Source organism: Polynucleobacter corsicus, assembly GCF_018688255.1.
Classification (GTDB): Bacteria; Pseudomonadota; Gammaproteobacteria; order Burkholderiales; family Burkholderiaceae; genus Polynucleobacter; species Polynucleobacter corsicus.
Window position 1 is genome coordinate 858,320 of the sequence record NZ_CP061314.1, and the last position, 55,149, is coordinate 913,468.

General features: G+C 43.7%; 69 protein-coding genes, 3 tRNA genes and 1 riboswitch (2 of these 73 only partly in view). Of the genes, 49 read left to right on the top strand and 23 right to left on the bottom strand.

The window, feature by feature from the left end:
* On the top strand, positions 1-630 hold the 3' portion of the coding sequence (locus C2747_RS04445; protein ID WP_215332749.1) for an alpha/beta fold hydrolase. Its footprint begins 387 nt before the window's first position; the window shows 630 of its 1,017 coding nt (coding positions 388-1,017); the start codon falls outside the window, past its left edge; the stop codon is at positions 628-630.
* Between the two features lie 7 nt (positions 631-637).
* Here the strand turns inward: C2747_RS04445 and C2747_RS04450 are convergent, their stop codons facing one another.
* Both C2747_RS04450 and C2747_RS04455 read right to left on the bottom strand, forming a co-directional pair.
* A complete protein-coding gene (locus C2747_RS04450; protein ID WP_215332751.1) occupies positions 638-1,606 on the bottom strand; it encodes a hypothetical protein in 969 nt (322 codons plus the stop codon).
* Positions 1,607-2,026 (bottom strand): hypothetical protein, encoded by a 420-nt coding sequence (locus tag C2747_RS04455; protein ID WP_215332753.1) that lies wholly within the window; start codon positions 2,024-2,026, stop codon positions 1,607-1,609.
* A 114-nt stretch (positions 2,027-2,140) separates the two neighbouring features.
* Between C2747_RS04455 and C2747_RS10590 the strand changes: the two genes are divergently transcribed.
* The gene (locus C2747_RS10590; RefSeq protein WP_285896681.1) at positions 2,141-2,350 is read left to right on the top strand and encodes a GDCCVxC domain-containing (seleno)protein; all 210 of its coding nucleotides are present in this window, start codon (positions 2,141-2,143) and stop codon (positions 2,348-2,350) included.
* Positions 2,351-2,475: 125 nt separating this feature from the next.
* Positions 2,476-3,987: an exopolyphosphatase gene (gene ppx / locus C2747_RS04460; RefSeq protein ID WP_215332755.1), complete on the top strand. Its 1,512-nt coding sequence runs from the start codon at positions 2,476-2,478 to the stop codon at positions 3,985-3,987.
* A gap of 3 nt (positions 3,988-3,990) precedes the next feature.
* On the opposite strand, the gene C2747_RS04465 is transcribed toward ppx, so the two are convergent.
* The 4 genes from C2747_RS04465 to C2747_RS04480 all read right to left on the bottom strand — a co-directional run bounded on the left by C2747_RS04465 (position 3,991) and on the right by C2747_RS04480 (position 7,190).
* Positions 3,991-4,722: a GNAT family N-acetyltransferase gene (locus C2747_RS04465; RefSeq protein WP_433915512.1), complete on the bottom strand. Its 732-nt coding sequence runs from the start codon at positions 4,720-4,722 to the stop codon at positions 3,991-3,993.
* A 222-nt stretch (positions 4,723-4,944) separates the two neighbouring features.
* Complete coding sequence (locus tag C2747_RS04470) at positions 4,945-5,346, bottom strand: diacylglycerol kinase (protein ID WP_215332757.1); 402 nt, start codon at positions 5,344-5,346, stop codon at positions 4,945-4,947.
* 9 nt (positions 5,347-5,355) lie between these two features.
* Positions 5,356-6,384 (bottom strand): glycosyltransferase family 4 protein, encoded by a 1,029-nt coding sequence (locus tag C2747_RS04475; protein WP_215332759.1) that lies wholly within the window; start codon positions 6,382-6,384, stop codon positions 5,356-5,358.
* Positions 6,381-7,190, bottom strand: coding sequence for a UDP-2,3-diacylglucosamine diphosphatase (locus C2747_RS04480; protein ID WP_215306684.1), 810 nt, complete (start codon positions 7,188-7,190; stop codon positions 6,381-6,383). The genes C2747_RS04475 and C2747_RS04480 overlap by 4 nt, the downstream gene beginning before the upstream one ends.
* Positions 7,191-7,274: 84 nt before the next feature.
* On the opposite strand from C2747_RS04480, the gene C2747_RS04485 reads away from it, so the two are divergent.
* The 5 genes from C2747_RS04485 to C2747_RS04505 all read left to right on the top strand — a co-directional run bounded on the left by C2747_RS04485 (position 7,275) and on the right by C2747_RS04505 (position 11,021).
* Positions 7,275-8,060, top strand: coding sequence for a lysophospholipid acyltransferase family protein (locus C2747_RS04485; RefSeq protein WP_215332761.1), 786 nt, complete (start codon positions 7,275-7,277; stop codon positions 8,058-8,060).
* A gap of 65 nt (positions 8,061-8,125) precedes the next feature.
* Positions 8,126-9,031, top strand: coding sequence for a polyphosphate kinase 2 (ppk2, locus tag C2747_RS04490; RefSeq protein ID WP_215332763.1), 906 nt, complete (start codon positions 8,126-8,128; stop codon positions 9,029-9,031).
* A gap of 60 nt (positions 9,032-9,091) precedes the next feature.
* Entirely contained in the window at positions 9,092-9,919 is an 828-nt protein-coding gene (locus C2747_RS04495; protein WP_215332765.1) for a CYTH domain-containing protein, read from the top strand.
* Positions 9,916-10,497, top strand: a complete 582-nt coding sequence (locus C2747_RS04500; protein WP_215332767.1) for a chromate transporter — start codon at positions 9,916-9,918, stop codon at positions 10,495-10,497. The genes C2747_RS04495 and C2747_RS04500 overlap by 4 nt, the downstream gene beginning before the upstream one ends.
* A complete protein-coding gene (locus tag C2747_RS04505) occupies positions 10,494-11,021 on the top strand; it encodes a chromate transporter (RefSeq protein WP_215332769.1) in 528 nt (175 codons plus the stop codon). Before C2747_RS04500 ends, C2747_RS04505 begins: the two co-directional genes overlap by 4 nt.
* Positions 11,022-11,028: 7 nt before the next feature.
* Here the strand turns inward: C2747_RS04505 and C2747_RS04510 are convergent, their stop codons facing one another.
* Positions 11,029-13,134, bottom strand: a complete 2,106-nt coding sequence (locus tag C2747_RS04510; RefSeq protein WP_215332771.1) for a TonB-dependent receptor — start codon at positions 13,132-13,134, stop codon at positions 11,029-11,031.
* Here C2747_RS04510 and C2747_RS04515 point away from each other — a divergent pair.
* From C2747_RS04515 to C2747_RS04525, 4 genes are all read left to right on the top strand, one after another.
* Positions 13,126-13,341 carry a hypothetical protein gene (locus C2747_RS04515; RefSeq protein ID WP_215332773.1) on the top strand — a complete coding sequence of 72 codons (216 nt, stop codon included), beginning with the start codon at positions 13,126-13,128 and terminating at the stop codon, positions 13,339-13,341. The genes C2747_RS04510 and C2747_RS04515 overlap by 9 nt on opposite strands.
* Positions 13,342-13,389: 48 nt before the next feature.
* Complete coding sequence (locus tag C2747_RS10595) at positions 13,390-13,512, top strand: hypothetical protein (RefSeq protein ID WP_285896676.1); 123 nt, start codon at positions 13,390-13,392, stop codon at positions 13,510-13,512.
* Between the two features lie 138 nt (positions 13,513-13,650).
* Positions 13,651-13,727, top strand: a tRNA-Pro gene (locus tag C2747_RS04520).
* 36 nt (positions 13,728-13,763) lie between these two features.
* Positions 13,764-13,840, top strand: a tRNA-Arg gene (locus C2747_RS04525).
* A 143-nt stretch (positions 13,841-13,983) separates the two neighbouring features.
* On the opposite strand, the gene C2747_RS04530 is transcribed toward C2747_RS04525, so the two are convergent.
* Positions 13,984-14,256 carry a hypothetical protein gene (locus C2747_RS04530; RefSeq protein ID WP_215332775.1) on the bottom strand — a complete coding sequence of 91 codons (273 nt, stop codon included), beginning with the start codon at positions 14,254-14,256 and terminating at the stop codon, positions 13,984-13,986.
* A gap of 55 nt (positions 14,257-14,311) precedes the next feature.
* Here C2747_RS04530 and C2747_RS04535 point away from each other — a divergent pair, with 55 nt between their 5' ends.
* A complete protein-coding gene (locus C2747_RS04535) occupies positions 14,312-14,710 on the top strand; it encodes a DUF1810 domain-containing protein (RefSeq protein WP_215332777.1) in 399 nt (132 codons plus the stop codon).
* Positions 14,711-14,922: 212 nt separating this feature from the next.
* Here C2747_RS04535 and C2747_RS04540 read toward each other — a convergent pair whose 3' ends face one another.
* Positions 14,923-15,150 (bottom strand): helix-turn-helix domain-containing protein, encoded by a 228-nt coding sequence (locus tag C2747_RS04540; RefSeq protein ID WP_215332779.1) that lies wholly within the window; start codon positions 15,148-15,150, stop codon positions 14,923-14,925.
* Between the two features lie 104 nt (positions 15,151-15,254).
* Between C2747_RS04540 and C2747_RS04545 the strand changes: the two genes are divergently transcribed.
* The 6 genes from C2747_RS04545 to C2747_RS04565 all read left to right on the top strand — a co-directional run bounded on the left by C2747_RS04545 (position 15,255) and on the right by C2747_RS04565 (position 20,819).
* The gene (locus C2747_RS04545; protein ID WP_215332781.1) at positions 15,255-15,785 is read left to right on the top strand and encodes a hypothetical protein; all 531 of its coding nucleotides are present in this window, start codon (positions 15,255-15,257) and stop codon (positions 15,783-15,785) included.
* A 1-nt stretch (position 15,786) separates the two neighbouring features.
* Entirely contained in the window at positions 15,787-16,251 is a 465-nt protein-coding gene (locus C2747_RS04550) for a hypothetical protein (RefSeq protein ID WP_215332783.1), read from the top strand.
* A gap of 92 nt (positions 16,252-16,343) precedes the next feature.
* Entirely contained in the window at positions 16,344-16,667 is a 324-nt protein-coding gene (locus C2747_RS04555) for a hypothetical protein (protein WP_215332785.1), read from the top strand.
* Positions 16,668-16,988: 321 nt separating this feature from the next.
* Positions 16,989-18,878 (top strand): DUF3857 domain-containing transglutaminase family protein, encoded by a 1,890-nt coding sequence (locus C2747_RS04560; protein ID WP_215332787.1) that lies wholly within the window; start codon positions 16,989-16,991, stop codon positions 18,876-18,878.
* A gap of 152 nt (positions 18,879-19,030) precedes the next feature.
* Entirely contained in the window at positions 19,031-19,261 is a 231-nt protein-coding gene (locus tag C2747_RS10630; RefSeq protein WP_349814585.1) for an HGGxSTG domain-containing protein, read from the top strand.
* Positions 19,262-19,337: 76 nt separating this feature from the next.
* Entirely contained in the window at positions 19,338-20,819 is a 1,482-nt protein-coding gene (locus C2747_RS04565) for a hypothetical protein (RefSeq protein ID WP_215332789.1), read from the top strand.
* A 182-nt stretch (positions 20,820-21,001) separates the two neighbouring features.
* Here the strand turns inward: C2747_RS04565 and C2747_RS04570 are convergent, their stop codons facing one another.
* Positions 21,002-22,018, bottom strand: a complete 1,017-nt coding sequence (locus C2747_RS04570) for a site-specific integrase (protein WP_215332791.1) — start codon at positions 22,016-22,018, stop codon at positions 21,002-21,004.
* A gap of 81 nt (positions 22,019-22,099) precedes the next feature.
* Between C2747_RS04570 and C2747_RS04575 the strand changes: the two genes are divergently transcribed.
* The 14 genes from C2747_RS04575 (at position 22,100) to C2747_RS04640 (ending at position 32,306) form a co-directional block, all read left to right on the top strand.
* Positions 22,100-22,176 (top strand) — tRNA-Arg (locus C2747_RS04575).
* Positions 22,177-22,262: 86 nt separating this feature from the next.
* On the top strand, positions 22,263-22,595 hold the full coding sequence (locus tag C2747_RS04580) for a nucleotidyltransferase family protein (protein ID WP_251374825.1): 333 nt from the start codon (positions 22,263-22,265) through the stop codon (positions 22,593-22,595).
* The gene (locus C2747_RS04585; RefSeq protein ID WP_215332793.1) at positions 22,592-22,972 is read left to right on the top strand and encodes a HEPN domain-containing protein; all 381 of its coding nucleotides are present in this window, start codon (positions 22,592-22,594) and stop codon (positions 22,970-22,972) included. Before C2747_RS04580 ends, C2747_RS04585 begins: the two co-directional genes overlap by 4 nt.
* Before the next feature lie 183 nt (positions 22,973-23,155).
* The gene (locus tag C2747_RS04590) at positions 23,156-23,812 is read left to right on the top strand and encodes a peroxiredoxin (protein ID WP_215332795.1); all 657 of its coding nucleotides are present in this window, start codon (positions 23,156-23,158) and stop codon (positions 23,810-23,812) included.
* Between the two features lie 290 nt (positions 23,813-24,102).
* A complete protein-coding gene (locus tag C2747_RS04595) occupies positions 24,103-25,128 on the top strand; it encodes a fumarylacetoacetate hydrolase family protein (RefSeq protein WP_215332797.1) in 1,026 nt (341 codons plus the stop codon).
* Between the two features lie 358 nt (positions 25,129-25,486).
* Positions 25,487-27,154 carry a cbb3-type cytochrome c oxidase subunit I gene (locus C2747_RS04600; protein ID WP_215332799.1) on the top strand — a complete coding sequence of 556 codons (1,668 nt, stop codon included), beginning with the start codon at positions 25,487-25,489 and terminating at the stop codon, positions 27,152-27,154.
* Positions 27,147-27,779 (top strand): cbb3-type cytochrome c oxidase subunit II, encoded by a 633-nt coding sequence (locus C2747_RS04605; RefSeq protein ID WP_215332801.1) that lies wholly within the window; start codon positions 27,147-27,149, stop codon positions 27,777-27,779. The genes C2747_RS04600 and C2747_RS04605 overlap by 8 nt, the downstream gene beginning before the upstream one ends.
* A 14-nt stretch (positions 27,780-27,793) precedes the next feature.
* Complete coding sequence (locus C2747_RS04610; protein ID WP_215332803.1) at positions 27,794-28,405, top strand: c-type cytochrome; 612 nt, start codon at positions 27,794-27,796, stop codon at positions 28,403-28,405.
* On the top strand, positions 28,377-29,036 hold the full coding sequence (locus C2747_RS04615; protein WP_215332805.1) for an SCO family protein: 660 nt from the start codon (positions 28,377-28,379) through the stop codon (positions 29,034-29,036). Before C2747_RS04610 ends, C2747_RS04615 begins: the two co-directional genes overlap by 29 nt.
* Positions 29,029-29,613, top strand: a complete 585-nt coding sequence (locus tag C2747_RS04620) for a hypothetical protein (RefSeq protein WP_215332807.1) — start codon at positions 29,029-29,031, stop codon at positions 29,611-29,613. Before C2747_RS04615 ends, C2747_RS04620 begins: the two co-directional genes overlap by 8 nt.
* 84 nt (positions 29,614-29,697) lie before the next feature.
* The gene (locus tag C2747_RS04625; RefSeq protein WP_215332809.1) at positions 29,698-30,516 is read left to right on the top strand and encodes a ChaN family lipoprotein; all 819 of its coding nucleotides are present in this window, start codon (positions 29,698-29,700) and stop codon (positions 30,514-30,516) included.
* Positions 30,517-30,623: 107 nt separating this feature from the next.
* The gene (locus C2747_RS04630; RefSeq protein WP_215332811.1) at positions 30,624-31,244 is read left to right on the top strand and encodes a class II aldolase/adducin family protein; all 621 of its coding nucleotides are present in this window, start codon (positions 30,624-30,626) and stop codon (positions 31,242-31,244) included.
* The gene (locus C2747_RS04635) at positions 31,241-31,666 is read left to right on the top strand and encodes a DUF2237 family protein (protein WP_215332813.1); all 426 of its coding nucleotides are present in this window, start codon (positions 31,241-31,243) and stop codon (positions 31,664-31,666) included. The genes C2747_RS04630 and C2747_RS04635 overlap by 4 nt, the downstream gene beginning before the upstream one ends.
* Before the next feature lie 265 nt (positions 31,667-31,931).
* On the top strand, positions 31,932-32,306 hold the full coding sequence (locus C2747_RS04640; protein ID WP_215332815.1) for a hypothetical protein: 375 nt from the start codon (positions 31,932-31,934) through the stop codon (positions 32,304-32,306).
* Positions 32,307-32,483: 177 nt separating this feature from the next.
* Here C2747_RS04640 and C2747_RS04645 read toward each other — a convergent pair whose 3' ends face one another.
* On the bottom strand, positions 32,484-33,314 hold the full coding sequence (locus C2747_RS04645) for an SDR family NAD(P)-dependent oxidoreductase (protein ID WP_215332817.1): 831 nt from the start codon (positions 33,312-33,314) through the stop codon (positions 32,484-32,486).
* Positions 33,315-33,409: 95 nt separating this feature from the next.
* Between C2747_RS04645 and C2747_RS04650 the strand changes: the two genes are divergently transcribed.
* A complete protein-coding gene (locus tag C2747_RS04650) occupies positions 33,410-33,886 on the top strand; it encodes a DoxX family protein (RefSeq protein WP_251374826.1) in 477 nt (158 codons plus the stop codon).
* A 126-nt stretch (positions 33,887-34,012) separates the two neighbouring features.
* On the opposite strand, the gene C2747_RS04655 is transcribed toward C2747_RS04650, so the two are convergent.
* Positions 34,013-34,990: an alpha/beta hydrolase family protein gene (locus C2747_RS04655; protein ID WP_215332819.1), complete on the bottom strand. Its 978-nt coding sequence runs from the start codon at positions 34,988-34,990 to the stop codon at positions 34,013-34,015.
* 79 nt (positions 34,991-35,069) lie between these two features.
* Here C2747_RS04655 and C2747_RS04660 point away from each other — a divergent pair, with 79 nt between their 5' ends.
* Positions 35,070-35,465 (top strand): hypothetical protein, encoded by a 396-nt coding sequence (locus C2747_RS04660; protein ID WP_215332821.1) that lies wholly within the window; start codon positions 35,070-35,072, stop codon positions 35,463-35,465.
* Positions 35,466-35,501: 36 nt separating this feature from the next.
* Here the strand turns inward: C2747_RS04660 and C2747_RS04665 are convergent, their stop codons facing one another.
* The 5 genes from C2747_RS04665 to C2747_RS04685 all read right to left on the bottom strand — a co-directional run bounded on the left by C2747_RS04665 (position 35,502) and on the right by C2747_RS04685 (position 41,755).
* Positions 35,502-36,221: a class I SAM-dependent methyltransferase gene (locus tag C2747_RS04665; protein WP_215332823.1), complete on the bottom strand. Its 720-nt coding sequence runs from the start codon at positions 36,219-36,221 to the stop codon at positions 35,502-35,504.
* Between the two features lie 59 nt (positions 36,222-36,280).
* Positions 36,281-37,392 (bottom strand): IS3 family transposase gene (locus tag C2747_RS04670; RefSeq protein WP_215332260.1). Its coding sequence is split into 2 segments (ribosomal slippage): positions 36,281-37,146 and positions 37,146-37,392, totalling 1,113 coding nucleotides; the frame shifts between segments, so codons are not numbered across the junction.
* A 75-nt stretch (positions 37,393-37,467) separates the two neighbouring features.
* Positions 37,468-38,577 (bottom strand): lipocalin-like domain-containing protein, encoded by a 1,110-nt coding sequence (locus C2747_RS04675; RefSeq protein WP_215332825.1) that lies wholly within the window; start codon positions 38,575-38,577, stop codon positions 37,468-37,470.
* Positions 38,577-41,108, bottom strand: coding sequence for an ABC transporter permease (locus C2747_RS04680; RefSeq protein WP_215332827.1), 2,532 nt, complete (start codon positions 41,106-41,108; stop codon positions 38,577-38,579). Before C2747_RS04680 ends, C2747_RS04675 begins: the two co-directional genes overlap by 1 nt.
* Positions 41,108-41,755, bottom strand: a complete 648-nt coding sequence (locus C2747_RS04685) for an ABC transporter ATP-binding protein (protein ID WP_215332829.1) — start codon at positions 41,753-41,755, stop codon at positions 41,108-41,110. The genes C2747_RS04680 and C2747_RS04685 overlap by 1 nt, the downstream gene beginning before the upstream one ends.
* Positions 41,756-42,049: 294 nt before the next feature.
* Positions 42,050-42,154: riboswitch (glycine riboswitch) on the top strand.
* A 118-nt stretch (positions 42,155-42,272) separates the two neighbouring features.
* Between C2747_RS04685 and C2747_RS04690 the strand changes: the two genes are divergently transcribed.
* The 9 genes from C2747_RS04690 (at position 42,273) to C2747_RS04730 (ending at position 47,620) form a co-directional block, all read left to right on the top strand.
* A complete protein-coding gene (locus tag C2747_RS04690; protein WP_215332831.1) occupies positions 42,273-42,458 on the top strand; it encodes a hypothetical protein in 186 nt (61 codons plus the stop codon).
* 179 nt (positions 42,459-42,637) lie between these two features.
* Complete coding sequence (locus tag C2747_RS04695; protein ID WP_215332833.1) at positions 42,638-42,820, top strand: alternative oxidase; 183 nt, start codon at positions 42,638-42,640, stop codon at positions 42,818-42,820.
* A 170-nt stretch (positions 42,821-42,990) separates the two neighbouring features.
* Positions 42,991-43,905 (top strand): amino acid ABC transporter substrate-binding protein, encoded by a 915-nt coding sequence (locus C2747_RS04700; protein ID WP_433915507.1) that lies wholly within the window; start codon positions 42,991-42,993, stop codon positions 43,903-43,905.
* A 32-nt stretch (positions 43,906-43,937) separates the two neighbouring features.
* Positions 43,938-44,726, top strand: a complete 789-nt coding sequence (locus C2747_RS04705; RefSeq protein WP_215332835.1) for an amino acid ABC transporter permease — start codon at positions 43,938-43,940, stop codon at positions 44,724-44,726.
* A 20-nt stretch (positions 44,727-44,746) separates the two neighbouring features.
* Positions 44,747-45,415: an amino acid ABC transporter permease gene (locus C2747_RS04710; RefSeq protein WP_215332837.1), complete on the top strand. Its 669-nt coding sequence runs from the start codon at positions 44,747-44,749 to the stop codon at positions 45,413-45,415.
* A 30-nt stretch (positions 45,416-45,445) separates the two neighbouring features.
* On the top strand, positions 45,446-46,180 hold the full coding sequence (locus C2747_RS04715) for an amino acid ABC transporter ATP-binding protein (protein WP_215332839.1): 735 nt from the start codon (positions 45,446-45,448) through the stop codon (positions 46,178-46,180).
* A 61-nt stretch (positions 46,181-46,241) separates the two neighbouring features.
* On the top strand, positions 46,242-46,571 hold the full coding sequence (locus C2747_RS04720; protein WP_251374827.1) for a hypothetical protein: 330 nt from the start codon (positions 46,242-46,244) through the stop codon (positions 46,569-46,571).
* Positions 46,572-46,661: 90 nt separating this feature from the next.
* Positions 46,662-47,348, top strand: a complete 687-nt coding sequence (locus tag C2747_RS04725) for a DUF3313 domain-containing protein (protein ID WP_215332841.1) — start codon at positions 46,662-46,664, stop codon at positions 47,346-47,348.
* An 8-nt stretch (positions 47,349-47,356) separates the two neighbouring features.
* Complete coding sequence (locus C2747_RS04730; RefSeq protein WP_251374828.1) at positions 47,357-47,620, top strand: EF-hand domain-containing protein; 264 nt, start codon at positions 47,357-47,359, stop codon at positions 47,618-47,620.
* Position 47,621: 1 nt separating this feature from the next.
* Here the strand turns inward: C2747_RS04730 and ppk2 (C2747_RS04735) are convergent, their stop codons facing one another.
* Both ppk2 (C2747_RS04735) and C2747_RS04740 read right to left on the bottom strand, forming a co-directional pair.
* Positions 47,622-48,395, bottom strand: a complete 774-nt coding sequence (ppk2, locus tag C2747_RS04735) for a polyphosphate kinase 2 (protein WP_251374829.1) — start codon at positions 48,393-48,395, stop codon at positions 47,622-47,624.
* A 24-nt stretch (positions 48,396-48,419) separates the two neighbouring features.
* The gene (locus C2747_RS04740) at positions 48,420-48,695 is read right to left on the bottom strand and encodes a serine/threonine protein kinase (RefSeq protein WP_215332843.1); all 276 of its coding nucleotides are present in this window, start codon (positions 48,693-48,695) and stop codon (positions 48,420-48,422) included.
* A gap of 208 nt (positions 48,696-48,903) precedes the next feature.
* Between C2747_RS04740 and C2747_RS04745 the strand changes: the two genes are divergently transcribed.
* Positions 48,904-49,908: a sulfurtransferase gene (locus C2747_RS04745; protein ID WP_215332845.1), complete on the top strand. Its 1,005-nt coding sequence runs from the start codon at positions 48,904-48,906 to the stop codon at positions 49,906-49,908.
* 85 nt (positions 49,909-49,993) lie between these two features.
* Here C2747_RS04745 and C2747_RS04750 read toward each other — a convergent pair whose 3' ends face one another.
* The 3 genes from C2747_RS04750 to wrbA form a co-directional block, all read right to left on the bottom strand.
* Complete coding sequence (locus C2747_RS04750) at positions 49,994-50,179, bottom strand: hypothetical protein (protein WP_046330073.1); 186 nt, start codon at positions 50,177-50,179, stop codon at positions 49,994-49,996.
* A 106-nt stretch (positions 50,180-50,285) separates the two neighbouring features.
* Positions 50,286-50,690: a DUF2069 domain-containing protein gene (locus C2747_RS04755; RefSeq protein ID WP_215332847.1), complete on the bottom strand. Its 405-nt coding sequence runs from the start codon at positions 50,688-50,690 to the stop codon at positions 50,286-50,288.
* 3 nt (positions 50,691-50,693) lie between these two features.
* Positions 50,694-51,296 carry an NAD(P)H:quinone oxidoreductase gene (gene wrbA, locus C2747_RS04760; RefSeq protein ID WP_215332849.1) on the bottom strand — a complete coding sequence of 201 codons (603 nt, stop codon included), beginning with the start codon at positions 51,294-51,296 and terminating at the stop codon, positions 50,694-50,696.
* A 30-nt stretch (positions 51,297-51,326) separates the two neighbouring features.
* Between wrbA and C2747_RS04765 the strand changes: the two genes are divergently transcribed.
* The 4 genes from C2747_RS04765 to C2747_RS04780 all read left to right on the top strand — a co-directional run bounded on the left by C2747_RS04765 (position 51,327) and on the right by C2747_RS04780 (position 55,043).
* Complete coding sequence (locus tag C2747_RS04765; RefSeq protein WP_215332851.1) at positions 51,327-52,175, top strand: YihY family inner membrane protein; 849 nt, start codon at positions 51,327-51,329, stop codon at positions 52,173-52,175.
* A 77-nt stretch (positions 52,176-52,252) separates the two neighbouring features.
* Positions 52,253-52,708 (top strand): CBS domain-containing protein, encoded by a 456-nt coding sequence (locus C2747_RS04770; RefSeq protein WP_215332853.1) that lies wholly within the window; start codon positions 52,253-52,255, stop codon positions 52,706-52,708.
* A 43-nt stretch (positions 52,709-52,751) separates the two neighbouring features.
* Entirely contained in the window at positions 52,752-53,867 is a 1,116-nt protein-coding gene (aroC, locus tag C2747_RS04775) for a chorismate synthase (protein WP_215332855.1), read from the top strand.
* Positions 53,868-53,897: 30 nt separating this feature from the next.
* Entirely contained in the window at positions 53,898-55,043 is a 1,146-nt protein-coding gene (locus C2747_RS04780; protein WP_215332857.1) for an MFS transporter, read from the top strand.
* 37 nt (positions 55,044-55,080) lie between these two features.
* Here the strand turns inward: C2747_RS04780 and C2747_RS04785 are convergent, their stop codons facing one another.
* Positions 55,081-55,149, bottom strand: the final stretch of a protein-coding gene (locus tag C2747_RS04785; RefSeq protein ID WP_215332859.1) for an electron transfer flavoprotein-ubiquinone oxidoreductase. It continues 1,602 nt past the right edge of the window; the window shows 69 of its 1,671 coding nt (coding positions 1,603-1,671); the start codon falls outside the window, past its right edge — the gene reads right to left on this strand; it ends in the stop codon at positions 55,081-55,083.

Here is a 55,149-nt window from a genome sequence, read left to right on the forward strand (position 1 = left end):
GAAGAATGCAAAGTAGTTAGCGTTGATTTTCCTGGGAGAGGGGATTCTGAGTCCATTGCCTTGTCTCAAAACTACACCATGTCTCTCTATCTATCAGACATTCAAAGCCTCATCAAGATGCTGTTGAGTAATCATCCATCGAGTACTCAATTTACCATTTTGGGCACTAGTATGGGTGGTGTATTAGCTATGTACTTAACGCAGTCACTGGGAAAAAGAATTTCCGAAATTATTCTGAATGATATTGCCTTAACTGTAAATTGGACCGCCCTCTATTCTTTATATAAATCAATGAAAAATGAAGTTGGTTTTAAAGAAGTCAAACAATTGGCAAAAGATTTGAGGGTGGATGAGAGAGCATTTGCAGATGTCCAGTTACCAGGCCACTTTGATTTAAGTTACAAAGCCGATGTATGGGGAATGAACTTTCATGAGGCAATGGAGGGCTACAAAGGAAAGGTGGCGCTTATTTATGGCGCCGACTCAAAGGTATGTACATGCGAGCGAGTACGCTCTGCAAAGGCTGTAATACCAAGATTAATTACATTCGAGATCGAGAATGCAGGGCACCCGGTGCCATTTACGCTCCAGGTTTGTGAGTTTATTCAGCAACAGATGAAACTTAAGTAAGCTATTGCTAGTTATTTTCTTTGAGAATAATTGGTTTGAAGCTAAAGGGTTGCTCTTGCGCAGGATTCACCTGAACTTCAACGGCTTGTACTTGTTCAGCCCCCATCACCTGAAGTCGTAATACATTTTCTAGGACCCTTTTTTGATTCTTGCGATAGAGGGGCTGATCAATGATAAGCCGATGACTATCACCATGAATCAATAGCACCGGTTTATTAAAAATCTCTGACTTTGATATGAAGCTCTCTAAGGTATCACGATAGCCACTATCGCTACTCGTCAATTGGCTAGGTTGGTAAAACATATCGGCTTGATAGGCAAAGATAATGCCCTTCAAGTTTCTTTGGGTGGCTAAATTAAATGCTTGATCGATCCATGCTAAGTTAGCTTGATTTCTATCTTGATATTCTTTGATTGCAGACTCTGAGCCTTCATTATTATTATTCGAGCCAGGTATATGAATGCTGACAAACAGAAAATTATTTTTGATCCAGTAGGCATTCTCCACATATTTAGAGTACTTTGTGTCAACATCTGCTTGCCTCTGGAGGCGGATTGTATTTTTACCCAAGCTTTGATTGGTATTAAAAAATACTGATCTAAGAGCTTCTAGTCTTTCAAGTGGATCATAGGCACCGGCTAATGGTCGGTGGCAGTCTGTCCATTCGTTATCCCCTGGACTGTAAATCAAAGGTGCTTTAAAGCTTGAAAAATAGGTTTTGATAATTTGGTTGTGAGCATCACTACAGAGTGATGAGCCAGATTTTGTATCCCCAATAAATATACTGAAGCTGGGGTTTAGTTGGTTTATTTCAGTAATTAAATTTTCAAAGCGTTGAAAATCCTGAGGTAGTGAGTAGGGCATATCCCCTAGAGCAATGAACTTAAAGCTCTGGCTGATAGCAGCTGTTGAAAAGCTTGCTATGAAGATAGTGAGAAAAAATATGCTGAAGCGTAGTGCTTTAAAAGATTTCATTTATTTATATTGCTCAGGTTCATCATTGATTTCTTTGATCTCTAGCTCACCAAAGATATACGTATTTTCTCCTATTTCCTTCCAGCCTAGATCCTGAAAGACATGCACGTATTCCCCAGAGAACTTTTTTGATTTGCCATAGAAAATATCCGTTAGCTCATCTTGCTCATCTTCATCAACGGTCTCAGAAAAGTAGATTACCTTCTCCCCATCATAAGTCTTGCTGATTTCAGCCCCAGGAATATCGGCAATACAAATCCCTATTTGAGCTTGATAGTGACTGATGAACTTTGGCTTGGTAGGGGTAGTGATGGAACCCAGCTTCCAGACAGTTCCACATTTAATTTCTTTATTCTGTTTTTTAAAGATGTATCTTTGGACTAGAGAGCCCATTTCGAGGGGGATAATTTGATACAGCATCTCATATCTCCTATAGTGAATCTGAGCCTTAATCATGCTCCTAAAGTATGACGATTCGATGAAGATCGGTCGATCTGAATGAATGTCTTCATTCTGTAATAGTTCCAGTTCATGATGAGGTCTGTGAATACAGTACTTACAACTATTACCTGCCCCGATTGCTGTGGACAAGAAACCCTGGAAATCTCACAAGGCTATTCTCAGCATTTGTATCGCTGCCCAAGCTGCAGCACCATTCTGAAGCCCAGATCAGGAGACTGCTGCATTTTTTGCAGCTTCGGAAGCCAAGATTGCTCTAATGCGGAGCAAAATTTAGCTGCTTAGGCCACTACCCAGTAGACTAGGGTCTCGTTTCATGAATGTGTCATTAGAGTTTCATAAAATAGACATATTTAAGTAAACCTGCTTCTATTGGAAATGCTGTGGCCTTACATCAAAATAAATCCTTAATGAATGCAACTGACCTTGTCGCTGCAGTAGACCTTGGCTCGAATAGCTTTCGTATGCTGGTTGCCCAAGTCGTTAAGACACCCTCGGGTACTCAGCTTCGTCCGATTGATACCTTGCGTGAGTCTGTCCGCCTGGCTGCGGGCTTAACTGACAATAAATTATTAGGTAATGATGCTTATCAGCGAGGCATAACCGCAATTCGGCGCTTTGGTGAGCGTATTCGGGGATTTGATCCTGCTAATGTGCGGGCTGTTGCTACCAATACCTTACGAGTAGCCAAGAATGCACCTCACTTTATCCAAGAAGCTGAGGAGGCCTTAGGTTTCCCCATTGAAGTGATCGCAGGCGTAGAGGAAGCGCGCTTGATCTATATTGGTGCCGCCCATGAAGTGCCAGCAGTGCAAGGCAATCGTTTGGTGGTAGATATTGGTGGAGGCTCTACTGAGCTGATCATTGGAAAAGGTTACGAGCCCAGATTGATGGAAAGCTTGTATATCGGATGTGTTTCTCACAGCCTGAGGTTCTTCCCTAAGGGCAATATTGATTCTCATGCCTTCAAAGAAGCGGAGCTAGCCGCTAGACGAGAAATTCAGGTCATTTCTGGGGCGTATCTGAATGCTGGCTGGAAGCAAGTGATCGGCTCTTCAGGAACCGCACGCGCTTTAGCGGAACTCATTGCGGCAAATAACTTCAATGACCAGAAAGATGGCTCCGATGGCTTGATTACCCGTGATGGCTTAAGAGCCATGAAAAAGCATCTGCTTAAATATGAGCACATCAATCAGGTCGAGTTACAAGGCCTCAAGGACGACAGGCGCTCAGTTTGGCCCGGCGGCCTTGCGATCATGATTGCTGTATTTGATGAGCTCGGTATTGAGTCTATGGAGGTCACAGATGCTGCTTTAAGAATCGGTGTCCTTTACGACCTATTAGGCCGCTCTCAGCATGAGGATATGCGCTTTGTAACAGTTGAGCAATTTATGCAGCGTTACGCTGTAGATCGAGAACAAGCTAAGCGCGTTGGCAATCTAGCTGCTGAGTTTTTGGCGCAGTTACCTAGGCCTGATGAAGAGAGTAGGGCCGATAACATCGCTTTATTGCAATGGGCCGCTAATCTTCATGAAATCGGCTTATCGATATCACATAACGGATATCACAAACATTCTGCATACATTGCGGGTAATGCTGATATGCCGGGTTTCTCAAAAAACGATCAGGCTAGATTAGCCGCCTTACTCATTGGTCATACCGGTAAGTTAGGAAAGTTAGCGAATAACGCCTCTTTCTCTGATTGGCGAATGTTATTTTGCATAAGGCTTGCACAAGTACTTTGCCGTGGACGAAGTGATATCAACTTACCCAAAGTAAAAGTCTCGGAGCATAGCGGAGACTACCTGGTTAGCCTCTCCAAAGACTGGGCTAAAGAGCATCCATTAACAGAGTTTAGCCTTCAAAAAGAAGCGGCCGAATGGAAACGTATCGGCCGACCTTATAGCATTAGCTTGAAGTAATGCTTACAACCCTAGGAAATGCTTTGCGTAACGAGGATTGATTTCTGATAGACGTAACATGGTCAATACATCTGCTGTATTGAAATCTGGATCCCAGGCCGGTGCGCTGCAAATTTTAGCGCCCAACTTTAAATAACCCTTGATCAAGGGTGGGGGATCAACATCTAAGCCGCCATTGAGTCGCTCCAGCGGCAAGGGTAAGCGAGGAAAAGCATGATTCTCAACTGGCGCCATTTGATCATTGCTTAGTGAGTTGTATAAGCTGGCTGCAAAATGACCGCCGTCACCCATTGGGATGCTGGCACAACCGAGCATGATTTCATAATCGTGTTTTTGCATATATTGCGCTAAGCCGCTCCACAAAGCCATGATGACTGCGCCAGAACGAAAGTCTTCGTGCACGCAAGATCTACCGAGCTCAACTAACTTGGGGCGCAGGTGATCCAAGCGACTTAAATCAAACTCTGAGTCTGAGTAGAGACGTCCAATCTCCAACGCTTTGTGCGGAGGGAGTACGCGATAGGTGCCGACCACCATTAATGACTCCTGATCACGTATCAATAAATGATCGCAATAGGCATCAAATTCGTCAATGTCGAGGTTTTCTGGATTGCTTGGAAGCTTTGCCCCCATCTCTTCTGCAAATACCTTGTAGCGTAGGCGCTGTGCTTCTTTAATCTCACTCGCATTACTAGCCCAAGTAATTTGAAGAGCAGGGCGCTTTGGCTTAGCAATTACCTTCTCAACAACTGGCTCTATGGCCCTAAGCTCAGCTCTGGCTTTAGTGGCAAATTTCTTACCAAATAACTTCTTTGCAATTTTCTTGGAAAAAAGTTTTTTGATCGCTTCAGTTTTACTCTTTTTAATCTTCTTTGGCTTTACTTCAAAGCGAGAATTAAAGAGATCAAATGCAGCAAGGGGGTTTGGAATATCGGACATAGTGTTCCTTAAGTGTTGCTAATGAATGACAAAGGGTATGCAAATCGTTGCCCACAATAGGGCAGAAATGAGTAGGGCGAGCATGACTGCAGCTGAGCCAAAATCTTTAGCTCTTTTCGAAAGATCATGGTGATCAAATGAAATGCGATCGATCGCTGCCTCAACGCTAGAGTTCAGTAGCTCAACCACTAAAACCAGGATGAGCGATGCAATGAGGGCGCATTTCTCAAGCGGGCTAATTGGCAAGAAAAGAGCAATAGGGCTCAGCACCACTAGCAGGAAAAGCTCTTGTCTAAAAGCACTTTCCTCTTGAAATGCATAGACTATGCCGCACCAAGAATTCTTGGCTGCATGCCACGCACGCGTGAGGCCACGGTTACCCTTATGCGGGTTTTGCTTAATGTTGTAAGGTGCCGTCAAAATAAATTCTTAAGCGAGGGCGGTAATATGAACCGCTGTGGAAGGTACCGGCTGTAGATGATTAGCAAACTGCTCAGACGCCGCTCTCCAAGAAAACTTCTCAGCATGGGCTCTAGCAAGTTCACGAGGAATCTTCAGGGCTTGCATACAAGCCACTCGAAGATCTTCATGCATTGCACCAGCAGCAGAGTTGCCTAAAACATCAATTGGACCAGTCACTGGATAGGCTGCCACGGGTGTGCCACAAGCCATAGCTTCTAAAATTACTAGACCAAAAGTATCGGTTTTGCTTGGGAAGACAAAAACATCAGCGGCGGCGTATACCTTAGCCAACTCTTCTTGCTGTAATACGCCTAGGTAATTGATGTTGGGGTATTTTTCTTTAATACCGGCCATTGCAGGACCATCACCAACAACCCATTTGGAGCCTGGTAGATCTATCTCTAGGAAGGCGTTGATATTTTTCTCAACGGCAACGCGACCAACATATAAGAAAATCGGGTGAGCGCTGTTGAGAGATTTAGATTCTTGCATTTTGAAGATATCCAAATCCACGCCTCGTGACCACAGCACAACATTTTTAAGCCCGAACTTCTCAAGATCATCTTTTACAACAATGGTCGGTGCCATCACCGCCATCGATGGCCCATGAAACCAACGAATAAATGCATAAGTAATGCTCAGAGGAATTCCAGTGCGGGCTTTGACATACTCAGGAAAACGAGTGTGATAGGCCGTAGAGAATGGCAAATTATTTTTTACAGCATAAGAGCGAGCTGATAATCCTAAGGGACCCTCTGTAGCAATATGCATTGCATCTGGTGCAAATTCTTTAATACGGCGAGCCACTTCCTTGCCGGGAAATAAGGACAGAGCAATATCAGGATAGGTAGGGCAGGGAATGGACCTAAAGCCAGTCGGGGTAATCATTTCGACTTCATGACCCATGCCGATAAGTTCAGCTCTAGTTTGTTTGAGCGTTCTCACAACACCATTGACTTGCGGATCCCATGCATCAGTAATGATCATAATTTTCATACGGTAACCTCTTTAATCAGTGTTGCAAGCTCAGGTTGGAGGGTAATTTCAGGTACTTCTACTGGATCACCGTGAATATGGGTCCAGTAGATAATTTTGAGTTCACCAGTTGTGGTCTCGACTAGAGCTGATAAGCTTTCGACCCAGTCACCATCGTTGCAATACAACAGGCCATCGATTTCACGAATTTCTGCTTTATGGATATGGCCGCATACGACGCCATCACAATTTCTGAGGCGGGCTTCTCTAGCCATGATGTGCTCAAAGTCCGCTATGTAGCTAACAGCATTTTTTACTTGATGCTTAAGATATTGGGAGAGAGACCAGTATTGCAGTCCCATCTTGACGCGCAACATATTAAAATAGCGATTGATATATAAAATAAAGGAATACAGCGAGTCGCCGACATAGGCAAGCCATTTGGCGTATTGCATGACACCATCAAATAAATCGCCATGGGTTACCCAAAGCTTACGTCCATCTAGGGTCGTATGTATGACTTCTTCTTGAACCTTAATATCGCCAAAAGACATGCCAAAGTACTGCCGAGCTGCTTCGTCATGGTTGCCAGGAATGTAAATGACTTCAGTACCCTTACGGGCTTTGCGCAATAACTTTTGAACCACATCATTGTGACTCTGTGGCCAATAAAATGACTGCTTCAAACGCCAGCCATCAATAATGTCTCCCACCAGGTAAAACTGATCGGCTTCATTGTGTTTTAAGAAATCAAGGAGGTAGTTTGCCTGACACCCTGATGTTCCGAGGTGTACATCTGAAATCCAAATCGCTCTGTAATGCGTCATGAGTACGTATTAAGCCGATTTATTATGAAGAGCTCATGACACTTTTACGACAGTTTGATGACTTGATTTATATTACGGCTAGATATGAAGCATTCCCAACTAAGCCCCACCCCAAAACTCACCTCAACCCCGAGTAGTTGGCTTCGCTATTGGATCTGGATGCAAATCCTGTCACATGTGATTTGCGGAGTTTGCACGCTATCTTTTCTTTTCCCCTTCCTCAATCGAGATCAGAAAGACCGCCGCATACAACGATGGTCTAAGAAATTATTAAAAATCTTCCATATTCAGTTACGAGTAATAGGTGCCGAGAAATTGTCCTCTAACCCTTATTTGTTGGCATCAAATCACATCTCCTGGTTAGATATTCATGTAATCAATGCATTTAAGCCGGTCCGTTTTGTCGCTAAATCGGAAGTGCGGGGCTGGCCTGTATTTGGATGGATGGCACAGCAGCTAGGTACCGTCTTTATCCGCAGGGATAGTGCACGCCATGCGAGACAGGTAGTAGACCAGATGGCTCAGGTTCTCAAAGTAGAGTCGGTCTGTATTTTTCCCGAAGGCACTTCCACCTCCGGAGAGTTGGTATTGCCGTTTAAGCCCAATTTATTTGAATCAGCCATCCAAGCTCATGCGCCAGTCTTTCCGATAGTCATTGCTTATCGGTCTAGGTCCACGGGTCTGAGGAGTGATGCTCCAGCCTTTATTGGAGATATGGGCTTACTGGAATCGATGTCCAATGTCATTGCTAGCCGGGATATAGAGGTGCATTTAAACCTAATAGAGCCCTATTTAATGAGCAATACAAGCAATTCGGATCGCAAGGAGCTCGCTCTTTATTGCCAAGAGGCTATTAGTAAAACCTTATAAACAGCATATGTAATAAAAGTGTCATATCCTAGAGGTACAAAGAGTTATCAGTACCGGAAAGAGATATGACGTCAAAGCATAAAGAAATAGATGAGTGGTACAAGCGCGCTCGGGAAGACATTCTCGATAGCATGGATGAGGAGCTCGAAATGGAGCTCGATGATGATCGCTTATCACCTGATGGCGGAAGTGCCTCTGTAATACCTCGAAATGTCTACTTTAAGGAGTTGTTTCGCCTTCAAGGTGAATTGGTCAAGCTACAAGATTGGGTAGTTGAAAACAAACTCAAGGTGGCTGTTCTATTTGAAGGTCGCGATTCTGCGGGTAAGGGTGGCGCGATCAAGCGAATTACCCAACGTCTTAATCCCCGCGTTTGTAAAGTCGTTGCATTGACTGCACCAAGCGAGCGTGAAAAAACCCAGTGGTACTTTCAGCGCTATGTTGCAAACTTGCCTGCTGGTGGCGAGATCGTGTTGTTTGATCGCAGTTGGTATAACCGTGCTGGCGTTGAAAAGGTCATGGGATTTTGCAATGATGCCGAGTACGAAGAGTTTTTGCGCACGGTCCCTGAGTTTGAGCGCATGATTATTCGCTCCGGAATTATTCTGATTAAATACTGGTTCTCTATTTCAGATGACGAGCAATATAGCCGTTTCATGGTACGTATTCATGATCCACTCAAGCAATGGAAACTGAGTCCAATGGACTTGGATGCTCGCCGTCATTGGGAGGCCTATACCAAGGCAAAAGAGACCATGCTTGAGCGCACTAATATCCCTGAGGCACCTTGGTGGGTTGTGGCTGCAAACGATAAGAAAAAAGCCCGTCTCAATTGTATTTCGCATTTGCTGACTCAAATTCCTTATAGTGAAATTGCCCACCCTGAGATTACTCTGCCTGAGCGTGTTCATAACCCTGACTATCTTCGTGGGCCTGTACCAAAAGATATGTACGTTCCTGAGATCTATTGATTTTTTAAATATCTGTCTCGGGGGGTGTTAACCTCTTGTAATTCACTAGGGGGTCGGTACTTGAAAGCTAAGCACAGCATTACCAATAGAGAATTCAAGCTTCTGATTAAACCTCAGGGCTTAGATCGGCGCAGCCGAATTACCGCCTTAAGCGAACAAATTCTAGGTTTTTGTAAAAAGAATAAGGTGGAATTTTTTCACCTTGATAACGCGACTACTGGTTTACGTAATATTTATTTTTACGATACGCCAGGCGAAGATTTCAGACGCAACAACATCATTCTACGTGTCCGAGAATCCCGTCAAAACATCTGGGTGGATGACTGGTGCGAGGTTACCCTAAAGTGCCGTACTGATGATTTAGCTAAATCCCATCAATTTGATCCCTCGCCTAAAAAATCAATTAAGTCCCGATTACGACTAAAAGAAGAAATTCTACGAGGTGATGCGATTGGAACAGCTAGAAGTATTTATTCTAATAATGCCATTTTAGATGCGGTGCCCATCGACAGCTTATTTGAAAAGTCACTAGCTAGCGTTGCCAAGTTCTTTCCCAGCTTGATTACTTTGCCAATTGATAAAAAATCACCCATCCGAATTGTGGGTGGCCGTACCAATAAGATTCTTGAGGCATGTCTTCCGATTGGCAATCTAGTCTTTGGTGATGGCGTACAGGCCCATTGTGAGATTGCCATCTGGATGAAGAGCGTAGGCGATCCCATTGTTGGAGAGTTGGCCTTTTCTTATCGAGTCAACGATGCTAATCGGGGTCAAGATAAAGCCCATAAGCGCGCTGATAAGTTCTTCAAGAAGCTCCAAGTCGAACTAGAAAGTTGGTTAGAAATTGGCAGTACCAAAACAGCTTTGGTATACGGAAAGCCTGAGTGAGTTCTCAGATTCAAAATAATGCGCAGCTGACCCAGCTATCGAATACTCCTAGCTTACGCGATCTATTTACTCAGTTTTTCATTATTGGCGCCGTTAGCTTTGGCGGGGGCATCATTGCTTACGAACGCATTCTCTTGGTAGAAAAGCGCAAATGGCTCAGTGCTGATGAATTTATGGCGTACTTAGCCATTAGTCAGACGATGCCGGGCTTAAACTCCGTGAACTTAGCAGTGCTTGCTGGAGATCATCTACGTGGTTGGCAGGGCGCCGTCATTGCTACCTTGGGCTTAATATTTCCGGGCTCATTGCTTGTACTTGGGTTTGGCATGATTTACGCTAGCGCTGCAGATCATCCTTCGATTAATCCCATCCTAACTGGAATTGCAGCGGCTGCCACTGGCTTACTAGCTGCAGTTACTTACAAAATTGGTGATACCCACTGGCGTCATGTGAAGTCCTTGGCCGTTATTATTTGCACATTTATACTGATGAGCATCTTCAAACTTGCGCTGCCATATGTGATCTTGATTATGGCGCCGATATCGATCTATCTGTATCGACCAGGTCAAACCCAATGAGCCTATTAATTCACTTGTCCTGGACCTTTGCCTTGCTTTCTGTTCTGGCGGTTGGTGGCGGTACTGCCGTGCTGCCAGAGATGCAAACCATACTTGCACATCAGTTTGGTATTGACCATACCCAATTTGTTCATATCTATAGTATTGGCCAGTTAGCGCCTGGCCCCAATATGTTGATGGTATTAGTCATTGGCTATCAAATTGCTGGGCTCATCGGTGTAGGCGTCGTCTTACTATCCTTCTTTTTGCCTTCAAGCCTGATGTGCTTTTACATGGGGAGGATCTGGAATCGTTTTGGAGAAAGTCCTTGGCGACGATCCATTCAAAATGCGCTTGAGCCCATTTCCATTGGGCTGATGTCATCGGGTGTTTATGCCGTTGCCAAGGCATCCGTAGTCAGTGGTATTACCTTGGCGCTTGCCCTGGTCACTCTGTACCTCATCCTCAGAACCAAGATTAATCCGGTATTGGTTATTTTGGGCTCTGGAGGACTTGGCGCCTTGCTGATGTTCTTTCTAAACTAGTCAAACTTTAGAAAGTCCCTCTCAGACCTACCATCAGACTTCTACCTGGTTGTGGAGCATATAGTCTTACTGCCATTGGTGTAGTTGCATACCGAATTTGCTCATTGAGCAAGTTCTTCAGATTCATATACACAGTCCAATTCACATCCTTTACTTTTTCTGTGTAAGAGATACCAGCATTTAATAAGTTATAACTTGGGGCAGGACCTTGCTCCCAGCTCGCCAAGCGATTTTGCTGGTAGCTGTAAATATAAGTTGCATTCGTAAGCCAGCCATCTTTTTGGTGCGCTAACTCTGCACCCAAGCGAGGAGCTGGCTGCAGAGGTAGGTTACCTCCCGCATCAAAAGTGCCATGTGAAGCATCACCAAACACTCGACTGCCTAAGCCGGTTTGATTCCAGTTATAGGTAAGTTCACCCTCAATACCTTTAATAGTCGCTGCTGCTTGCTGCGCAGTCACTACGTTAAAGCCATTCCCTTGTTGCCCGCCATTATTAATAACGCTGCCAGTGTAGTAGCCATAAATATAGTTATTGAATCGATTGGCATAGACACTTGCCTTGCTCCTGAGCAATCCATTGGTCTTCTGAATATTGAACTCTAAGTTATGTGAGGTCTCTTTGGTGAGGTTAGGGTTACCAATATCAAAGGTAGCAGTGGATTCATGTGCGCCATAAGAATACAGTTCTTGAGCGCTTGGTGCTCTTTGTGACACCGTATATGCCACTCCAGTTCCATACCCTTGCATGAAATTCCATAAGCTACCCGCAGAGTAGGACATGAGATTAAATTTGCGATTCTGCAGAGTAATGTTGGGAGTAGTTCCGGTTGGATCAACCGTAGGCTGGGTCTCTAAAGTCGTACCTAAATTGGGATTCTGGGCAACATTGTTATAGCGTAGCCCCAGACTTCCTTGTAAAGAATTCCACTTGCCTTCCTCAATCCAAAATAAGGCATTGGAATTGGTTTTAGTGGGAGGAACAATGGCATAGCTACCTGTGCCTACTTCCGTAGCATTAAGAGAGGCAGCAGAGACTTGAGCGCCAAAAGTACCTTTCCATCCGGCTACAGGGTTGTGAGCCAATTCAAGACGCGCCTCATTAGCAATATTCTTCCAGACTGAGGCAGCTGTACCCACGTTATTAAATTCAGTATGGTTGTAATTCGAATTAGCCGCACTCAATTTCAAAGATGAAAACCCCGTAAATGGATCTCGAGTTTGATGCTGGACGTCATATCGATTTTGCGATTGCTGAATTGATCCACCTTCAGGTGTCGGAATGCCGTAGTTATTATTTAAGCGCTCTACAGAAACTCCGGTGTAACCAGATTCCCTGATATGAGAGATTCCCAACCCTAAATTATTTTGATAACTAAAAGAATTGGGCAACTTGCCAGAATAGTTATTACCACTGTTTCCATTTGGTGGAACAGTCCAGCCTCCTGCGGGCTCACCTTGTGACTGGGTGGAGTTCCCTGGTATGCGATAGTTATTAGCATTATTAATGGCAGTATCCACATGCACTGCAACTGAACCAAAGGCGCCATCCACTTCAACTGCCCCAGCTCTCCCATTGTTGACAGTCTCGTAACTTGTATTAATTGCGCCGGTTGGCCTATCAGGCAGGTTAGTAAGGATTCGATCGTTGAGCACATTCACGAGTCCACCGCTAGAGCCCGAGCCATAGAGTAGAGCGGCTGCACCACGAAGAATCTCTACTTGATGCGCATTTTGCATATTGTTTCCTACTGCATGATCTTGTGAGATGTTAGAAACATCGCCAACGGATAGACCATTTTGTAAAATTTGCACACGCGCACCCTCAAGACCACGAATAACTGGTCGCGATGAGCCTGCTCCATATCCTGTGGCAGATACGCCAAGTTCATTGGCTAGTGTGGCACCTAGAGTTGTACCTAATTTATTAAGTAGCTCATCGCCCTGCAAAACCTTAGTTGGTGTCAGAATGCTTTGAGTAGCCTCTTGCGATCCTGTTGCAGTGATTTCTAAGCTTGGGTCATTTGATTGAGCGACAGTCAGTGAGCTCAATAATCCAGAGATAAGAACAAAAATGAGCTTTTGCTTGTCTAAGCAATGATGGGGGTGCCGCATAGTAAAGCCTTCATTCTGAAAAATGCACCTCACAAGGTTGATGCATCCAATAAATCGGTAGGCCAAGCATTCGCTTGGCATGATGATGAATTACAGAATGAAGCTAGGCGGAGCTCTAGATTGATACAGCCCGATTTGAGCTCGGGCTGGAGAAGAATCATTGGATACCAATTGCACTTCATGAAAGAGGTTGGCACCAAGGAATAAGTTTGGAGTTGAGGCAACAAAACTTGCAAGTGTTAGTGCATCAAGTAAATGGCAGCTGGCAAAGCTATGGCCAAGGGCAGGGGCTTGATCAGTGCAACTCAGTTCAATATTTTGGTGCTGGATGCCGGAGTGAGCAATGCCATGGGCAAAGCCAATCCAGTGGGTGCCTAGTAAGCTAAAAAGCAGAAAACTGAGGGCAAGGAAGCTCCTGAGTTGTTTTCTGAATTTGCTTAAAAATAAGGCTTCCATGACCCGAATCTTACAGTATTTGCCCCTGTAGGCCATCTCAGTGTAGAATGTCGGTTCCGTCGGAGTGTAGCGCAGCCTGGTAGCGCACCTGCTTTGGGAGCAGGGGGTCCAAGGTTCGAATCCTTGTACTCCGACCACTTTCCCTTATTGTTCTAGATAGACCCAGCATATAACTGCCCATAGCTCAGCTGGATAGAGCAACGCCCTTCTAAGGCGTAGGTCGCACGTTCGAATCGTGCTGGGCAGGCCAAAAAAGTTCTGTTGACCCCAGTATTTCAATACTTAGCGGGCGATTTCTTAATATGTCGTCCTCGGCGCTAAATTCATTTATACAGCACTTTGTAATTAACAGGGGACCAAACGGGGACCAATTTAGTAAATTAGCAACAGTTTCTACTCTTCGAACCGCTCTCGAGTCAAAGGTAGGTTCTTTAACTTGTCTTCTGGCGCTGTTGTAGCTGTTCTTCTATGGCGCTCTTCATCCTCTATGGATGCCTCAAAGTCTCGGCTGCGTTGTAACTCCAACTCTTTAGTTTCAGCTAGCTTTGATGCAGGAATAACCGTTCCGTCCTTTATAAGCTGCTCCAGTTGAAATTGCTTGAACGTCTGGGTCTTTATCTTCCCATCGAATTTTGCATCACTGTTATCTGAGCTATCGAAATCCATACTGTATTACACCTCAATTTTCTTATCAGGCAGCTAATTTTTGTATGATTGAGTAATGATTAAAGATAAAGCTAGATTAGAAAATTCTCTAGAGCGCTTTATTGTTGCTCAGGACCAATGCTATGGTCAGGTCCTTGAAGAGTTGATGGAAGAGCAGAAGAAAACTCACTGGATGTGGTTTATCTTTCCACAGGCAGTAGGGCTAGGGCATAGCGAGCATTCCAAATACTATGCAATTAAAGATGTTGAGGAGGCTAAAGCCTATTTAGCTCATCCTACACTCGGAGTGCGATATGAAGAGTGTATGCAAGTTTTGGCTGGCTGTAAAAGTAGCGCCGCCCATATTTTTGGAGAAGTTGATGCTATGAAATTAAAGTCATCTTTAACTTTGTTTCTCAAAGCTCAGCCAGAATCACCGCTATTAATAAAAGTCTTTAATAAATATTTTGAATAGGTCGGAGCTTTACCTTCTGAACTAGTTCCATGTGGGGCTGCCTATATTTATTCTCTCAACCAGACCCCACCGTACCCCTTCCCTCTAAATAGGCCCCTGTATTATGGGTACACCTATGCATAGTATTTTGCTCATTGAATGAGCTAATTTATAGGGAAACTCCCCTTTAGGTGTTTGAATCGCAAAGTAGGGGTACATATTTTTTTGAGATGCTATTTTTGAAGCTCTTTCTCTACTGCCTGTAAAAATTTAGACATACTTATATCTAATACAAGGCATAGCTTCTGTATAGTCTGCAATGAGGGCTGTTTTTGACCCAGCTCTAAGGAGCTAATAAAAGTCCTCCGTAAGCCGGCATCTAACCCGAGCTCTTCTTGAGTCAAATCCTTCTTAATTCGATATTTCCTGAGGGTTTTCCCAAAGGCAGCCGAAACATCCATTTTTTCCCCGTCTAAACGAGGATTGTTGAATTTTGACTGTGTAATGTCTTCCCACTATAGTAGGAATTATTTTTTATCGTGCAATTATTAGGCTTAAAGACCCAATGACAAAATTTATGCACCAAGCCTTATTTGATGTATGTGCCATCAAGGTCATTCAGGAGAAGCTATCAACAGGCCGTGATTACAAAAATTTACTCGTCATTCATTATTTAGTAGAAAGCTATGGAAACGACTATTCAGATTCAAGCTTATTTAGAGGTCAATTTGAGGAGGTATCCGAGAGAGTACTTACTAAATATAAAACTCGTGGGGCGCTTCTTCTAGTCGCACTTGGTCGTGCTGAAGATAAAAGAATGAAATTGGACGATGAAATGCGTCCTAAGGACGGTATTAAAGGCATTTTTAATGGAGCCTGGTTGCAACGCTCTCATCCAAAGCCATTTGAACGAGCTGATATATCTGTCAACAATATTTCACATCTAATCGAAATATCCTTGCCACAAAATCAAGACGAGTCAAATTTAGTAGTTATCCCATGCTCAAAATGTCAGCAAAAACTGAGGGTTCCTTCTGGACGAAGTTTAGAAATAACCTGCCCTAAGTGTAAAAATTCATGGATTGCAGCAACATAGAATGTTCGGATTCTTTAAACCCAAAATATCTGCCACTAAAATAGCTGAAGAGTGTGTTCAGGCATTTGCTCTCGTGATACGTTCATTTGAGGATAAGTCATACATAGATAGGTGGTTAAATTTATCCTCTGCAACAGAAGTTAAAGAGCTGGTCGGAGATTCCAGAACTACCGAAATTATTCATAAGCAATTTAATTCCGATGAATTTCTCTCAAGGTACAAAAAACTTACTGAGTTCGAATTGGAATTGGTGCGAATGGGTATCTATAGGGCAGCCATCTCTATGCCTGAATTTATTTGCCGGCGTATTGAGATATGGGACAACCAGAGGTGGGTTAGAGACAATAAGCCGCCTGGAACACGGGTAAGCTGGAAGTTTCCAGAGTTCTTAGAATATAAGCAAGAATTCTTTAGCGTAAAGATGCTCTTCATGGGCCATTTTCCAGCAGAGCCTGAAAGCTTATGAGGAGCTTAATCTCAATCGTGCTATTGGTCATTTGCTTACCTGTCTATGCTCAGCTAGATGGGTATGACTCAATAAAGAGACGATTAGATAACATGGAAATTGATATGTTGATTGAGCGTATGGAGCGAGATAGGCAAAGAAGAAATGAATTACCCCCGATTAATTTGCCTCTTCCGACTACTTGTGACCTGTACTATATTAATAATAAGTTTTGGTATTTAGGTGACTATTATAATTACATTAAAAGTAAAAATTGGCAGGGCGTTGGCTTTGGTAAAGACCCCTTAATGATTTATTTTGAGCAAAAATTTTTCGATGACAATGTTAAAAGTAAAAATATCAGTCAAATAATTAGAAGCAGCTCTGCAGAAATTAGAAAATCATGTCCCGGCCTATCTAAAAAGATATTCGATTAAAGGCTCAAATATTGTGACTAACAAGTTTAAATTTGATAAGTGCTCCAATCACTTCTTTTTAGGCTGCGAAAGAAAGCCTGAGATTAAGCATGAAAACAAGGAAATGTGCCTTGTCTGTTATTCCCAAGAAATCTATCAAGACCTAGCTTTTGGAATCAAGTACGGCAAACGTAAGGCGATTTATAAAACTATGAAATCTAAGGCCTTTGGGAAGGATGCTATTTACACTAGTAGTAAGCACCTCTCATCATTTCAACAACTTCAACTTTTGCAGCTAAAAAAGAATGACAATAAGTAAATCTAAATTCTTATGAATCACAATTGACAAATAAAAAAATAATTTTCGACACTCTAGCTATTTTGGTATTAATGGGGGCAGTCGTTTTTGGATTTCAATACGCTGCTCAATCAAGAGCAAATACTCCAGAATATGAAGCATTTGTAGTTGCAGAAAAAGATATTGTTGATATTTATGTTAACGCAGATGGTTCCAGTATTGAGACTGCCGAATTACAAACTTTAATCCGTTCGTCATTAGTTATAGATAGGGAATCACAGGCTAAATTTCCATATTTAAATAAGTTCCAAACAGTTGAGGTTTTAGAGGCTTATACGATTAATCCTAAGGGGATTCGAGTTCCGGTAGCAAAAAATGCAATCCGTACTGTTGATGATGATAATTCTGATAGTAAGACTCTCTTTTCGGATAAGAAATACAAAGTCATCATCTTTCCAGATGTCAGTAAAGGCTCTCGTACTTATTACAAGGTAGTTACTAAAACACGTACTCCATTATTTCCGGGCCACTTCTTTCAAAATTTTTGGTTTGGTGCTGGTACGCAGTGGGCAAATTCAGAGATTAATTTATCTCATGACCCAAAAATAGCAATTCAAGTGGATGTGAAAGATGTCAAAGGTGGACGTATAGAAGATAGTTCTAATGGGGATATTCGCTATAAGTTTACTTTTCGGCAAGATAGAGTAGTTCTATCTGAACCAAATCAGATAGCAGACTCCGAAGTTTCACCATATGTACATATATCCAGCTTTAAAGACCAGCTAGATATGGCGAGAGCTTATGAAGCACGTGCAGCTGATAAGTACAAGGTAACACCTGCAGTACAAAAACTAGCTAACGAAATAACTAAGGGGATTGCCGAGCCCAAAGACCAAGCTAGAGCTCTATATAACTGGGTGTCCAAGGAAATTCGTTACGTAGCTATCTTCTTGGGCGCTGGTGGTGTAGTGCCTCATTTTGCAGATGAGATTATTAAAAATCGGTATGGGGACTGTAAAGACAAGACCATACTTCTGATTGCCTTATTAAATGCCAAGGGGATTGCCGCAAGTTCTGCAGATATTAATTCTGGAAATGCTTACTCGCTGCCTAAATTAGCAGTACTTAGCCCGTTTAACCACGTCATTGTGTATTTACCCAAATGGGATATGTATCTTGACCCAACTGAAGAGAGTGCTCCTTTTGGAACGCTGCCTTATGGCCTTTTAGATAAGCCAACTGTATTAACTGGCCTAAATAAAATCGGAAGGACGCCTAAGCCTAGTGCTTCAACTAATTCCATAAAAACTAATGTTGACCTCAAAGTGTCCAAAGATGGAGCAATCAAAGGCACTTCTCAAACTGAGTTTTACGGTGCTGAAGATATCAGAGCACGTGATAGATATGAGGGTACAGATAGTAGCTATGGAGACCGTTATTCTAGGGACCAACTGGTCGCAGCACGGCTTAACGGCAGTGGCTCCTATGAGCCATCTTCCGCATCAGATTTAGATAAGCCGTTTAAGCTCAGAACCACATTTACTCTGGACCCAATAGGTAATATTCCCGGACCTGCTGCCATTACAGTGCCGATGGGACTTGCTCCAAGAGAATTCGACCTAATCGCCTATAGTAAGTCGATAGAGAATCCAACGAAACCAGCCGTTTGTAGGTCTAGAACGCTTGAAGATATACAGGCGATTGAATTTCCAACGAATGTAAAAGTTGGTCTTATACCCTCTAATGTTCTTTACGAAGAGGGTGATATTAAATACAACTCAAGCTACTCCAAGAATGGCAATGTAATTGAGGTAAGGCGGCAGGTTGTAATCCAACGTCCATCAATGGTTTGTAGTCCAGCACAAATCAAAAGTTGGAATAAATTCATTAAGGTATTACAAAAGGACTTACGGGCACAGATTTTTTATGAGTAGCTTTTCAATACGGTATGAACGTTTTAAAATTACTATTTGACCCTTCGGAAGCTAAATATGACCTCAAAATCCCGCAGAATTCCAATTCTGACCCGTAAAGAAATCATCCGGCGTGTCGCCTTGTGTAGACCTCCAATTAAGAAGAGAAAGTAGTGCTTTGCGGGGCTAAAACCCGTTCCGGTAATGCCTGCCAGAAACACGCTATGGCTAACGGTTCAGGACGTTGTAGAAACCACGGTGGGGCCAGTTTGAGGGGGTCTAGCCACCCTCAATACAAACACGGAAGGCGTTCCAAAGGGTATATCGAGAAATCAAGGCTAGCCCGAGAACATATCCGGCAATTAATCATTTTGGGTTCGGTATACGGCATCTTTAATGAGTAGCAGAATACGGCGAGGCCGCTCAAAAGATGACCATGTAGAATAAATTTTCACTACCCCATGAAACTTTTCTATCTGTATGAAGAAAACTATCTTTATTAAAAAAGTACTCCTTCCCAAGAAGAGTCTGTTTCAAGATTTGATAGTGCAATTACTGCCACAGATAAATGCTCTAACAGGCCGTAAAAATACCCCTTCAGCTTCAACTAAACAGAAAAGGATATTCGCTGCCAAGCTTGTTATTGAGGGCCTCTATCGTTGTTTTTGCAGTCATTCGTATGGCATCTCTTTAGCTGTGCCGCATCATTCAAATGCCTATAAATCAGGTGATGAAAATAAGATTAATCAGGTTGGATATAGGGTAATTCTCTCAGTTATTGATGCTATGGATGCGTTGGGTTGGGTCGACAGGGTAATGGGCTATAGAACAAGCGAGGACGCTGGAGAAACTACTGAGCTAAGACCCTCAGGAGCTTTGCTTGAAGAATTCAAAAAGGTTGGCATAGCGTGGCAAGAAATGGATTTGATATCCGATGTGATAGTTCGAAGAAATTATGATGAGGAAACCAAAAAAAAGTACAAACAAAATATACCTAAAAGTGATGTTGTAAGAAGTATGGGGGCCAACCTTAGGAAGATTAATAAATTTTTGTCAAAACAATGTATTTGTTTGATGATTGCTAATGAGAATTTTCAGAGGCTTGATGGCGAAATGACTTTCGGTCAAAGAAAAACACTTTATGACTTCAAATACGAAGGTAAATTTCCTCGTTATTTAGACTTAACGATGGTTCAACTAAGGCGTATCTTTTCTAGAAATAGTATGAAGCTAGGGGGAAGGTTCTACGGAGGTTGGTGGCAGTTTATTCCCAAGAAGTATCGAGTCCATATTACTATTAATTTCATGCCAACAAGGGAGGTAGACTATTCAGGTCTTCATCCTTACATGATGTATCACCTAGACAACTTGCCTCCACCAGAGGGCGATATGTATGACATAGGCATATGGAAGACTGATGCTGAGCGAGCTCGTAAACGCCCAATAGTTAAAGAATTTTTTAATGCTATTGTCAATGATGAGTATGGTGAATATCAACTAGCAAAAGAGGATAAGAAAATTCTTGGCTTGTCTAATAAGCAGCTAAGGGAAAAGCTGGCTCATAAGCATCATTTGATTTCTCATAGATTTAATAGTGGATATGGATTAACCCTTCAGTACGAGGATTCTAAGATTGCTGAACGGGTAATGTTGATTTTATTGAAACAGGGCATAGCTTGCCTACCAATGCATGATAGTTTTATTGTTCAAGCTATCGAAGGTGCCAAAGTCATTGCAGCCATGAATCAATCCTATAAGGAGCGATTTGGCATTGAGATTGACCTAAAATCTACCTTCTTATTTGATAGCGATGAGCAGGGCAAGCGTAAACACTCAATTCAGCTGCCGCTACAGATTGATAAGAACGGTGTTGTTGATAGAGCTGCCCTCTATAAGATGCATTCAGAAAATCTTCATAATCAATTTTGCATTTCTTGGCAAAGAAAGGTGTTGGGAACGTGAAATTCGTCAAACACACATAGACAAGGAGAGAGACATCTATACCACTTACTGTAACCAATTTTATCAAATTATCAAAAAATGTATTTAAAAACAATAACTTACATGGTTACATATTTCTTTAATCTTTACGTTTTTTTAGGGCCATGGCAACTTTCTAGCCAATAAGTAGTTCAAAAAATCTTTTATCCATTGCTAATCTTTCTAAGAATTGCTTCGTGAGAAGGGTGCGTATACCGTTTTAGCATCCCCAATGTTCGATGCCCGCTGATATGGGATAGCTCAATCACATTAAGGCCTAAATCAGATAATCGGCTTAGGGCTTCATGGCGTAAATCGTGGAATCGTAGGTCGTCAAAAGGGTTAGTTCCAATGCCATTCCATTGACCTTTTATATGCTCTTTAAGTCGTCCAAATTGACTTCTTAGAGCGTCCATTCCCATCGGAAATACCTTTTCCTCATCTTTGGTAAAAGTCTCTAAAATCCCGATTGCTTGGCTTGTAAGTGGCACTTGGCGAGGCTCACCATTCTTCGTTTGATGTAGGTATGCTTTGTGATTTGGTAGGTCAATATCTGCCCAAGTAAGCCCCATTAGCTCGCCTCGTCTCATGCCTGTTTGGATGGCAAATTCAATAATGGAACGAAGTAGGGGGAGTGATAGCTGCTCGCAACCGGACAGAAGTAGAGCCTCTAATTCTAAATTGACTCTTTTCGTTCTTCCTTGCGAGGGCGGCATCCGCTTAATGCCTTTAATAGGATTGGCAATCTCCAAATCCCATTCATCATTAAGCATCTGGAAGAGTTTCGAGATGGTATTGAAGTAGTGATTAACTGTTTCGCCAGAGCGACCCTTCTTTAGTAGCTCATCCCGAAGGACTAATACGGCTTTCTTATCTACTTGGGTGACAGTTAAGCCAGTCCAGCGCTTAATGAGGATATTGAGGCGAGAGGTTTCACAACGCACAATCTTTTTGTGGATAGAGTGATTCTTAATGTATGACTGCGCAGCTTCCTCAAAGGAAATCCCATCGCCGCTAGGACTCTTAGTTTCCTCATGAAGACTGAGCGTTAATTGGGCTTGGGTAAATTTAGCCCACCGCTGCGCTTCTAGTCGACTGTCAAAGGTCTTGGATAGGGTGGTTTGACCAACCCGTTTAATGCGTGCTCGATAGGAGCCATTTCGCTTCTGAATAGATGCCATTTGTTACCTCGGGGACCAAAAGGGGACCAATCCGAAGAACAACGATTTTTAAAATCCCGTAAGCTATTGATTTACCTAGTTCTGCCCATAGCTCAGCTGGATAGAGCAACGCCCTTCTAAGGCGTAGGTCGCACGTTCGAATCGTGCTGGGCAGGCCAAAAATCTCAATTCGTAACCCTGTCTACTGTGTATCTGTTGCTCAGATACCTATTTTTTAGCATAATTGGACATTATGAATGCATCCATGATTGATATAGCCACCCAAAATGCAGCTCACGCATTTATGGAAAAAATTGCTCATCAATACGATGTCAGCAAGGTTTTTTTGTTTGGTAGTCGAGCTCGCAATACACATCAAAGCGAAAGTGATGCTGATATTGCCATTCTATTGCGAGGCAAGGTGGGTCGTTTTATGGCAACTAAGTTTGCGATGGATGATCTGGCCTATGATGTTCTACTAGACTCCGGTATTCGGATTCAACCTCTACCTATTTGGCAAGAGGAGTGGGATCACCCAGAAAATTACTCCAATCCCAGTCTTTTAAGGAATATTCAAAATGAAGGTATTGTTCTTTGAAGGCGAAAGAACTTTTTACTAAAGCTCAAACTGCAGCAACTTCAGCTCGAATTTTGTTAAGTGCTGGGGATGTTGATGGTGCTTGCAACCGCGCTTATTATGCGATGTTTGATGCCGCTAGGGCAGCCCTTTTGGCATCTGGTGTCATCGAGTCAACAGTTAATACTAAAACCCATAGTGGTCTTATTTCAAAATTTAGTCTTGAGCTTGTTAAATCTGGTCAAGTTTCCGTAGAGCTTGGCAAGTCCCTAAACAAGGTTGAGGATCTTCGATTGATGGCTGACTATAAAGGTGACTCCATTTTAGAAGAGGATGCCAGTTGGGCGGTTAATCAGGCCGATATATTTGTTGAAGCCTTGTGCGCCAAATTTAGCTAAGGCGTAGGTCGCACGTTCGAATCATGCTGGGCAGGCCAAAGACCCGGCCGGCTGATTTGATCTAGATAAGAAAAACCCAATTAGGTAGCTGTTAGTTAACCAAATCCTGACCAAGTTTCACTCTCTGATGGAACGCTGTAATAGGGCGTAATATTGGGTATCTATTTAAATTAAGAGGCAAACATGTCACTACGTATTAATGATCTCTCACCAAACTTCACTGCTGATTCGACTGCTGGCAAATTAACTTTGCACGATTGGATTGGTAATAGCTACGCTATTTTATTCTCTCATCCAAAGGACTTTACGCCTGTATGCACAACGGAGTTTGGTGCAGTGGCAAAACTGGCCCCTGAGTTTGCAAAGCGTAATACCAAAGTCATGGGTATTTCGGTTGATAGTGTAGAAGACCATCAAAAATGGAAAAAAGACATTGCTTCTTTTGCTGGAGCGCCTGCAGATTTTCCAATTATTGACGATACTTCTTTGGTAGTGGCTAAGCTTTACGACATGCTTCCTGCCGATGCTTATTTGCCAGATGGCCGTACTCCTGCTCATAGCGCAACAGTGAGAACGGTATTTATTATTGGACCAGATAAAAAGTTACGTTTAACAATGTCTTATCCAATGTCTGTGGGTCGTAACTTTGCTGAAATTCTCAGAGCTTTAGATGCTATTCAAATAACAGATGGTCTTCCGTTGGCGACCCCTGCAAACTGGTTGCCTGGGCAAGATGTGATCGTAGGACTGGCCTTAAATGATGAGCAGGCAGCAGCTAACTATGGTGAGCTTGATATAAAGCTGCCTTACCTGCGTTATGCAAAAGCCCCCAAGAAATAAGCCAATTAAATCTTTCCCTATCCAAAACCACCTTCGGGTGGTTTTACTTTGATGGTTACCCGTCAAATTCAACATCTGAACCCTTGTTTATGGTGCATCAAACCTTAATACCTTCATGTCATTGCCTCTGCTATTGTCCTAGCTCACTTTTAAATTTTCTAAGGCGTAGGTCGTACGTTCGAATCGTGCAGAGCATTCACGGGTAATCCCTACGATAACGACGCTAACCCTCATGTTAGATTATTAGAAGTTATAAAACTTTTAATACAAGATATGAATGTGGAGAAACTATGAGCAATCAACGACGTGAATTCCTAAAGGTATCTGCTTTAGCCGGCGGTGCTGCGCTAACCACCCCATTTATTGCAAATCAGGCCGAGGCAGCTGGACCTGGTGCAGGTGCTGTTAGGGTTGCTAATCCTGACATGGCAAAGAATATGACTGTTCTTAATTACAAAGTGGACAATAAATATGTTCTAGGCGTCAAGACAGACAAAGGTATCTTAGATGTTGCTAAGGCAGCAAAGCAGTTCAAGGTTAAGGCGCCAATTAATACTGATGATTTGATTCAGAATGGCGATCAAGGTCTGGGTAAGCTGGTAGGTCTTGCATTGAGTAAGGGTGGTCCAAATTTGTTTTTAGATGAATCTAAAATTGAATATGCACCTGCCGTTACCAATCCCGAGAAAATCATCTGCGTGGGATTGAACTATGCAAAGCATGCTAAAGAAACTAATAATCCGATCCCAACGCTACCAATTCTGTTTAATAAATTCAATAACACACTGAATAGCCATAACGGTGTAGTAAAGGCATCATTAGTCAACGCAGAAAAGTTTGATTACGAAGCAGAATTAGTTATTGTGATGGGTAAGCGCGCATATAACGTTAGCGAGGCCGATGCTTTGTCATATGTATTTGGCTACGCTACAGGACAAGACTTTACAGCGCGTGAATTACAGCAACGCAGTAGCCAGTGGATGATTGGCAAAACCAATGATGGTTTCGCGCCTATAGGCCCCTATATCTTGACAGCAGATTTAGTTGGAAATCCAAATCAACTAAAAATTGAGCAATACGTTAATGGTGAGGTTCGTCAGTCATCTAACACTAACGATATGGTCTTTAATTGTGCACAGATTATTAGCTACACCTCTAAGATCTTTACTTTAGAGCCAGGCGATATCATTTTTACCGGCACCCCAGAAGGAGTGATAACAGGGTATCCAAAGGATAAGCAGGTTTGGCTAAAGCCTGGTGATAAGCTAGAGACTCGCATTGAGAAGCTAGGTAACCTCAAATTTACCGTGGCCTGATTAAGAATCTGAAGCCTTCATCAGAAATAGTGGGGGATTTCATTTAAGCCTCACTTCAAGACTGGTGCAAAATCTGAGTCTACAAAGCCACCTAGCAGCGATCTAACCCGATATAAGATCTACAAGTTAACAGTACAAATACCGTTTAAGCTCACTACTGGTGCCTAGCACTAAGCTAGTACTCAGGTATTCAGTCTTAATATCAAAGCTTAGAGTAAGAATGTAGTGATTTACCCCGCTCAAAATGGGTATGGATAGTTCACACTTGGTATTTATCGACTAAGATTGAACAAATGATGATTTCACTTTATTTGCAAATAACATCTGGATTACTTAACCTTGGATAGCTAACCTCACAATGGACTTTACCGCGGCATTACTGCTAGCCACCTTCCTTGTTTCTCTTTTTGCCCTCTTTCTCTATATCTGGACAATGTCAAAGGGGATGTTTGGGGATAGCATGAATGCAGCACTGTCAATCTTCAACAAGAATGAGCTTGGAACAGTAGAGGACCCAGCGGCAACTGTTTCCCAGTTGCGAGAACTCCAAGAAACGGTTACTGGTAAGACGCAACTAACTGACGACATCCTCAAGGAAGATTTGAGGGCTGTTTCTGAGGCAGACCAATCCAGCTCTCTTGCGGTAGGAATCTGTTTAACTTTAGCAGTTATTTGGCTTGTTTTGGCATCGTTTGCCGGATTAATTTCATCAATTAAATTACATTCGCCTGATTGGTTGACGCAATACAGTTGGATTACTTTTGGACGTATCCGACCCATCCATCTTAATTTAGTGGCGTACGGTTGGTGCTCTCTAGCCGGTATTGGAGTTGCACTTTTTCTCATTCCTCGATTGCTTAAAACTAAACTAATAGGCGCAAATTACGCCATTTTTGGCGGCGCCCTTTGGACAACAGGCGTTTTTCTAGGTGTAGTTTTAATTGCAACGGGATATTCCTCTGGTTTGGAGTGGCTCGAATTTCCTTGGCAAGTTGGTGCTCTGCTCGTTATTGGGGGCGCATTTGTTGGCGTACCTCTCTGGCTGACCTTATTAAATCGCAAGGTAGACCACTTATATGTGTCTGTCTGGTATATAGCTGCAGGTCTTTTATGGTTCCCAACCTTATATTTGATCGCAAATATTCCAGGACTGCACTTTGGAGTTCAGCAAGCCACTATGAATTGGTGGTTTGCCCATAACGTTCTCGGACTCTGGTTTACTCCGATTGGGCTTGCCACTGCCTATTATTTGATTCCTAAAATCTTGGGTAAACCAATTTATTCCTATAACCTATCTCTCTTAGGTTTTTGGAGCCTTGCATTTTTTTATAGCCAGGTTGGCGGCCATCATCTCATTGGCGGTCCAGTACCTACTTGGCTGATTACGATGTCAATCGTGCAAAGCATGATGATGACGATACCCGTCTTTTCAGTAGCAGTGAATTTACATATGACGGTACTCGGGAACTTCAAGGCGCTGATTTATTCACCGACTCTGCGCTTTATTGTATTGGGCACGATGCTCTATACCGTTGCCTCGGTACAGGGAGCAATGGAGGCCTTGCGCTCGGTCAATCAGGTTACTCACTTTACCCACTTTACTGTTGCGCACGCTCACCTAGGACTTTATGGTTTCTTCTCTATGGTGATGTTTGGTGCGATCTATTTCATCATGCCTAGGGTGATGAATTGGGAGTGGCCTTATCCAAGGCTCATTGCATTGCACTTTTGGCTAGTGTTAATTGGATTTTCAATTTATATAATTTGGCTTTCTATTGGCGGTTGGTTGCAAGGCTTGGCTATGTTAGATCCTGATACGCCGTTTATGAAAAGTGTCGCCTTGACTATTCCCTATTTAGAGGCCCGCTCGATTGGCGGGGGGTTGATGACTCTCGGGCATTTGGTATTTGCGTTTCACTTTTTTGCGATGGGGTGGAAGTTTGGACCTAAACGACTCGGGGCTGCTCTAATCGGCACTGCAGTAGCCAATAAGCTTTGGTCTCGCTTAAGGGGCAAACATGCTTAAAAAGAAAAACGGCTGGGAGATGGATGAGCTACGCATTGTGGGGGGAGCCATGGTCATCCTTGCCTTCGCCACCGCATTACTTGTATTAATCCCTTATATGTTGCTTAAGGAAATTAAAGCGCCTGATGGATTAAAGCCCTATACCTCTGAACAATTAGCTGGTCGTCAGGTATATATTGAGAATGGCTGTGTGTACTGCCATTCGCAACAACCGCGTGATCCCTCCTTGGGGCCAGATGGCAAAAGAGGCTGGGGCAGACCTTCTGTAGCTAGTGACTACAAATATGACACGCCACATTTACTAGGCACCATGAGAACAGGCCCTGATTTATTTAATATCGGCGCTCGTCAACCCAGCAAAGATTGGCACTTAGGGCATCTGTATCAACCCAGAGCCTATACCCCCGGATCTATCATGCCGGCGTATCCCTTCTTATTTGAAGTAAGAAATGGCCCAGCGAAAGAGGGTGAAGAGGTAGTAAATCTCCCTCCAGGCCATACCAAAGAGGGGGAGGTAGTTATTGCAAAGCCTCAAGCGCTTGCGTTGGTTCAATATTTGCAATCGTTGAATCACACCTATCCTGTGCTCAACTCCCAAATCAGAGAGACCCGGGATTCTAATTAATTCCGAGATTAAATATGAATGAAGAAAATCCTCAATCTGAATATAGTCAGCAAATAGCTCGGGAAAAATGGGAGCCTGCCGAGGGCATGCGTCCTCTTCCATGGCTTAACACGATACTTTTAGGTGCCATGCTGATGTGGGGCGCTTTTTACATCACCATTTCCCCAACTGGCGTGGAATCGAGTTATGGTGATCGTAGAACATTGTCTACTTTGGGAGCTCCAAACTCATCAGCTACAGCCGCAGCCAAGCAGGTAGATGGTAAACAAATTTATATCGGGAACTGTGCCGCTTGTCATCAAGCTACTGGACTTGGCTTAGCCGGAGTGTTCCCACCTTTAGTCAACTCCGAGTGGGTGGTAGAGAGCCCCGTTGTTCTCACAAATATTCTGCTCCATGGAATTCAAGGGCAGATTAAGGTGAAAGGAATGAGTTATCAAGGTGTTATGCCTGCCTGGAATAGCCTTTCAGATGCTGAGATTGCAGCTGTAATGAGTTACATACGTTCTGACTGGGGTAACAAGGCTGCACCGATAACCGAAGATGATGTCAAGAAACAAAGAGAGTTAACCAAGGCCAGGACAGAGCCTTATAAAAATGAAGAAGAAATTAAATCCGGAACCTAGTGACCTTGCGCCAACTTTTATAAGTGCAATTTGCATTATATTTCTAGGGATTTTTGTCTTATTGTTGGCTACTGACTTTGGCCAGTCCTTTACAACCGAGGGATATCGTCGCCATCAAATAGATGTACATTCTGAGCCAGTGCCAAACATGATGCTAGTGGACTCACAGGGTGTTAATCAGAATTTACAGGACTTCATTGTTCAAGATGGGCGTTACGTAATCTTAGATTTCTTTTACACCTCCTGTAAAACGATTTGCATTTCCCAGGCAGCCATTTTCAATTCTCTTCAGGAAAAAATAAAAGTACATCATCTAGAGGATAGAGTACAACTCATTTCTGTCAGCTTTGATCCAATGCAAGATGACTTTAAAGCAATCCAACAATATGCCAGTAGAGTAAAGGCAAACCCCAGTGTTTGGAGTTTACTTACTGTAAGTAGCCCTAAAGATCTCAAGTCCTTACTAGATAGTTTTGGCATCTATGTAATAAAAGTACCGCCCTTTGGAGACCTAGACCATAACGCATCTTTTCATCTGATAGATCCCAAAGGTAATCTCATTAAGATCAGTAGTTTGGATGACGTCGATGACTTATTATCAATCGTGAAAATAAAAATAAAATATGAGTGAGTTCAAGTTTATTAATCTGGATATCAGAAATTATTTGGCAGGAATTTTATTTCTATCGGCAGTTTTTTTATCGCTTTGGCCTCTCAGAGCACTGATCATTGAGAATATGTTTTGGCATATGGATATTCAAATTCCACTGCTGATTGCTGCAGGGTTAATTAGTAAAATTCCAGTATCAAATTTTTCTCAAAATCTGAGTCGTTTTAATGCGTATGGTTTAAATAGCTTTATTGTTTCACAAGTCATATTGGTTTTTTGGATGCTCCCTATCTCGATTGATCGGGCAATTATTCATTGGGGATATGATTTAGTCAAAATTATTTCTCTTATCGTATGTGGCTGGCTAATCCAAGTTTCGTTTAAAAGAACCACTGTAGTTATTGAGATTTTTTTTGTTGGATATTTTCTAGCGATGATGTTGTGGGTAGGCTTTTACTATATTCAGAGTGATATAAGACTCTGCAATGTTTATACACAGGATTCCCAGCAATATGCGGGTGGAGGATTAATGGTCTTTGCCGTCGTGCTGTCACTTGTTTGGATCATTTCAAAATTGTATAAAAGAAGCCAGATATGATAAGTATCTGTTCTAAATATAGAATTTAAATATGTTTTCGGTCAATTTAAATCTTTAAAAGGTTAAAGATAGGAATCCACGGTAATGTTATTTTCTTCCCGTTCTTGCTGGAAGCCATTTTTCTCAGGCATTATGGTGTCAGTATCTTTAACACCTACTTTGGGTCAAGCAGACTGGCGCTTACAATCACAGACATTGCCTACGAGTGAGCTTCTGCTCCTCGGTGAGCAGCACGATGCATCAGAGCATCAGGAGCTCGCTAGATTGAGCGTACAGTCTTTAGCATCCAAACAAAAACTTTCAGCTCTATTGTTAGAGATGGTGGATGATGGTCAGAATACAAAAGGAATGCCAATTGACTCAACTGAGAGCGATGTGCGTGAGCGCTTGAAGTGGGGCGATGCTGGATGGTCTTGGAATAGCTATGGTCCGATAGTGATGCAAGCTGTTCGACTGGGAGTGCCAGTGATTGGGTCTAATTTACCGAACTCAAAGATGAGTGAGGTAATGACTGACACTTCTTGGGATGCCAAAGTCCCAAGTACTGTACTAAGTGCTCACAGGGAAAGTATGATCAAAGGCCACTGTGGGCTTTTGCCCGATTCGCAAGTTCCTGCAATGGCCCGAATTCAGATTGCTCGCGATGAACGAATGGCTCGGACTGCCGAACTATGGATGAGTGCGGGAAAGACTGTATTGTTGCTTGCAGGCGCAGAGCATGTAAAAAAAGATCGTGGTGTACCGCTATTACTTAACACATCAGCAGCAAACAACATGACGGTAGTATGGATGCAAGCTAGTACATCAGCAAATCAAGACCCCACATTTGCTGATGTTAGCTGGCTAACCCCCCCAATAGCACCTAAAGACTACTGTGCCGAATTGGCAAAATCACTAAAGTGATGAAAATAAGCAAAAAAACTAAGCTAGTGCTACTAATTACAGTTAGCTTGTTCTTGAAAAATGTAATAAACAGGCATACTAAGGATTCTTAATTAAATGACAAGTAAATGCTAGAAACAATTTGTGACATCTTAGTAGACGCCTACAAGCGTAATTGGATTACCAGTAGAGATGGTAATGTCAGCATCAGACATCACGATCGTGATCATTTTTATATCACGCCTAGTGGCGTTCGTAAGCAAACCTTACAACCAGATCAGTTTAAGAAAATTCAGTTACTGGGAAACACTTGGGAGGAAATTACATATACGGATATTAGCCAAAACCTTAAACCCAGTGGCGAGATACCATTGCACTTTGGACTACAGAAAAAATTGGGGCAACATCGCAATGAAGTGAGGGTGGTAGTGCATTTACACCCAACATACTGTATTGCGGCTATGCATGCTGGAATCGATCTAAGTACTGTTAGCAAGTCGTTTCCAGAGCTTAATCGCTACACAAAGGTAGCCCCCAATGTATTAGATGTTGAGCCAATTAGCCAGCAACTCGCAGATCAGTGTCATGCCAATTTACAATTAGACGACGACGGCTTTATTGCTTATGATATTGTTGGCATTAAAGGCCATGGAGTCGTTGCCATCGATGTTTCTCCTTGGCAAGCGTATGAGCACATTGAACGACTTGAGCACATCTGTAAGATAGTATTAGCATCTGGAAAAATATGATTCGTAAATTACTTTGCCTTTCTTTGATTGCCTTATCTTTCCCAGTAGTTGCTGACAAGGCGGGAAGTTCAAATGTCTTAGGGCAAAAACTTGCCCCTCTTAAGGGTAGTCAAATTTCGGGGTTTTATAGAGACGGATACTGTCATACCGATGAGAATGATCCTGGTCAACATGCGGTTGCAGCAACAATGACCCAAAAGTTTCTTGATTACACAAAATCCCGTGGAAATGACCTGCAAACCCCAATACCACGCTCGAATTTTGCAGGTCTAAAGCCTGGAGACAAATGGTGTCTTTGTACTGCCAGATGGATAGAGGCAGAAGAGGCGGGAGTAGCGCCCCCGGTTAATCTGCCGGCAACACATGAGGCAGCTTTGACCCTTGTACCTCTAAAGACTCTAAAAAAATATCAAACTCAATAATTTAGGGTTTTGAATCCCCCTAATAAATTCTATAAACAGAACTTACTAAGGAAAAAAATTACCGATTGTGGATATCGGGCACTAAATTAAGTCGCATGCCACGAATGGTTTTACCAGTACTTTAGACTGTGACAACCGTGTAACAAAAATCTATTACTATGGATATATAGTCCTTGCTTAGCAAAATCCTATTAGATTTAATCTTTTTTTAATAACTGGAACTGCTTACCAATAGAGCATATTCCGAACCCACAAGGATATGCTTATGTTTGGCCTACTAAAAATGTTTTATTACCTACTTAACTCAGGCTTTAAGCTTGTAAATCCCAACATGAACCCACTGAGATACGCTCCGCTACAAGTTAAGTTAGTTGCCTCTATTTTACTTGCTTGTTTTTGGTGTCTTGCCTTTGGCGAGTACTTTAAGAAGTTTGATGGCATCGCGTACAACATGTTTGGTCATATTGCCGTCATCGGCATGGCATTTATAACTTGGGGAGTATTTAAACTTTCTAAGAATATCTATGGCCCTAGGCAAGGTACGCAGGCCTATTTGCGCACTCCAGATTTTGCGAGTCGTTGTGATGAGTTAACGGATGAACAAAGAGCCACAATCATAAAAACTCTCAACAAAAAATGAAGCGTCACTTAAAGTAACATTAGGCATATTAAAAAGTATGGGGCAAGTCCTTTATATTTTCCAAAGGTAACTCAGAAAAGCAAAGCATTCGATCATTCTTGGTTTAAGTTGACTTCGCCCATTCCATTTAAAGTTCAAAACCACCTTCTTATTATTTTAAATTTACATTACCTTTGATTAGTTAAGATAGGGGCTAACCGCCTCCATACTTAAATTCCATAATTCTTTCTGTAGTTTGCGGTCTTGAGCAAGCGGTGAGATTCCAGCTGGTTTGCAATCCGAAAAATATTGGCCATTTTGATAAGGCTCTTTGGTAAGAGCGCAAAAGAGAGAAGTCTTTGCACCAGCTGTGGAGTTCATGAGCGTTGGCATAGAACCTAATAAATTAAACGGCTTAGGGATATGACGCCAAATTGCCGTTTTAATTACTCCAGGATGCAAACTGTATGCAGTAATACTTTGATATTGGGAAAGCGTAGCAATTTCATTGATATGCCAGATATTGGCTAGTTTAGAAAAACCATACTCCGTAAATGCTGCAATAGATGTCGCTTTACGCCGTATTTGATCCCAGCTGGAAAATTTAGCGGACCAATGTGCGTTGCTGGCTACATTAATAATTCTAGAGTGAGGTGTTTTGTGTAAAGTAGGTTGTAATAAATGCGTGAGTAGAAAATGCCCCAAGTGATTTGTTCCGAACGCAAGCTCATAACCCTCTTTTGTTAATCCTTTTTTACCGAGTACTCCAGCATTATTGATCAGGATATCCAAGGGCTCATGAAGACTGATAAAAGTTTGAGCTGCTTCTTTTACTGACTGTAAGCTATCCAACTCTAGAGGTATAAAGCGAGCTTTACATTGCGGCGCAATATTAGCGAGATGCTTGATGAGTTCATCTGTCTTTTCTTTGGAGCGATTGGCTAAAAATAAATTACAGTTTTGCAGTGCCAAACCAATGGCAGTTTCTCTGCCAATTCCTGAGGTGGTGCCAGTAATAAGAATATTCATTACTGGTTTATACATTATTTAATTGATATGAATATTTCATATGCTTGCATGGAAATTTGGCTTATGCTAAATTTCTCTAATGGAAAATAATAACCTTGAAAGCTAATGTGAGATTAATCAACTTAAAAAACTATTGGGAGAAGTTGCCGGATTTTAGTACTAGTCATATTTTATTAAGAATTCCGCTGGCAATAGTATTTATACAGCAAGGCTTAAGTAAATTTCCATTTGACCCTTCCACTGGTGCCGCTTTCGGCTTACCTCCGCTGGTTTGGTGGTTTGTATGCTTTGGCGAAGTTGCCGCTGGTGTTGGATTATTACTTGGTGCGTTAACTACGATGTCACCTCTAAAAGACATGCCAGTGGTAGCTGAGCTAGGAGATTTAATTACGCGTTTTAGTGGTATCACAATGTGTTGTGTAATAACGGGCGTAATCTGGGTAGTTGTAAAGCCTGAAAGCTTAATGCAATTTATTTTGAACGATAACTTACACTTATTTCTGTGGGTAGGTGGTCTTTATTTTGGTTTACGTGGAAATTGGGCTGTTGCTGTTCAGAAAAAAACTACATAAGCTATTCACCTTTAATGGGGTGACGAGTTTTCCGTTTAAGGTCGCCAAGAAACAAGAAAATCATCTTCGGGTGGTTTTTTATTTCGTAGCGGCGTTTCCAGCTACAAATTAGGCAACACAGCCTTTTTACGCAATTACCTTAGATAAAATTGCTTCGTGGCGAATGGCCCATGTTGGGATGCCGGATTCTTGGTTATTTAAAACCTGCCCAATAAAATCAAAGCTTAACTCCTGTGTCGCCTGTTTGACCTGCTGATTTAAAACAGCACCGCCTGTTAGGGTCCTATCAGTAAACATGCTGTGCGAGCCGCCCTCAAAGACCGCCAAGGCTTTGCGTTCACTGCCGATGGCTTCAAAAATAGCCAAGCGATCCGGATAGCCGCTAAAGTAACCTGGAATTTGAATGTTGTCCTCTGTAGATGTAATGTGCAAGGTAGGTAAGCGAACCGCTTGTAAGATTGAATTTACGGCATTTTGCCCATAAAAACGCGGAGCCGAAATGACAATCGCAGCAGTAATTCGAGTATCACCTAGGTCAACAGGGATATCGTCTTGACTGACACGCGCGCCCGAGGCCAGTAGGGTTGTATTTGCTCCATAGGAATGCCCTGCAGCGATGATCTGATTGGAACGTATTGTTTGTCCAAGAGGGTCTTTGAGTAAACGCGTCAAGGCAAAGCGCAAATCATATACCCGGTTAAGTGCCTCTTTGGCTTGCGCTGCCTCTTGTAGCCTCGATAACAAATTAAAGGGATTTCCAAACCAGATTGTGTGGTCACTGCCAACGTGTTGCACGTGTAGGCTTGCGAGTCCACGACTGGCCCAGTAGCGTCCCAGGTAGCTATAACCAAAGCGAGATCCGCCAATGCCATGGGAAAAAATAACGAGGGGTACGGGCGTAGTTGCAGACGCTTCGCTCGGCTGGTAAAGCCGTATCGGTACGACACGTTCACGGACATCATCAAACCAATCGATGTCATAGATTTGAAACTCTGTGGCAACTGCGGCTCCACACAGTGAATATAAAGCCAGCGAGGGCGCTGCCACACACAGTGCTGCAGCTGGAAGCCGTTTTAGAAATTGCCTTCTAAAGTTAAAAATCATAAATCATTTTAGTATGCTTTTTAAAATTAAGTAGCAGACTGCTCGTGTAAAAAAGAAGTTATTGATTGTTAAGTCAAGATTGCGCCAGCAGCTAAAAAGGCTGCCTCATAAAAAATCAAATTACTTGTGGCATAGTAATGATCAGGCGAGCAACAAACCGCGAGGTGCAATTATTATGAAAGTGTATCTAAACAGACTCTTTCTAGTATTATTTTCTTTTATCCTTTTTGCATGTGCAATTCAGTCGGGTACTTGGATCAAGGCTGATGTTACGCCCCTACAATTTAATAAAGACAACTATGCTTGTCTCCAAGAATCGCAACAACCCTTCGTATATAACCAAGGTAGTTATGGTTGGAGAAATGGATGGGGTCCTGGATGGGGTGGATATAACGGCTACTCTGGTATTCAAACAAATCAAGGACTTTATACTGCCTGCATGAAGGCGCGTGATTACAGCTGGCAGCCAAATTAATATTCAAAAGTCTGATGCAACGTATTTTTAGCAGTTCTATTCTTTTTTGCGGAATATCACAACATGTTGCCAGGGCAGTGTACTTACAGTCCGCTCCCATCCCAGAGCAAAAATGCTGGCTTCTCGCTTAATTTGTGCCTCACTCATCTTATGCAAGGGTTTAATTGGTACGCGCGCATCCTCTGCTTTGTATTCCACGAAAACAATACGACCTCGGGGTTTGAGGGCCTGCATGATGCTACTCAATACTTCGTAAGGGTAGGCCAGTTCGTGGTACACATCGAGCATGATAGCCATATCGATGGAGTTCTTAGCTAATTTGATATCGTCGACTGTACCCAGCCTTACTTCGATCTGCGCAAGCCCTGAACGCTTCACTTCTGCCTGGAGAATGTTGACCATTTCAGGCTGTAAATCTAGTGCGATGATTTTTCCGCCTGGCATCACCAACGGAGCCATACGACGTGATAGGTAGCCGGTGCCTGCACCGATGTCAGCTATAACCATGCCTGGTTGTAAAGCCAATGCATCTAGCAACAAATCCGTTCGTTCTTCGCGCTCCCGTTTATCCCGCTCTAGCCAAGCAGCACCCTGCCAGCCCATGACTCCTGAGATTTCACGATCCATATAGCGCTTACCAATGCCATCAGCACTCGCTGGTATAGAGATATAACCTGGCGGGGGCGTCTTCTGTGCCAGAGTGAGATTGGCAGCAAGTAATAATGTAAATAAACTAATAACTCTGACAATATTCATTTGTCTTTTTTCAGTCTTAATTGTCGATTGTCATATAAGGGGCGGTAATCCCCCCATTTTTAACTTAAGCTAAAAGTAGAGGCTGGTACTGCAAGTGCTAGTTTTTGCTTCGGCGTTATTCCACCTAAGCCCATGTTCGGTCTTTCATGATTGTATGTCCACATCCAATCGGTAGCAAAGTCTTGAACTTCATCAATCGATTCAAAGAGGTATTGATTAAGCCAATCGTAACGTACGGTGCGGTTGTATCTTTCAATGTACGCATTTTGTTGTGGCTTACCTGGTTGGATATAAGTCATCTCTATTTGATGACTCGTAGCCCACTGCATGAGCACGCTACCCACTAGTTCCGGCCCATTATCGCAACGTATTTTTAAAGGCTTGCCACGCCACTCAATCACTTGATCGAGTGAGCGAACCACTCTGGCTGCTGACATGGAAAAATCAATATCGATTGCTAAGGCTTCCCGATTAAAGTCATCAATCACATTAAACAAGCGGATAGATCTACCATCGTGCAACTGGTCATGCATAAAATCAATGGACCAGGTGTCATTGATACCTTCAGGTACTGCCAATGGCACAGGCTTCTCGCGTACCAAGCGTTTATGGGGCTTAATCCGGAGGTTCAGTTCTAACTCCCGGTAGATGCGATAGACCCGCTTATGGTTCCAAGTAAAGCCCTTCACATTACGTAAGTACAAGAAGCAAAGCCCAAAACCCCAGTTACGTTGGTTCTGAGTAAGACGCACCAGCCAATCAGCAATGAGGGCATTGTCGGTCGATAGCTTCGGGTGATAGCGATAGCAAGTCTGGCTAATGACAAAGGTATCGCACGCTAAACGGATGCTCATTCGGCCACTGTGAACCTGTTGGCTGGCCATCTCGCGCCTACGAGATGGCCGAGTTACTTTTTTTGTAAGACTTCTTTGAGCACATCGGCTTGGAGCTGAACCTCCGCGTACATCTTCTTTAAGCGGGCGTTCTCAGCTTCAAGCTCTTTAACGCGAGACATCATGGAAGCATCCATGCCGCCATACTTGGCTCGCCACTTATAGAAGCTAGCAATGCTAATGCCGTGTTCACGGCATAGCTCTGGGGCTGGCATGCCAGCCTCGGCTTGTTTGAGGATGGCCATGATTTGGCTATCGGTAAAGCGGGAGGTTTTCATAGAATTTCCTTTAAATCAAACAACTTAGAAATTCTACTTTTAAGTCAGGTTAAGGGGTGGGGGTATTACCGGGCCTTATAACTTCACTGCCTGACTATATCCAGTTAGCTCAAGATAGCCCAGACCAATCACAACTTGATTCTGTATCATTTCTACCGCACCCTCATAGTAGAATCCACCCGTACTAGCGCGAGCATCTACTTCTTGATCTTCCATCAGAGTTTTCAATCGAAGCTCTTGATTCCCTACCCGAATCAAAAAACCTTTTGGATAGTTTGCAAGTGAATGTGGAGAATTCCATTGCCCTATTGCTTGCCAAATAGCGTTTGAGTGACGCTCAATGACTTGACCTTTTTGATCACGTCGATCCCATTCGCTAAATAAGGTCTTGCCAGCCTGATCTCTGATACGAAAGGCCATGATGCTTCCTCCATTGAGTAGGTTAATGCCAATCCAATCCCACCCAACCGCACCAGGCATTAGTAAGCTACTTGACCATTCATGATCTAACCAACCAACTCCGGAGTACTCTATGAGTGGCTTTTGCTTAGTTTTTGATGATTTATCTTCAATCTCAATTTGAGCTGTGACATTCAATTGTGGGCGACTGTAGTAATAGCTAGCCAGTTCTGGGCTAGGACCTTTTGCAGAAAACCCACGATTGCCTCTTAAAACAGGAGCTTGTGATGGAGTCGCCACTAATCGAATTTTAAAAGTATCCGCAGGAATATAAAACTGATAAAGATCATTTTCAGTTCTCTCCATTGTCCAATTTGATAGCCGTAATTTTGTGTCAGCGGTACCGAATGTATTCCCAGCTGTTCCAACACGTCCTGCAACATCGGCATGACGTAATTTACCCTCTGCGGGTATAGCCAATGCAGCATGTGCAAATAGAAGTTGAGTTGGCGCAAAACGACTTGGATTATCGGGTGAATGTTGTGTGCGGCTCCGAAAGAAGGTGATCTGAAAACCCATCGCGTTTTTACCTGAGCCAAGCCAGCCAGTGAGATACCACCATTCAGTTCTAAACTCAGGATGTGCCCCATAATCACGCGGAAATACTAGCACTCTGGGACGAACAGGTGGATAGATGACTGGAGCAGAATTTGCCCAAGGAGAAGCGGGCAGGGCGTACGCCATTGCTAATGCCTGCATAAAATAACGGCGCTTAGGATGGCGCATTACCACTCCTCTCGTAAAGCAGTAATTAAATTTGCTCGGTTGAGATTGCGCCTTGAAGCCCATAAGGCGGCAGCAATTCCTGAGCCAATTAAAGCAAACATGAGAGTAATGAGTGCGAGATACGGCAAGCTAGTATCCATCGTCCAATGAAAAGATTGTGGATTAACTCGGTGAATTAATATTTGGCTCATTAACAAACCTAAGATTGTTCCCCATATAACTGCCAATCCTAACAACAGGCCTGACTCTACACTGATCCAGGCGGTCCTCTGAGTGCTTGATTGGCCCAAGTAGTAAACCAAAGCATATTCTTTCTGTCGAAGCAGTGCTTGACCAGCAAAGCCTGTTGCTACAGCAAACAGCGCAACCAGTAGAGCGGCGATTTCTAGAGCATAAGTCAGGGCAAAACTACGATCAAAGATGGTCAGAGATAGAGCTCGAAGACTAGTGCGATTATTAAACTCCTGATCACGAAACTGGGGTATTGCAGTTCGAAGTGCGTTAACTACCTCTGCAGGATCGCCTTGATTAGCCAGCCAAATCGCGATCCTTGAATACTGTTCATCACCACTCATTTTTTGGTATGTGGCAAGATCAATGATCAGGGCGCCATGCTGTCTGCCGTAGTCCCGAAAAATACCTGCAATCCATACTTTTTGGGCACTCTGCTGCCCATTAAATACTGGTAGGGTTCGCACCTCACCGGGCCGCCAATCATATAAATCCACCATAGCTTCAGAGACATAGACTACCGGCAAGGGGGGTTGATTTTGTGAGGAGTTATCACGATAGACCGAGCCAATCAAAGGGAGAGCTTGTGCTGCTCCAGCCTGTTCAATTGGCCGAGCTATTAAAGTGACCTCGGGTCGATCGGACTGAAACAGAACCTTACGTTGTACGCTTAACTCATATCGTTTAATACCTGGTACTTGCTCAATACTTTTGAGTAAATTAGGGTACTGCAAAAACTCATCACCTTGCTTTAGCTGTTTAAAGTTCGCGTATAAATCTGCTGGTAATACTTGGTCAAGCCATTGAGTCATTGAGTCTCGAAAACTAGCAACCATCACCACCATAGCTACAGTAAGTGCCAAAGCGGCAACAACGCCGGCAATTAATCCCGCAGCGCTTGCTGGTGCTTGAGCTAAGCGCCAGATTGAAAAAATTAGAGGCGATGGCTGTTTTTGCCAGCGCGATAAGATCATTGCGAGTTTTGAAAAGCAGTACTGAACTAACCATGGAATAAATGCCAAGCCCGCAAATAATAAGCAGGCAATTGAAGCATATGCAGCGAGGGGAAGATCATCAATAGCAGGTATAAATGCCAAGACTAAGCTAGCAATGCTAAAAATAAGAGCAATTCCATGATGCATTACAGGGCGCAACACGCGTTCTGTGGAGCCAGCTCTCAATAGCTCAGTGGGGAGCCCTGATGTGGCAGCTTTTGCTGGAAAGTAAGCTGCTAGTAAGCCGACTGCAATGGCGAGGATCCAAAAGCCTAGAAGTGCTACGGCATCAATTTCTAAGGGTGGTACTGCGCCAGAGAAATAGCCTCCTCCTAAGTCACCACCAAGCATATTGAGTAAAACAAAAGCTAAAGTAAGTCCTAAGCCAATACCTAATAGACCTCCCAAAGCAGCAACGACACCGGCCTGTGCAAGCACTAATGAAAATATCCAACGCGGACTTGAACCCAAAATACTCAGTAATGCTAGTTGGGATTGTTGGCGAAGAACCGAAAAGCTGATAGTCGTAAAGACTAAAAAAGCACCTGCAAAAAGAGCAACGAGGGCTAAAACATTTAAATTAACGCGATAGGCACGCGATAAATTAGAGGCGCGGCGATCACGTTCTTGTGAACTAATTAAACGCAGGTCAAGATTCAGGTTTTGAACAGCCTTTGTTACTTCTTCGATTCCTTTGTCATTTGGAATTTGTGCATCTATCCGGCTAATCCGTCCAAGACCTGCAAGGCGCCACTGCAGAACACCCAAATCCATAACAGCAATCACTTGACCAATTGCTCCTGGAACAGTTCCAGCAACCTTAAATCGCACAGTCTTTCCTTCGTAGTCTAGTGCCAGGTAGTCACCTACTGATAGTTTTAACTTTTTTAAGGCAGCGGCCGATAAAAAGATAGTATCGTCTGAAAATAAGCCTTGATCTTCAGAAACTACAGGTACTAGAGAGGGCGATACTCGAGCTGCCTGAAAAATATCAATTCCAAGAACGCGGATTTGTGCAGTATTGCGTTCTAAGACTGGACTCAATGCACGAATTCCAAGCTCAGTTTGCCGAGCAATAATTTGCTCATATAGTTGATCTGAAAATTCACCGGTAGGCATCACTATTTGGGCGGATGCTTGGCCATTAACTAGATCTAAGGCGCGACTAAACTCGCTGAGCGCTGAACGATTCACCGTATGAATTGCGACGGCAAGTGTAATACCCAAAGCTACTGCAAGACCCGCTATAAGCCAACGACTCGGTTGCGCCTTAAAAGCGGATGAAAGTAGCCAATAAAACAGCATTAGCTTGTTAAAACTAAACGACGATCTAATCGCTCAGCCGCTTTCTCTGAATGGGTCACCATGACTAAGGCAGTATTATGCTCACGACAAGTACGGCACAGAAGTTCGAGAGCAAGATCAGCAGTTATCGGGTCGAGGTTACCGGTTGGCTCGTCTGCAAGCACAATTTTGGGGCGATGTACCAAAGCGCGCGCTAGAGCAATTCGTTGTTGCTCCCCCCCAGATAAGACTGCCGGAAATTGCTCATAAGTAGCAGCTAAACCTAATTCACTTAAAAGGGTCTGCGCGCGATCTTTTGCCTGATCAAGGGGAAGCCCCCCAATTAAACAGGGGACCATCACATTTTGTAGGGCATTGAGATGTGGCATTAAATGAAATGCCTGAAAAACAAATCCAAAAGCTACTCTGCGTAGATAAAGTTGTTCATTTGATCCCATTGTTTTGAGGTCTTTACCCTCAAATAGCAAACGGCCCTCATCGGGTTGATCAAGACCTGCCAAGAGATTAAGTAAGGTTGATTTACCCACTCCAGAGGCTCCTTGAAGGGCAAGTTGCTCGCCAGCAATAAGAGAAATATCGAGATGCCGAAACAGCCATCGATCAGTAGTCACTCGACGGCCAAGTCCTTCGGCTTTAAGTAAGCTCATCACAAGCCGGAATTTTGAAATTTATCAACATATCCATATTGTTACATCCTCTGGATCTACCAGTGATTTTGGTGAGGCTTAGAGCTTATTTACCAAACCTAAATAGTGTTCCTCTAAGCTACGCAATATGTCCATTACTTGTCCAAGGCAACAGTCGCATTAAATAATGCTTGAACCGGTTTTAATCTTGGGGGATATACTTTCACTAAAGCAGGAGAGTGAGATTTTATCTCCACCGAAGGCGCAAACTCCCATGAACGCTCAGGTATCCATTAGGAAGGTACTGCTTATCCTAAATAGCCGTCTGGAGAGACACCATCTTTATGGTGCACCGAAGGAGCAAGCACTCAGCCACGCTGTAGTGTGAATCTCTCAGGTACCAGGGACAGGGGGAGCGGCAGCCATATTGATATGGCACTTTAGGAGACTTCGCGTGCATACACTTCCAAGCTAATTCAGATTTTGCTAATGCAGATCATTTGACTCAATTTTCACTTACTGAATAAGGATATACATCATGAGCAATAAACTAGTCCAAGAGGCACCTTTTCATCCTGGATATGAGGATGCTGGCTATAAAAACGAAGTTTCACCAGCGATTGCCGAATTAGAGAGCTTCAGAAAAATGAACGCTCGCCACCTTGGCTTTTCAGAGCTAATAGTGGATTTCTGTAAGTCTTCAAAGTCATTTACTCCAGCCTGACAGTCAATTACGAGCCCCAGTTAGAAATAGCTGGGGTTTTTAGGCTCTGGGCCATACGCTCGAATCGTGCCGGGCAGGCCAAATACTCAAGCCCCAGTAAGTAAAAACGACTTGCGGGCAAAAAAGCTAAAAAACGCTTAAGGTACTTGTTATGAAAGAGATCGCCCACTACACCCTTATTGATTTTTCTGATAAAAGAAATTGATGAGGGACGCACGCCTAATGTTCCTGCTCCTAAGATCGCTATCGATTATTGGAAGCTGGATGCCAATGCAAGCTTGCGTGATGTTGTGATTGCAGTCCGAAATGATGAGGCCCATCATCGAGATACAAACCACCAATTTGCTAATGACTACGATTGATGTCCTAATTTATTAGGCATAGGTCGTACATTCAAAGCTTGCAGGGCAAGCCAACTCCCATTAGCTCTTTTTTCACACCTTTTGCACTATTTTTGGAATATTTGCCCTATTTAGTTTGATATATATACTAGTGCTGTTATTTTGATATTTATAGACGACGGGAGATATTCGTGAAAAGCAAAAAACTCAGTACTAACTATTTAATCGCTGCAGCATTTTTATTGGGTGCTGTAAACGCCCATGCTGCAAGTCCGACTATGGATAAAATTAAATCTACTGGCGCGGTCACTATGGGTGTTCGTGAATCCTCTATCCCAATGTCATACACCACTGGTGATAGTCGCTTTGATGGCTATCACGTTGAAGTTTGCCGCATGATTTTGGCTGACGTAAAAGATAAGCTTGGCCTGAGCACTTTGCGAATTAACTATCAACCCGTGACATCTCAGAATCGCGTGCCTTTAGTTCAAAACGGCACGGTTGATATTGAGTGCGGCACAACGACTAACAATACTGCGCGCGCTAAGGATGTGGGCTTTGCAAATACCCTTTATGTTGAAGAGGTTCGCATTGCAGTTAAAGCAAATTCTGGCATCACCTCGATCGCCCAGCTAGCTGGTAAAAAAGTTGCTACCACTACCGGTACCACTTCAGTACAGTTATTACGCAAGCATGAAAAAGCGAATGGGGTTAATTTTGACGAAGTATTTGGTAAGGATCATGCCGACAGCTTTTTATTGCTAGAGTCAGGCCGCGCAGATGCGTTCGTAATGGATGGTTCAATCCTGGCTGGCAATATTGCTAATTCTAAGAATCCAAAGGACTTCAAGATTGTTGGTGAGGTACTGGCAACTGAGCCTATTGCCATCATGGTCCCAAAAAATGATCCAGAGTTTAAAGCTGCCGTGAATGCGGCGATCGCCAAGATTGTGGCTAACGGCAATATGCCTAAGCTTTGGAATAAATGGTTCTTAGCCCCAATTCCGCCGAAGAATATTGTTGTAGGTCTTGAATTGTCCCCGGCAACTAAAAACGCTTGGGCTAATCTCAACGACAAACCCGCCGAAGACTACAACAAGAAATAATTGCTAGTCATCACTAATAACGAGCCAACAATATGTCTTTAGATTTGGGTGTTTTTTGTAAGAACACCTTAGACGGAGAAGTGGTGGATCACTGCTTCTCCGCACTGTTTGGTTTAGCTCAAAACAGTGATCCAAGTTATTTGGACTGGCTGTTGAAGGCCTGGGGCTGGACTTTGGCGGTGGCAGCCCTTAGTTTAACGATTGCGTTAATTCTGGGGGCGGTGATGGGTACTCTACGTACTCTGCCAACCACCAGTCTTCTTAATAGGTGGCTGATTCGTATTTCTACTGCTTGGGTGGAGCTATTCAGAAACATCCCTATCTTGGTTCAAGTATTTCTTTGGTATCACGTCATTCCATCTTTTGTATTGCCCTTAAAGTCACTGCCATCTTATTGGTTGGTGAGTATTGCTCTAGGTTTCTTTACATCTGCTCGTATAGCTGAGCAGGTGAGGGCGGGTATTCAGGCTTTACCTAGTGGACAAACGGCTGCTGCAACTGCATTAGGCTTAACAACCCTGCAAACTTACCGTTACGTTATCTTGCCAATGGCATTGCGGATTGTGATGCCACCACTGACCTCGGAGAGCATGAATCTCATCAAAAACTCTTCGGTGGCTTTTGCGGTTTCTGTACCAGAGCTAACCTTATTTGCAATGCAGGCTCAGGAAGAAACATCTAAGGGTGTTGAAATCTATTTAGCAGTAACCTTGCTATACGCGCTCTCGGCATTCGCAGTGAATCGAGTAATGACACTAATTGAAAAGCGTAATCGCATTCCAGGGTTTATTGTTTCCAATGACGCAAGCTTGGCTCACTAGATATTGATGGGATCAATGACATGCTGAGCTTAGACCTGAGTTTTTATAATTGGGAATTATTCACCAACTATATTTTGAAGGGCTTGGTATTTAGTGTTCAGTTAACTGTCTTTGCAACAGTCGGAGGCATCCTTTTTGGGACATTTTTAGCCTTAATGCGTTTATCTGGACGGCCTACATTGGTATATCCCGCCACCTTTTACGTGAACACCATGCGATCCATTCCTCTGGTGATGGTAATCCTCTGGTTTTTCTTGCTGATCCCGATGTTGATTGGCAGACCCATTGGCGCTGATCTCTCGGCCACGATTACTTTCATCGCATTTGAGGCGGCATTTTTCTCAGAAATTGTGCGCGCTGGCATTCAATCCGTACCGAAAGGACAGAGCTATGCAGGGGAAGCTTTGGGTATGACTTACGGCCAAAACATGCGTCTGGTAGTTTTGCCCCAAGCTTTTAGAAACATGATCCCTGTTTTTATGACTCAGACTATTGTCTTGTTTCAAGATACCTCATTGGTATATGCCATTGGCGCATACGACCTACTTAAGGGATTTGAGATTGCTGGTAAAAATTACGGCCGCCCAATTGAAACCTATATTCTGGCTGCAGCAACTTATTTTGTAATTTGTTTTTCGCTCTCTAAAGTGGTTCGCAAGATACAAGCTAGAGTCGCTATTATTCGCTAATCTCATCCGGTATAAATTAAATAGATCATCATGATTGAACTTCAAAGCGTGTCCAAATGGTATGGCTCATTTCAGGTGCTCACTGATTGCTCAACTTCGATTAAAAAAGGTGAGGTGGTGGTGATTTGTGGTCCCTCTGGCTCTGGTAAATCTACTTTGATTAAAACTATTAATGCTCTTGAGCCCTTTCAGGCGGGTGAGATTACCGTTGATGGAATTGCGCTACATGACGCAAAAACTAATCTACCAAAGTTACGTTCACGTGTTGGCATGGTGTTTCAACACTTTGAGCTTTTCCCGCATCTCAGTGTTACCGAGAATTTGACTCTTGCTCAAATGAAGGTCTTGGGTAGATCGGTAGATGAAGCCAAGACTCATGGCCTCAAGTATCTAGAGCGTGTTGGGCTAATGGCTCAAAAGGATAAGTTTCCTGGGCAGTTATCTGGTGGCCAGCAGCAACGAGTTGCGATTGCACGTGCTTTGAGCATGGATCCGATTGTGATGTTGTTTGATGAGCCAACGTCAGCTCTAGACCCTGAGATGGTGGGAGAGGTATTAGATGTCATGGTGAAGCTCGCCCATGAGGGGATGACGATGTGCTGCGTTACCCATGAAATGGGCTTTGCTCGCAAGGTAAGTCACCGCGTGATTTTTATGGACCAGGGAAAAATCATTGAGGACTGCAGTAAAGGCGAGTTCTTTGGCAATCCCGAAGCGAGATCGCCGAGAGCCAAGGATTTCCTTTCAAAAATCTTGGATCACTGACCTTAATCTCCATCCCAGCAAAAAACTTCTTTGCCCCCCTGTTTGGTCTAGAATGATTGTCATGACTATGACTTTGGTTTTGCGTGCTACCTCCTTCATCATGACTCTGGCTCTACTAGGTGCCTGTACTGTAGATAAGCTCGAGGCTAGGTTACAGGCTGACCCACAATGTAAATCAGTCATGAATGCTAAAACGGGGGCTTTAATGCCATGCCCGGGTACCGATAAAGAGTTTTATAAATCTACTCCTGCCCTAAATACAATCCCCCCAAAGGCAGCTCAAGCTGAAGTAAAACAAGCACTAACTCCAAAAGCAGTTGTTGCGCCAGTAGAGTGCAAGCCACAACTGCATCAAAAGTCAGGCAGTTTGATGCCTTGCCCGGCACCTTAGATTGGTTTAATTCATCGTTTGCATTAAGCGTATGATTTAGCAATCCTAGCTGTAAGGCTAATTTCAAGCAAACCACTCACCGGAAAAAATATGAACAAATTAGGCGCTTTAGTTGCAGCAATCTCTACAGCTGCTTTGTTGGCCGCTTGTAGCAATACGCCTAAATTGGCAAGTCAACCAATGCCGAAGTCTGGTTTTTTGGCAAATTACTCAGTACTAGTGCCAATGGCAACATCTGAAGCTGACACTCGTATTTGGAGATACCGTAAAGCTGGTGTAAATCCAGCTACCTATACCGCAGTGATCTTGGATCCAATCTACTTGAACCAAAATGCTACGAAGGAGCTTTCTCCAGAGGTCATTAATCAAGCCAAGATAGCGTTGCAAGATTCTATGGTGAATGCAGTGAACAGTCGTGGCAACATTAAGATCGTCAATCAACCCGGCCCTGGTGTTGCTCGAATCTCCGTTGGTATTACCGGTGCAGAGAGTTCTGCAGATAGCCTGCAGCCATGGAATTTCACGCCGATTGGCTTGGCAATGAATGCGGCTGCTTATGCAGGTGGTGTCAACTCTAAAACACCAGCAATGTTGGTAGAGAGCAAGATTACCGATAGTCAAACTAAAGAAGTCATTGGTGAGGGCTTAGTCACTATTCAGGGCGAGTCTTTCCGCACGGGTGGCGGTTCAGTTGAATCATTTGTGGCCATGGCTAAGAAAGTAGTCAAGGTAGCAATGGAGACTTCGGCTGATCCAAGAGCAACTGCTACAAAATAAGGGGCCCTGTGCGATTTTCTATCGGTGACTTATGCTTCATTGGTGTGGCAGCATTCATGTTCGTAACGGCGCCTTCCTATGCTGATGAAGCCTCACGTAATAAAGAGATTCAAGAGCGCTTTGCCAAATGCGATACCAATCGAGACGGCAAGTTGACTAAGGATGAGGCTAAAGGCTGTATGCCTCGAATCTATGACCATTTTGGCAGAATTGACGAGCAGGGCAGGGGCTATGTCACTGTTGCCCAAATTCAGGCAATGGCAGATCGTTAATCTATTGAGCGAGCTTCGGTAATTTTTTAGAATTCGCAGGCCAAGTCAGCACAATCTTTGGATCAAACTTTAAGATCTTCTTATCTTTATTTGGGTAGTCAACTCGTAACAATAAATTAGCAATCAGATTGAGGTGCGCAAGCTTTTTATCGTTAGCACTAACAACAGTCCATGGAGCATCTGATGAGCTCGTTTTCTTGAGCATGCTGTCTCTAGCATCTGAGTAGGCGTCCCACATCTTCTGCGCCTTTTGGTCTATCGGACTAATCTTCCATTGCTTTAGTGGATCTTTGGCGCGATCCTTGAGCCGGGCTGCTTGCTCTTCTTTGCTGATATCTAGGTAATACTTCATTAGCTGAATATCTGATCTGACTAGTAAAGATTCAAAATCATTGACCGTATTCATAAACTGCTTGTACTGGTCATCAGTGCAAAATCCCATGACTTTTTCAACGCCCGCCCGGTTATACCAACTGCGGTTGAACAAAACGAATTCACCAGCAGTCGGAAGTTGAGCAACATATCTTTGGAAGTACCATTCACCTTCCTCGAGCGGGGAGGGCTTATTCAAGGCAACGACTCTACAGTCTCTGGGACTTAAATGTTCCGCAATGCTTTTGATGGACCCATCTTTACCAGCAGTATCGCGCCCCTCTAAAATGACTAAGAGGCGCTTGCCTTTTTGGATCATATGACGCTGAAGTTTGACTAATTCAATTTGAAGAAGTCTGAGGTCTGCCTCGTAAGTATGTTCATGAATTTCTGATTTACTCACGGGCAGCCTTCACTATGCAATTGACTATGCAGCGCTTGTTGCTGGAGCCACTTTTTTTACAACAGCCTTCTTAGCTACAGCTTTTTTAGCGGGAGCTCTTTTTGTTACTACTTTTTTTGCTGGCGCTTTCTTGGCTACGACTTTCTTAGCAGGTGCTTTTTTGGAGGCTACCTTTTTAGCTGGAGCTTTTTTCTCAAGCTTATCTAATGCTTTTGCTAGTTTGTCAATAAGCTTCTCTCTATCTGACTCGAGCTTATCCAGTTTTTTCAATAATTGCTTCACTAATTTTTTTTGACTCATGGCGCATTCCTTTCAAGAGGGGGCTGTTTATTCAATCTGCGTAAATAGCTGATATCTAGCTCTCAATCCTACGTTTTATTAGGATGAGTTTCAAGCGATTGTGACAGTAAGGCCCATATTTAATTTGGCTCTGCACTTATTTTATCCTCGGCAAGAACATCGAGTTAATATTTAACCTTACGTCCCATTATTAAAAGAAGGCATCCATATGCGTCTGTCCATCAAATACCTCTTCTCCATTAGCTTGTTGATCTTAAGTTCTTTGGCTGCCGCGCAAAAAAATGATGCCATTATTCAGACGGGGCAAGTGCAGGAGGCCATAGCCCGAGGCGCAATTCTTTGGGATGTACGCGATGAAAAGAGTTACTTAGAGGGGCATATCCCTGGCGCAATCAATATTGGTGATGCAGGCAATATTCTGAGAGATGCAAATAAAGAGGACTACATCGCTACTGCAAAAATTCAATCGATTTTTAATGCTGCTGGACTCGATGTAAATAAAGACATTGTGGTGTACGGCTCTCGTGGAAATCCGTATGCTTACTTCGGCCTTTATACGATTCATTATTTTGGCGGTAAGCAGGCACAAATCTATCACGACGGAGTTGATGCTTGGAAGTCAGCTGGATTAGCTCTCCAAAAGGAGCGCCCCAATCTACCGGCTGTCTCCGTAACCCTCGTGCCTCAGCCTCAGTTGCTGGTGACGAATGAGGAGATGCTGAAGTTGACTCAATCTAAATCAGTCCAGATTATTGATGTGCGAACTCCCGATGAGTTTTCTGGCAAAGATGTTCGTGCGATTCGAGGAGGTCATATTCCTAATGCGATCAATATTCCCTTCGAGGAAAATTGGCAGGATCCTGCTACGTCTATCAAGCTTGGTAAGAAGCAAGTTTCCGATAATTCGGGAATGACTCTGAAAAGTCAGGCAGATTTGAAAAAGTTGTATTCAAACCTGGATCCTAATCAAGATACAGTGGTCTATTGCCAAAGTGGCGTACGTGCCGCTGAAACAGCCACAGTCCTCAAAAATCTGGGCTTTAAGAAGGTGAAGGTATATGACTCATCCTGGCTGGGTTGGGGAAATAATCTGAAGGCCCAGGTGTCCGAGGAAAGCTTCTTAAATGTAGGCGCTCTCAACGCCAAAATATCTGCAATGCAAAACAAGATTAATCAGCTGGAAGAGGCTTTAAAGGCGAAAAGTAGCAATTAGTACCATCTATTGCTTGCCCTTGGGGCTTTAAATTGAAAAACCCCAGAGAGGAGATCTTCTGGGGTTATTTTTTGAGTAAAGCGGCTTACTCTGGGTGGAAGTTATTGCTGGCCATAAAGCTAATAGTGCGCTCAAAGCCCAAAATACGGATGTAACGCCAGGCGATATCGCGGTATTTGCTATCTAAATAGCCAATAGCGACTTCAGGCGTCCTTTTGGACAAGTCGATCTGTTCAATTGTGCGGGCCCAACGTTTTAGTCTTGTTGACATATTTACTACCTCCATGAGCATACAACGCATGGAAAAGTGCTTGGGATGACAGGGATAAGTAATATTTTTAAAGAAAGTAACCAAAACCAGTCAAATTGGCGGTTTTTTATCCTTTAAGCTTGTTTTCTGCCGCGGCCCGCTCTTTTTTTGCTGCCTTAGCCCGCGCCTTGATGGGTTTCAGGAACATCAGTAGACAGACAAACCCGACTGTTCCAATGGCCGTTTCTAGGGCGGCCATCCAGAAATTGACTCCAGTCTCCAAAATACGGACCAAGCCCTCGGTAATGTAGAGCAGGATCAGCATAGAGGCCCATTGCATGGTGTACACATTACCTTTCCATAGGCCTGGAATGGCAAATAACAAGGGGACGGCCTTGAGAACGAGCCAGGAGCCTTCCGGCCTGAGTGGCGAGATAAACCATTCCCAAGCTACGCACAGGATAAATAGGTCAACAAAAGCTGCCGTAGCGATGAGTTGGTAGGGGTTTTTGGAGAGCCAGCTTTTGAGCATAAATTACCCTTGAATGAGTTTGAGTGCCGCAATTGCCAGGCGTTTGCCTTGGGCAATGGCTAGCCGTTGCTCTTCAGCGCTAATCGGCGCTCGACCATCAGCATGCGCCACGTGGGTAACGCCATAAGGACTGCCACCACTTGAAGTGCTCATCAGATCGGGCTCGCTATAAGGAAGACCCATGAGCATCATGCCGTGGTGAAGTAGGGGAATCATCATGGTCAGAAGGGTGCTTTCTTGACCGCCGTGCAGACTACCTGTACTTGTAAAGACGCAGGCTGGTTTACCAACCAGGGCGCCATTGAGCCATTCTGAAGAGCTACCATCCCAAAAGTATTTCATGGGAGCGGCCATATTGCCAAAGCGCGTAGGGGAGCCCAGAGCTAGACCAATGCATTCTTTTAAGTCGGCGTATTCAACATACGGGGCACCATCAGTTGGGACGGTTGCCTCTGTAGCTTCGCATACTGTGGAGATCGTTGGAACAGTGCGTAGCCTGGCGTTAACACCTGGGACGCTTTCAATACCTTCGGCAATCAGTCGAGCTAAGTCTCGGGTTGCTCCATAGCGTGAGTAGTACAAAACTAAAATGTCAGATTGGCTCATATTCTTCTCTTATCTCTTATGATATGGGCGATGCGCCTCATACAGAATCCTCAATTATGGCTCTCTCTTGGAAAAGAGATCTGGGAGCGTAACCGGGGTCAAAATCTTAAGCAGGTAGCCGCCAGTCTGGCCTTTACTACTACGCTGGCCTTGATTCCGATGCTGACGGTGGCTTCCATTCTGATTGGCTATCTCCCCAGTGTGGTGCGTATTAAGTATGCCTTTCAGGCCTGGTTGCTGGACACCTATATGCCGGGTGGCTTAAATCAGCAGGTTTTTAATTACTTGGATCAATTTTCAGCTCAGGCCAAAGGCCTCACCTTGATTGGCTTGCTCGGCCTGGTGATTACAACCATCATGACATTGGCAGTGATTGAGGGCGCCTTTAATCAGATCTTTCGCGTCTCTGCAAGGCGACCCATTTTGAAGAAGGTTGCGATCTATTCCTCTGCAACTATATTGGGACCCATCCTATTGGGTATTGGAACCTACTTAAGTGGTCTTCTTTTTAGTGCGGCAGAGGGGTGGACGGAAACTCTGAGCTTTGGTTTGGGTTTTGTAGCGACGGTAGTGCCAATAGTTCTGGCCATGGCCGTATTCTCAGTAGCTTACAAAATTCTCCCTTATGCCCAAATTGAGTGGCGTGATGCTTTGAGTGGCGCCTTCTTTGCAGCCCTCACTTTTGAGTTAATGAAGTTTGGCTTTGGTCTTTTTATAAGCAATGTCGCCTTTTATAAAACGGTCTATGGCGCTTTTGCGATCTTCCCTTTAGCGCTGATTTGGATTTACCTGACCTGGTGGATTACCTTGGCTGGGGCAGTTCTGGTTGCCAATCTCCCCAGCATTCGGAATGGGTTGCTTAGGGTTATTCGTTACTGAAATATCCTTCACCCCCCTTGATTCCTCAGGGGCATCAGCATATATTGACTCAATAAGAACCTATTGCTGGAGATCCCATGAAAGTTTGCGACATATTGCGCGTTAAGGGCAGCACACTATTTACTGTTGCACCGGATACTGCTTTGCAAACTGCCGTCTTGGTTATGAGCGAACACGATATCGGTTCATTGGTGGTGATGGATTACGATAAGCTTGTAGGCATCCTGACATTCCGTGAGGTGATTGCAGCTTTAGCAAAACACCATGGCAAATTAGATGAGCTCAAAGTTCAAGGCGTTATGAATGCCAAACCTTTGACATGCAATATGGAGACAGAGATCGATGAGGTTCGCCGCATGATGCTAGTTGAGCATGCCCGCTACTTGCCGGTGATGGATCAAAAGATGCTGATGGGCGTGATTTCTTTCTACGACGTGGCTAAATCCGTTGTTGAGGCTCAGGACTTCGAAAACACCATGCTCAAGGCTTACATCCGCGACTGGCCAGAAGAGGCCGAAAAAGCTGCCCCATAGGCTCAGCCTAGCCCAAGCTCCCGAGCAATGACATAATGTCAATATGTCAGGAAATACACTAGGTCTTCTCTTTACTGTCACCACTTTTGGTGAATCCCACGGTCCCGCCATTGGCGCTATTGTTGATGGCTGCCCCCCAGGCATGTCTCTGTGTGAAGCAGACTTGCAGCTCGATTTAGATCGTCGCAAGCCAGGAACCTCACGTCATGTAACCCAACGTCAAGAGGCCGACAGGGTAGAAATTCTGTCTGGTGTGTATGAAGGCAAAACCACGGGCACGCCCATTGGCTTGTTAATTCGGAATACTGATCAACGCAGCCAAGATTACGGAAACATCCTACAAACATTTAGACCCGGCCACGCTGATTACGCTTATCACTATAAATATGGTTTGCGTGATCCTCGCGGGGGTGGGCGCTCTTCAGCAAGATTAACTGCGCCTGTAGTGGCCGCAGCAGCGATTGCCAAGAAGTGGCTCAAAGAACAATATGGCACGGAGTTTTATGGCTATATGAGTCAACTCGGTGAAATCGAAATCCCATTTAAAGATGCAGCGCTCATTGAGAGTAATCCTTTTTTTGCCGCGAATGCCGATATCGTTCCTCAGTTAGAAGCGTATATGGATGGACTGCGCAAAGCAGGGGATTCATGCGGAGCGAAGATTGAAGTGCGGGCGCGTAATGTGCCCATTGGGTTAGGCGAGCCTGTATTTGATAAATTAGATGCTGATATTGCGCATGCCATGATGGGTATTAATGCAGTCAAGGGTGTTGAGATTGGCTCTGGCTTTAAGTCAGTAGCGCAACGTGGCAGTGAGCATGGTGATGAGTTGCATCCAGATGGTTTTGCTAGCAACAATGCGGGCGGCACTTTAGGCGGTATTACTACTGGTCAAGATTTGCGGGTGTCGATTGCTATTAAACCAACCTCCAGCATTTTGAGCCCAAAAGAATCGGTGGATTTAGATGGCAAGCCTATTACCGTACAAACCAAGGGTCGTCATGATCCTTGTGTCGGTATTCGCGCTACCCCAATCGCTGAAGCGATGCTAGCCCTTGTTTTGATTGATCACGCTTTGCGTCACCGCGCTCAGTGCGGTGATGTGAAACACAGTGTTGCGTCTATCTCAGCTGCACGTCCTGGCTCTGCAACGGATTAATCAAATTCACCTTAGAGAACTAAAAAGAAAATGACACCCTCAGTGCGTTGGGCCTTCGGGTCCTTTTTCTTTTTATATTTCGCTTATGTTGGTTTAGTTTCTCCATACGCCAGCCTCTTTTTTTTAGATCGCGGCTTTAGCGTTATTGAGATTGCAGTCTTAATGTCCATGCTGCAAATCACAAGAATAGTGGGGCCGTTCTCTTGGGGGTGGTTATCAGACTACCTCTCTGATCGCATCGGCATTATTCGCTTCTGCGCTTGCTTGGCGGCAGTGACCTTCTTGAGTATCTTTTTTCTCAATAGCTATGTTGCATTCTTCATTTGGATGTTTGTCTTACATACCATCCTCAGTAGCCTAATGCCCTTGGGTGAATCAGCTACGGTGCATGCTTTATTTAAAGACAATTCATTTGATAAGCGTTACGGCCGTTTACGTTTATGGGGCTCAATTGGTTTTATTGCCATGGTTTTATTTGCAGGTGAATTATTTCAGCGCAAAGGCATAGAGCTTTATCCCATCGTGGGCGCGGTGATTTTGACCTGCTTGGCGCTGGTAACCTTTCGCTTGTATGAGCCCAAGATGGAGCGTCGCAAGATGGTTAAGGGCGAACTACTGATTGTTCTATTTAATCCGGATGTCCGCTGGTTCTTGCTCTCCGGATTTTTTATGATCTTTGCGCATGCTGCTTTGTACGTCTTCTACTCGCTCTACCTAGCAGATTTAGGTTACGACAAATTTCAGATTGGTTTGTTTTGGGCCTTAGGCGTGGCAGCCGAAGTGATCTTCTTTTATTTCCAGAGCAAAGTGCTTAGTAGATTGGACGCTGAAGTTGTTTTGCAAATCGCTTTTGGTATGGGCGTGTTCCGCTTTATCTTGATGGCTTTCTTTCCGCTCACTTGGGTGCTGATTCTGGCTCAGCTTATGCACGCCGGTACTTTTGGAGCGCACCACAGTGCTGCTACGAAACTATTGCAACGTTGGTTTACTGGACCATTGCAAGCACGAGGGCAAGCTTTAATGGCAACCGTGTCTTATGGCTTAGGCGGAACGCTGGGCGGTTTGCTGGCTGGTTGGCTATGGGATGCTACCCAACCTCGCAATGTATTTGTGATGGCGGCCTTAGCCTGCGGTCTAGGGGGTATGGCGATTGGGAAGCTGCGTCCTAGCCGCTAGCCCGTTGGATAAATTCAGAAGTAATACGCTGAATGATTTACATCGATGCGTAGTTCGGACCACCACCACCTTCAGGGGTAATCCAAACAATATTCTGACTTGGATC

Coding starts and splice junctions, on each gene's coding strand:
- C2747_RS04705 (WP_215332835.1), top strand. CDS start 43,938: ATGTCTTTAGATTTGGGTGTTTTTTGTAAGAACACCTTAGACGGAGAA.
- C2747_RS04605 (WP_215332801.1), top strand. CDS start 27,147: ATGCTTAAAAAGAAAAACGGCTGGGAGATGGATGAGCTACGCATTGTG.
- C2747_RS04540 (WP_215332779.1), bottom strand. CDS start 15,150: ATGGATGTTTCGGCTGCCTTTGGGAAAACCCTCAGGAAATATCGAATT.
- C2747_RS04555 (WP_215332785.1), top strand. CDS start 16,344: ATGGAAATTGATATGTTGATTGAGCGTATGGAGCGAGATAGGCAAAGA.
- C2747_RS04765 (WP_215332851.1), top strand. CDS start 51,327: ATGCGCCTCATACAGAATCCTCAATTATGGCTCTCTCTTGGAAAAGAG.
- C2747_RS04510 (WP_215332771.1), bottom strand. CDS start 13,134: ATGCGGCACCCCCATCATTGCTTAGACAAGCAAAAGCTCATTTTTGTT.
- C2747_RS10590 (WP_285896681.1), top strand. CDS start 2,141: ATGAGGTCTGTGAATACAGTACTTACAACTATTACCTGCCCCGATTGC.
- C2747_RS04475 (WP_215332759.1), bottom strand. CDS start 6,384: ATGAAAATTATGATCATTACTGATGCATGGGATCCGCAAGTCAATGGT.
- C2747_RS04675 (WP_215332825.1), bottom strand. CDS start 38,577: ATGCGCCATCCTAAGCGCCGTTATTTTATGCAGGCATTAGCAATGGCG.
- C2747_RS04610 (WP_215332803.1), top strand. CDS start 27,794: ATGAATGAAGAAAATCCTCAATCTGAATATAGTCAGCAAATAGCTCGG.
- C2747_RS04570 (WP_215332791.1), bottom strand. CDS start 22,018: ATGGCATCTATTCAGAAGCGAAATGGCTCCTATCGAGCACGCATTAAA.
- C2747_RS04625 (WP_215332809.1), top strand. CDS start 29,698: ATGTTATTTTCTTCCCGTTCTTGCTGGAAGCCATTTTTCTCAGGCATT.
- C2747_RS04455 (WP_215332753.1), bottom strand. CDS start 2,026: ATGCTGTATCAAATTATCCCCCTCGAAATGGGCTCTCTAGTCCAAAGA.
- C2747_RS04640 (WP_215332815.1), top strand. CDS start 31,932: ATGTTTGGCCTACTAAAAATGTTTTATTACCTACTTAACTCAGGCTTT.
- C2747_RS04550 (WP_215332783.1), top strand. CDS start 15,787: ATGTTCGGATTCTTTAAACCCAAAATATCTGCCACTAAAATAGCTGAA.
- C2747_RS04615 (WP_215332805.1), top strand. CDS start 28,377: ATGAAGAAGAAATTAAATCCGGAACCTAGTGACCTTGCGCCAACTTTT.
- C2747_RS04780 (WP_215332857.1), top strand. CDS start 53,898: ATGACACCCTCAGTGCGTTGGGCCTTCGGGTCCTTTTTCTTTTTATAT.
- C2747_RS04710 (WP_215332837.1), top strand. CDS start 44,747: ATGCTGAGCTTAGACCTGAGTTTTTATAATTGGGAATTATTCACCAAC.
- C2747_RS04505 (WP_215332769.1), top strand. CDS start 10,494: ATGAGCCTATTAATTCACTTGTCCTGGACCTTTGCCTTGCTTTCTGTT.
- C2747_RS04630 (WP_215332811.1), top strand. CDS start 30,624: ATGCTAGAAACAATTTGTGACATCTTAGTAGACGCCTACAAGCGTAAT.
- C2747_RS04685 (WP_215332829.1), bottom strand. CDS start 41,755: ATGAGCTTACTTAAAGCCGAAGGACTTGGCCGTCGAGTGACTACTGAT.
- C2747_RS04665 (WP_215332823.1), bottom strand. CDS start 36,221: ATGAATATTGTCAGAGTTATTAGTTTATTTACATTATTACTTGCTGCC.
- C2747_RS04485 (WP_215332761.1), top strand. CDS start 7,275: ATGAAGCATTCCCAACTAAGCCCCACCCCAAAACTCACCTCAACCCCG.
- C2747_RS04645 (WP_215332817.1), bottom strand. CDS start 33,314: ATGAATATTCTTATTACTGGCACCACCTCAGGAATTGGCAGAGAAACT.
- C2747_RS04635 (WP_215332813.1), top strand. CDS start 31,241: ATGATTCGTAAATTACTTTGCCTTTCTTTGATTGCCTTATCTTTCCCA.
- C2747_RS04620 (WP_215332807.1), top strand. CDS start 29,029: ATGAGTGAGTTCAAGTTTATTAATCTGGATATCAGAAATTATTTGGCA.
- C2747_RS04655 (WP_215332819.1), bottom strand. CDS start 34,990: ATGATTTTTAACTTTAGAAGGCAATTTCTAAAACGGCTTCCAGCTGCA.
- C2747_RS04770 (WP_215332853.1), top strand. CDS start 52,253: ATGAAAGTTTGCGACATATTGCGCGTTAAGGGCAGCACACTATTTACT.
- C2747_RS04725 (WP_215332841.1), top strand. CDS start 46,662: ATGAACAAATTAGGCGCTTTAGTTGCAGCAATCTCTACAGCTGCTTTG.
- C2747_RS04590 (WP_215332795.1), top strand. CDS start 23,156: ATGTCACTACGTATTAATGATCTCTCACCAAACTTCACTGCTGATTCG.
- C2747_RS04750 (WP_046330073.1), bottom strand. CDS start 50,179: ATGTCAACAAGACTAAAACGTTGGGCCCGCACAATTGAACAGATCGAC.
- C2747_RS04535 (WP_215332777.1), top strand. CDS start 14,312: ATGATTAAAGATAAAGCTAGATTAGAAAATTCTCTAGAGCGCTTTATT.
- C2747_RS10595 (WP_285896676.1), top strand. CDS start 13,390: ATGGCAGCTGGCAAAGCTATGGCCAAGGGCAGGGGCTTGATCAGTGCA.
- C2747_RS04530 (WP_215332775.1), bottom strand. CDS start 14,256: ATGGATTTCGATAGCTCAGATAACAGTGATGCAAAATTCGATGGGAAG.
- C2747_RS04745 (WP_215332845.1), top strand. CDS start 48,904: ATGCGTCTGTCCATCAAATACCTCTTCTCCATTAGCTTGTTGATCTTA.
- C2747_RS04565 (WP_215332789.1), top strand. CDS start 19,338: ATGAAGAAAACTATCTTTATTAAAAAAGTACTCCTTCCCAAGAAGAGT.
- ppk2 (WP_215332763.1), top strand. CDS start 8,126: ATGACGTCAAAGCATAAAGAAATAGATGAGTGGTACAAGCGCGCTCGG.
- C2747_RS04720 (WP_251374827.1), top strand. CDS start 46,242: ATGACTATGACTTTGGTTTTGCGTGCTACCTCCTTCATCATGACTCTG.
- ppx (WP_215332755.1), top strand. CDS start 2,476: ATGAATGCAACTGACCTTGTCGCTGCAGTAGACCTTGGCTCGAATAGC.
- C2747_RS04545 (WP_215332781.1), top strand. CDS start 15,255: ATGACAAAATTTATGCACCAAGCCTTATTTGATGTATGTGCCATCAAG.
- C2747_RS04595 (WP_215332797.1), top strand. CDS start 24,103: ATGAGCAATCAACGACGTGAATTCCTAAAGGTATCTGCTTTAGCCGGC.
- C2747_RS04690 (WP_215332831.1), top strand. CDS start 42,273: ATGAGCAATAAACTAGTCCAAGAGGCACCTTTTCATCCTGGATATGAG.
- C2747_RS04715 (WP_215332839.1), top strand. CDS start 45,446: ATGATTGAACTTCAAAGCGTGTCCAAATGGTATGGCTCATTTCAGGTG.
- aroC (WP_215332855.1), top strand. CDS start 52,752: ATGTCAGGAAATACACTAGGTCTTCTCTTTACTGTCACCACTTTTGGT.
- C2747_RS04755 (WP_215332847.1), bottom strand. CDS start 50,690: ATGCTCAAAAGCTGGCTCTCCAAAAACCCCTACCAACTCATCGCTACG.
- C2747_RS04580 (WP_251374825.1), top strand. CDS start 22,263: ATGATTGATATAGCCACCCAAAATGCAGCTCACGCATTTATGGAAAAA.
- wrbA (WP_215332849.1), bottom strand. CDS start 51,296: ATGAGCCAATCTGACATTTTAGTTTTGTACTACTCACGCTATGGAGCA.
- C2747_RS04450 (WP_215332751.1), bottom strand. CDS start 1,606: ATGAAATCTTTTAAAGCACTACGCTTCAGCATATTTTTTCTCACTATC.
- C2747_RS04480 (WP_215306684.1), bottom strand. CDS start 7,190: ATGACGCATTACAGAGCGATTTGGATTTCAGATGTACACCTCGGAACA.
- C2747_RS04600 (WP_215332799.1), top strand. CDS start 25,487: ATGGACTTTACCGCGGCATTACTGCTAGCCACCTTCCTTGTTTCTCTT.
- C2747_RS04740 (WP_215332843.1), bottom strand. CDS start 48,695: ATGAGTCAAAAAAAATTAGTGAAGCAATTATTGAAAAAACTGGATAAG.
- C2747_RS04680 (WP_215332827.1), bottom strand. CDS start 41,108: ATGCTGTTTTATTGGCTACTTTCATCCGCTTTTAAGGCGCAACCGAGT.